The organism is Methylobacterium sp. J-088, assembly GCF_022829295.1.
GTDB lineage: Bacteria > Pseudomonadota > Alphaproteobacteria > Rhizobiales > Beijerinckiaceae > Methylobacterium.
Genome location: NZ_JAKSYH010000269.1, coordinates 1 through 57671 on the forward strand (window position 1 = coordinate 1; position 57671 = coordinate 57671).

Annotated in this window: 47 protein-coding genes (1 of these 47 running past the window's edge); 30 read left to right on the forward strand and 17 right to left on the reverse strand. The window is 67.4% G+C overall.

Features of this window, described 5'->3' with window-relative positions; translation table 11 throughout:
* Positions 1-61: 61 nt before the first annotated feature.
* From MKK63_RS29665 to MKK63_RS29675, 3 genes are all read left to right on the forward strand, one after another.
* The gene (locus MKK63_RS29665) at positions 62-463 is read left to right on the forward strand and encodes a 3TM-type holin (RefSeq protein WP_244007902.1); all 402 of its coding nucleotides are present in this window, start codon (positions 62-64) and stop codon (positions 461-463) included.
* A gap of 22 nt (positions 464-485) precedes the next feature.
* The gene (locus tag MKK63_RS29670; RefSeq protein ID WP_244007904.1) at positions 486-761 is read left to right on the forward strand and encodes a hypothetical protein; all 276 of its coding nucleotides are present in this window, start codon (positions 486-488) and stop codon (positions 759-761) included.
* Between the two features lie 418 nt (positions 762-1179).
* Entirely contained in the window at positions 1180-2121 is a 942-nt protein-coding gene (locus tag MKK63_RS29675) for a glycosyltransferase family 8 protein (RefSeq protein ID WP_244007906.1), read from the forward strand.
* A 2054-nt stretch (positions 2122-4175) separates the two neighbouring features.
* Here the strand turns inward: MKK63_RS29675 and MKK63_RS29680 are convergent.
* The 3 genes from MKK63_RS29680 to MKK63_RS32090 form a co-directional block, all read right to left on the reverse strand.
* Positions 4176-4403, reverse strand: a complete 228-nt coding sequence (locus tag MKK63_RS29680; protein ID WP_244007908.1) for a hypothetical protein — start codon at positions 4401-4403, stop codon at positions 4176-4178.
* A gap of 116 nt (positions 4404-4519) precedes the next feature.
* Positions 4520-4843 (reverse strand): hypothetical protein, encoded by a 324-nt coding sequence (locus MKK63_RS29685; RefSeq protein ID WP_244007910.1) that lies wholly within the window; start codon positions 4841-4843, stop codon positions 4520-4522.
* Between the two features lie 415 nt (positions 4844-5258).
* Positions 5259-5519 carry a BA14K family protein gene (locus tag MKK63_RS32090; protein ID WP_313901807.1) on the reverse strand — a complete coding sequence of 87 codons (261 nt, stop codon included), beginning with the start codon at positions 5517-5519 and terminating at the stop codon, positions 5259-5261.
* Positions 5520-5603: 84 nt separating this feature from the next.
* Between MKK63_RS32090 and MKK63_RS32095 the strand changes: the two genes are divergently transcribed.
* Positions 5604-5744, forward strand: coding sequence for a hypothetical protein (locus MKK63_RS32095; RefSeq protein WP_313901809.1), 141 nt, complete (start codon positions 5604-5606; stop codon positions 5742-5744).
* 481 nt (positions 5745-6225) lie between these two features.
* On the opposite strand, the gene MKK63_RS29695 is transcribed toward MKK63_RS32095, so the two are convergent.
* Together MKK63_RS29695 and MKK63_RS29700 are read right to left on the reverse strand one after the other, a co-directional pair.
* Positions 6226-6480 carry a hypothetical protein gene (locus MKK63_RS29695; RefSeq protein WP_244007914.1) on the reverse strand — a complete coding sequence of 85 codons (255 nt, stop codon included), beginning with the start codon at positions 6478-6480 and terminating at the stop codon, positions 6226-6228.
* A gap of 8 nt (positions 6481-6488) precedes the next feature.
* Entirely contained in the window at positions 6489-6734 is a 246-nt protein-coding gene (locus MKK63_RS29700) for a DUF6894 family protein (RefSeq protein WP_244007916.1), read from the reverse strand.
* A gap of 123 nt (positions 6735-6857) precedes the next feature.
* Between MKK63_RS29700 and MKK63_RS29705 the strand changes: the two genes are divergently transcribed.
* The 5 genes from MKK63_RS29705 to MKK63_RS29725 all read left to right on the forward strand — a co-directional run bounded on the left by MKK63_RS29705 (position 6858) and on the right by MKK63_RS29725 (position 11310).
* Complete coding sequence (locus MKK63_RS29705) at positions 6858-7076, forward strand: hypothetical protein (protein WP_244007918.1); 219 nt, start codon at positions 6858-6860, stop codon at positions 7074-7076.
* On the forward strand, positions 7069-7563 hold the full coding sequence (locus MKK63_RS29710; RefSeq protein ID WP_244007920.1) for a hypothetical protein: 495 nt from the start codon (positions 7069-7071) through the stop codon (positions 7561-7563). The genes MKK63_RS29705 and MKK63_RS29710 overlap by 8 nt, the downstream gene beginning before the upstream one ends.
* 533 nt (positions 7564-8096) lie before the next feature.
* Positions 8097-8420, forward strand: a complete 324-nt coding sequence (locus tag MKK63_RS29715; RefSeq protein WP_244007921.1) for a hypothetical protein — start codon at positions 8097-8099, stop codon at positions 8418-8420.
* A 33-nt stretch (positions 8421-8453) separates the two neighbouring features.
* Entirely contained in the window at positions 8454-8705 is a 252-nt protein-coding gene (locus MKK63_RS29720) for a hypothetical protein (protein WP_244007923.1), read from the forward strand.
* 34 nt (positions 8706-8739) lie between these two features.
* Entirely contained in the window at positions 8740-11310 is a 2571-nt protein-coding gene (locus tag MKK63_RS29725; RefSeq protein WP_244007924.1) for a CheR family methyltransferase, read from the forward strand.
* Positions 11311-12068: 758 nt separating this feature from the next.
* On the opposite strand, the gene MKK63_RS29730 is transcribed toward MKK63_RS29725, so the two are convergent.
* The 9 genes from MKK63_RS29730 to MKK63_RS29770 all read right to left on the reverse strand — a co-directional run bounded on the left by MKK63_RS29730 (position 12069) and on the right by MKK63_RS29770 (position 22263).
* On the reverse strand, positions 12069-12242 hold the full coding sequence (locus MKK63_RS29730; protein WP_244007927.1) for a hypothetical protein: 174 nt from the start codon (positions 12240-12242) through the stop codon (positions 12069-12071).
* A gap of 164 nt (positions 12243-12406) precedes the next feature.
* Positions 12407-13231 carry an alpha/beta hydrolase gene (locus MKK63_RS29735; RefSeq protein WP_244007929.1) on the reverse strand — a complete coding sequence of 275 codons (825 nt, stop codon included), beginning with the start codon at positions 13229-13231 and terminating at the stop codon, positions 12407-12409.
* A gap of 184 nt (positions 13232-13415) precedes the next feature.
* The gene (locus tag MKK63_RS29740; protein WP_244007931.1) at positions 13416-14699 is read right to left on the reverse strand and encodes a hypothetical protein; all 1284 of its coding nucleotides are present in this window, start codon (positions 14697-14699) and stop codon (positions 13416-13418) included.
* On the reverse strand, positions 14696-16483 hold the full coding sequence (locus MKK63_RS29745; protein ID WP_244007933.1) for an alpha/beta fold hydrolase: 1788 nt from the start codon (positions 16481-16483) through the stop codon (positions 14696-14698). Before MKK63_RS29745 ends, MKK63_RS29740 begins: the two co-directional genes overlap by 4 nt.
* Positions 16473-18908, reverse strand: a complete 2436-nt coding sequence (locus MKK63_RS29750) for a glycoside hydrolase family 2 protein (protein WP_244007935.1) — start codon at positions 18906-18908, stop codon at positions 16473-16475. The genes MKK63_RS29745 and MKK63_RS29750 overlap by 11 nt, the downstream gene beginning before the upstream one ends.
* A 9-nt stretch (positions 18909-18917) precedes the next feature.
* Complete coding sequence (locus tag MKK63_RS29755) at positions 18918-19889, reverse strand: DUF1839 family protein (RefSeq protein WP_244007937.1); 972 nt, start codon at positions 19887-19889, stop codon at positions 18918-18920.
* Between the two features lie 3 nt (positions 19890-19892).
* On the reverse strand, positions 19893-20849 hold the full coding sequence (locus MKK63_RS29760) for an amino acid--[acyl-carrier-protein] ligase (RefSeq protein ID WP_244007939.1): 957 nt from the start codon (positions 20847-20849) through the stop codon (positions 19893-19895).
* Positions 20849-22012, reverse strand: coding sequence for an acyl-CoA dehydrogenase family protein (locus MKK63_RS29765; RefSeq protein ID WP_244007941.1), 1164 nt, complete (start codon positions 22010-22012; stop codon positions 20849-20851). The genes MKK63_RS29760 and MKK63_RS29765 overlap by 1 nt, the downstream gene beginning before the upstream one ends.
* Positions 22009-22263, reverse strand: coding sequence for an acyl carrier protein (locus MKK63_RS29770; protein WP_244007944.1), 255 nt, complete (start codon positions 22261-22263; stop codon positions 22009-22011). The genes MKK63_RS29765 and MKK63_RS29770 overlap by 4 nt, the downstream gene beginning before the upstream one ends.
* A gap of 375 nt (positions 22264-22638) precedes the next feature.
* Between MKK63_RS29770 and MKK63_RS29775 the strand changes: the two genes are divergently transcribed.
* The 10 genes from MKK63_RS29775 to MKK63_RS29820 all read left to right on the forward strand — a co-directional run bounded on the left by MKK63_RS29775 (position 22639) and on the right by MKK63_RS29820 (position 37518).
* Entirely contained in the window at positions 22639-23727 is a 1089-nt protein-coding gene (locus MKK63_RS29775) for an acyltransferase family protein (RefSeq protein ID WP_244007946.1), read from the forward strand.
* Between the two features lie 419 nt (positions 23728-24146).
* Positions 24147-25316, forward strand: coding sequence for a glycosyltransferase (locus MKK63_RS29780; protein ID WP_244007948.1), 1170 nt, complete (start codon positions 24147-24149; stop codon positions 25314-25316).
* Between the two features lie 5 nt (positions 25317-25321).
* Complete coding sequence (locus MKK63_RS29785; protein ID WP_244007950.1) at positions 25322-27520, forward strand: GumC family protein; 2199 nt, start codon at positions 25322-25324, stop codon at positions 27518-27520.
* Positions 27520-28725, forward strand: a complete 1206-nt coding sequence (locus MKK63_RS29790) for a glycosyltransferase (RefSeq protein WP_244007952.1) — start codon at positions 27520-27522, stop codon at positions 28723-28725. Before MKK63_RS29785 ends, MKK63_RS29790 begins: the two co-directional genes overlap by 1 nt.
* 40 nt (positions 28726-28765) lie before the next feature.
* Positions 28766-29902, forward strand: a complete 1137-nt coding sequence (locus MKK63_RS29795) for a glycosyltransferase family 4 protein (RefSeq protein WP_244007954.1) — start codon at positions 28766-28768, stop codon at positions 29900-29902.
* Positions 29883-31388 (forward strand): glycosyltransferase family 4 protein, encoded by a 1506-nt coding sequence (locus tag MKK63_RS29800; protein WP_244007956.1) that lies wholly within the window; start codon positions 29883-29885, stop codon positions 31386-31388. Before MKK63_RS29795 ends, MKK63_RS29800 begins: the two co-directional genes overlap by 20 nt.
* A gap of 110 nt (positions 31389-31498) precedes the next feature.
* Positions 31499-32722, forward strand: a complete 1224-nt coding sequence (locus MKK63_RS29805; RefSeq protein ID WP_313901808.1) for a glycosyltransferase family 4 protein — start codon at positions 31499-31501, stop codon at positions 32720-32722.
* Complete coding sequence (locus MKK63_RS29810; RefSeq protein ID WP_244007960.1) at positions 32719-34239, forward strand: lipopolysaccharide biosynthesis protein; 1521 nt, start codon at positions 32719-32721, stop codon at positions 34237-34239. The genes MKK63_RS29805 and MKK63_RS29810 overlap by 4 nt, the downstream gene beginning before the upstream one ends.
* A gap of 94 nt (positions 34240-34333) precedes the next feature.
* The gene (locus MKK63_RS29815) at positions 34334-35557 is read left to right on the forward strand and encodes an O-antigen ligase family protein (RefSeq protein ID WP_244007962.1); all 1224 of its coding nucleotides are present in this window, start codon (positions 34334-34336) and stop codon (positions 35555-35557) included.
* A gap of 371 nt (positions 35558-35928) precedes the next feature.
* On the forward strand, positions 35929-37518 hold the full coding sequence (locus tag MKK63_RS29820) for a putative bifunctional diguanylate cyclase/phosphodiesterase (RefSeq protein ID WP_244007964.1): 1590 nt from the start codon (positions 35929-35931) through the stop codon (positions 37516-37518).
* 31 nt (positions 37519-37549) lie between these two features.
* Here the strand turns inward: MKK63_RS29820 and MKK63_RS29825 are convergent, their stop codons facing one another.
* Entirely contained in the window at positions 37550-38452 is a 903-nt protein-coding gene (locus tag MKK63_RS29825) for an MBL fold metallo-hydrolase (protein ID WP_244007966.1), read from the reverse strand.
* Positions 38453-38642: 190 nt separating this feature from the next.
* On the opposite strand from MKK63_RS29825, the gene MKK63_RS29830 reads away from it, so the two are divergent.
* From MKK63_RS29830 to glmS, 10 genes are all read left to right on the forward strand, one after another.
* On the forward strand, positions 38643-39308 hold the full coding sequence (locus tag MKK63_RS29830) for an SCO family protein (protein WP_244007968.1): 666 nt from the start codon (positions 38643-38645) through the stop codon (positions 39306-39308).
* Positions 39309-39396: 88 nt separating this feature from the next.
* Positions 39397-40983 carry a glucan biosynthesis protein gene (locus MKK63_RS29835; RefSeq protein ID WP_244007971.1) on the forward strand — a complete coding sequence of 529 codons (1587 nt, stop codon included), beginning with the start codon at positions 39397-39399 and terminating at the stop codon, positions 40981-40983.
* 103 nt (positions 40984-41086) lie between these two features.
* The gene (locus MKK63_RS29840) at positions 41087-41317 is read left to right on the forward strand and encodes a hypothetical protein (RefSeq protein ID WP_244007973.1); all 231 of its coding nucleotides are present in this window, start codon (positions 41087-41089) and stop codon (positions 41315-41317) included.
* Positions 41318-41321: 4 nt separating this feature from the next.
* Complete coding sequence (locus tag MKK63_RS29845; protein ID WP_244007975.1) at positions 41322-41684, forward strand: hypothetical protein; 363 nt, start codon at positions 41322-41324, stop codon at positions 41682-41684.
* 638 nt (positions 41685-42322) lie between these two features.
* Positions 42323-43894 (forward strand): RNA polymerase factor sigma-54, encoded by a 1572-nt coding sequence (gene rpoN / locus MKK63_RS29850; RefSeq protein WP_244007977.1) that lies wholly within the window; start codon positions 42323-42325, stop codon positions 43892-43894.
* Positions 43895-43967: 73 nt separating this feature from the next.
* Positions 43968-45344, forward strand: coding sequence for a bifunctional UDP-N-acetylglucosamine diphosphorylase/glucosamine-1-phosphate N-acetyltransferase GlmU (gene glmU, locus MKK63_RS29855; RefSeq protein WP_244007979.1), 1377 nt, complete (start codon positions 43968-43970; stop codon positions 45342-45344).
* 529 nt (positions 45345-45873) lie between these two features.
* Positions 45874-47046: a zinc-dependent alcohol dehydrogenase gene (locus tag MKK63_RS29860; protein WP_244007981.1), complete on the forward strand. Its 1173-nt coding sequence runs from the start codon at positions 45874-45876 to the stop codon at positions 47044-47046.
* A gap of 72 nt (positions 47047-47118) precedes the next feature.
* On the forward strand, positions 47119-47724 hold the full coding sequence (locus MKK63_RS29865) for a cyclase dehydrase (protein ID WP_244007983.1): 606 nt from the start codon (positions 47119-47121) through the stop codon (positions 47722-47724).
* A 330-nt stretch (positions 47725-48054) separates the two neighbouring features.
* Positions 48055-48987, forward strand: coding sequence for a bile acid:sodium symporter family protein (locus MKK63_RS29870; RefSeq protein ID WP_244007985.1), 933 nt, complete (start codon positions 48055-48057; stop codon positions 48985-48987).
* A gap of 158 nt (positions 48988-49145) precedes the next feature.
* Entirely contained in the window at positions 49146-50972 is a 1827-nt protein-coding gene (glmS, locus tag MKK63_RS29875) for a glutamine--fructose-6-phosphate transaminase (isomerizing) (RefSeq protein ID WP_244007988.1), read from the forward strand.
* Positions 50973-51198: 226 nt separating this feature from the next.
* Here glmS and MKK63_RS29880 read toward each other — a convergent pair whose 3' ends face one another.
* Positions 51199-52602: a hypothetical protein gene (locus MKK63_RS29880; protein WP_244007989.1), complete on the reverse strand. Its 1404-nt coding sequence runs from the start codon at positions 52600-52602 to the stop codon at positions 51199-51201.
* Positions 52595-53605, reverse strand: a complete 1011-nt coding sequence (locus tag MKK63_RS29885; RefSeq protein WP_244007990.1) for a nucleoid-associated protein — start codon at positions 53603-53605, stop codon at positions 52595-52597. Before MKK63_RS29885 ends, MKK63_RS29880 begins: the two co-directional genes overlap by 8 nt.
* A gap of 2577 nt (positions 53606-56182) precedes the next feature.
* Between MKK63_RS29885 and MKK63_RS29890 the strand changes: the two genes are divergently transcribed.
* Positions 56183-57671, forward strand: the 5' portion of a protein-coding gene (locus MKK63_RS29890) for an AAA family ATPase (protein ID WP_244007991.1). It continues 674 nt past the right edge of the window; only the first 1489 of its 2163 coding nucleotides appear in the window; its start codon is at positions 56183-56185; its stop codon lies off the right edge, out of view.

A 57671-nucleotide genomic window follows, 5' to 3' on the forward strand; every position in this document is an offset into this window, starting at 1 on the left:
GAATCTTGGTGGCTGTGGCTGCGGGATGCCGTCCGCCACAACATGAGAAGGGTGCCTGACCATGGAGTTCGTCGCTCTCCTTCCGGCCTTGCTCGGGGCCGTCGGCCCGATCCTGGCCAGGGTGCTGCCCGACGAGGGCCAGCGGCTGCAGGTGCAGCTCGACCTGCAGAAGGCGCTGATCGACCAGCAAGGGGATCTCAGTCGCGCCATGGCCGAGGTGATGAAGGCCGATGCCGGCTCGGAGAGCCCGCTCGCCCGGCCGATCACCGTGCTGTGGGCCCTGGCGATGATCACCTGGGTCGGCGTGGTCGCGCCGATGCTCGGGCTGCAGGTCGAGGTGGTGACCGCGCTCAAGGGCGTGCCGGCGGAGCTGTGGTCGCTGCTGACCGTGGGGATCGGCGCCTACATGCTGGCCCGCTCGGTCGACAAGATCGTGCCGCAGATGGTCGGGCCGAAGGGGTGAGCGGCGGCTTGCGAGCCCGGCGATGACGGACAACATCCCGCCCCAGGCGCGGACGATGCGGGCGGGCGGCCCACGCGGGAGCGGATCCATGGCCGACCATCTGCCCGAATGGATCGGGCGCCTGATCGAGCGGGTCGAGGCGACCGGTCGGCAGATGGACGTGCTCGGGGGCAAGCTCGACCGGATGGACGAGAAGCTGGAGGGCGTGGCCTACCGGCGGGACATCGAAGCCTTCGTGGCGCGCGACGAGATCGAGCGCCGGATCGACAAGGCGGTGGACGGGTTGGCGGGGCGGTGAGCGGGCGTCTCGACGTAAGACAAAGGCCGGTCCGGTGCGAGCGACAGCCCGGGAACGCGTGCCTGCCATTCTCCTCACGAGCCGCGTTGCACGCGGCTCGGCTCACACGGCGGTGAAATCGGACGCGCTCCCGCCCCGGGGGAAGATCGGGGCTCGGCCGAGCGACTCGCTGAAGTTGGCCCGCTGCTCGCCAAGATCCGCAATCATCTTAGGGATCCACTCAGCCGCGCCGGCGCCTCCGCGCGGGGCTTTTTCATGCGCGTGTCATTGAAAGCTGATTTGCCGAATTCGCTGAGCGAATTGCGATCAACCGCTGCCTTTTACTACTCAAAATCGCATATCAACGTTGCGACGGTATTCAAACCTGAGCTATGAGCATATCGAGGTAACGAGCGGCAATTTCTCAATGGGAACCATTATGTCCGATTGCTGCTTTTGCTACACAACTGACAAGTATTATTTTTTACCTACTCTTCTTAGTGCAGCTCAAGCTCGGCAACATATCTCCAAGGGAAAAGCCGATGTCCTGATCCTGGGTTTCGATTTTCAGAACCAAGACAAAGCCTTTCTACAGCAGATAGCAACCAAATATAATGTTTTGGTGCAATTTTACGACAGGCGTGAAATCAAAAACTTACCAATTTACATGGCTAGACATTTTCTAGACACAATACTCGATAAGCGTTACATTAATATCATTCACATCGATGGTGACACGCAAATCTATGCCAACATCGATCCACTCATCGAGGCGCCGCTTGCTTCAGGAAGCATACTTGCTGCGCCCGATCCTATGGCGCTCCTTTTCGGCGAGCCCGATAGATTGTCAAAAAAGACAACGGCTTATCTTCGGTCGATCGGATTGAGCAGCGGTATCGCGGCACGCTACATAAATTCCGGCGTCTTTCGTGTCGCAAGATCTGACCTGAAAGCCATCGATCAAGAAATTCAAAATTTGTGTGGAAAAAATTTAGCGCAATACAAGTTCACAGAACAAGATGCGATGAATGTCGCATTTGGAGATCACATAAGTCTAATTTCCATGAAATGGAATTACCCTGCATTTTTCGCAAATTTTGTTTATAATGGCCTGAAAGATGTTCACATAAAGCATTTCATGTCGAACCCAAGGCCTTGGCATGGGCCGTTCATACCGTGGGGTAAAGCCGGCTACAGCCCTTATACTGATATGATCAGCGCCCACCCTCAGTTGAAGGATTTCTATCGGCCAATGCCAAGACGGACAGTGGTCCGCTACATGGTACAGCAGCGAGCCAAAAAGTTCCTGGATTCCAGAATTTGGCAGACTGAGGCGATCGCAAATAAGATCGTAGAATTTGAAAAGCATGCTGCAGTTTAGTACAACGTTTTGCCTATCGGTGATCGAAGACTCTGCGTTCGCGTATGGTAGAGCCGCAGATCGCGTGACGGCTGGGTTCAGCTTCACCGACGCGCCTATCGGCTCCTGTCCTGCCCAGAGCAGCGTCGTGTGAGACGCTCCGATCCACCTCGTTCGTCAGCGAGACTGAACTTCAGCCCACCTGGCCGACCGCAGCGGGCTTTTTGTGCGCGACGCCTCCCTCGAACGGATGATGCGGATCATCTCTGCCCAGGGTTATTCAAGAGCCTTCGAAAACCCAATGGCAACTGAACCCGCCCGAGCCCGCCGCGGCGGGTTTTTCTTTGGTGGAGATGGAACAGCGAGACACAAGCGGCTGTGTCGCTCCAACGCTCCCACATCTTGGAATCGGGAGTCACGTTGGAGCGAACGATGCACGTCGAAGCCGTCTGCGCCATCGGATTTCTAGCCGGCCTCGTGGAGTTCGCCCGCCTTTTTTGCGAGGCCCCCGAAGCCGGCGACGCGTGACCGGCAAGCCGATGCTGTCGAGCATATCACCCGGGCTGGCTCACCTCAGCTGCGGGCTTACGTCCGCCGCACCCGGCGCACGGCGTGGCGGCCGACGCACCATCTGTCTGCGATTCATCTCCCGCCCGCCCGGGTCCCCGGCGCGGGCTTTTCGTACCCCAATTCCGGTGCGGGACAACCGCAGCGTTGGTCCCGAACGACCCGCTCACCGCCACCGATCACCCCGAGTTCCGAGCCGCGTTGCGTATCAGCCCAGAGGCTCGTGAGATCGGACGCTCCCGCGCCCCGTGCGCGGATCGGGGCGGGGCCGAGCAACCCGCTGGAATGGGCCGCCGCTTGCGGCTGTCTGCTCCCCCTCTCAAGGACCGCTTCAGCCCGACGGCTCAACCGCCTGGGGCGTTTCGTGACGTCAGCATGCTCGGATTCGGCTTTCAATCCCACCCACCGCCGGCTTGCGCGGGGTCGAATCCGTTTTTCGTGAGATATATGGTTTCAGCAGAAATCGAACTCCCTTCGTGCGCGTCAAATTCCTGGCGGTGGTTCGAGATAAGATAAATTTGGCCCGACTCGCAGCCACTGCAGATAGAAGCAATCATCTCACGATTGCTTAAATCGATCCTGCGATGAAATTTATCGTGTCGTGCCTTAGCTTCTGCATTCCTGCGATGGAAGATTGGTGCCGTAACTGAATTCGATTTCGTCAAAGGATCTTCGGTCTGTAGACTTGCAGTCTTTTCATACGAAAATGTGGGCTGAGCCGCCAATATACTAAATCCTATTATGAAAATCTTCGGTCGCATGCTGACCTCTGGCCGAACCAAGATCAGCAAGAAATGGTTAGCGCCGTGTTAAATTTTCCGGATGTGAGCCAATATTGACGGGTCGCGGTGGGCGTGGGACCGAAACGCGGGCGACGATGAACTCCGCGCTGTGCAGATTGTCGATCCAAATAACAGCTTACGCCCGGCCCGGCGCCGTGGGCTGATCGTGGCGATGCGCTCGGCGGCTTTCGCGCCCACGTCCAAAATCAGGGGCGGCAGCTCGCGTTCTGAGCCGGTGATCGTTGAACCAACGTCCGGTGGCGACGCTTCCCAGTGGCCCGGTGCGCCCTGTTTGCGCCCAGGCACGGAGGAAACCCATGCGCATCCTATTTCTTAGCCTGCTGTCCGCTGCGAGCCTCGCCAGTCTCTCGCTACCCGTGGCTGCCGTTCCGGCCGGTCCCGCCTCCGAGATATCCACGCGACCCGGCATGATCACGCACGTCCGGATGCATCGCCATCACATGCGGCGGGGACGGATGACTTGGGTGCAACGGAGAGGCGGCCGGCGCTAATCAGTCGTTGATGGAACGGCACGACGATCTGCTCACACCCGTTCGAGCCATCCCGGCGTGCCTCCCTTGACTCTGAGCCCGCCCGGTTCGCCGCGGCGGGCTTTTTCATGCACACCCCGGAACGCCCGATTCATCTTCTTCAGCAAGCGTCACAGCACACGGAAGGCTGACCCTCTTGGAGATGCATGGACACGCCTGGGCACGGCACTGCGGACTACCCCATCCCTTCGAGCGATACGCTGGCCGCCATGCCCAGTGACGCCTTCGTTGCAGCTTGGCGGACCCTTACCGGCGAACCGCCAGCCATCATGCTGAGCTCGCGCGCCGCAATGATCGCCTTGCTGGTTTCCAGCATGCCGATCGCCCCGCTTCGGCCAGCGATCCCGGTCTGGAACGGTGACGGTGCCGGTGTCGGCACGACCCGGTAACCGCCGGCCGCCATCCTACAGCCGAGCTGCGTTGCGTATCGGCTCGGCTCACACGCTGGTGAGATCGGACGCTCCCCCGCCCCGTGATCAGATCGGGGCGGGGCCGAGCGCAATGTCCGATGCGGGAAGCCTACTCCGACTTTCGGTGTCCGCGCCCGTGCTGCTCCTTGTCGGCGCCGGCCGCAGCTGCGGCCTCCTTCTCAGCCTTGCCTACCGTCGCTGAGCTCGTCGCCGCGTCGCTGGTTCCGCCCGCCGGTGCATTCGATGCAGCCGATTTGGGATGCCCCTTCCCCTCGGTCGGTGGCTCAGCCTTCCCACCCTCGAGAACCTCGGGGTGGCCTGCGCCGGCCTTTGCGCTCCCGGCCTCTTGGACTTCGGCGGCCTTCTGTTCCTGAGCACTCATCGTGCTGTGGCGCTGTCCGTCGCCGTGCTGCCCCTTGGCTGGGTTCGACATCGTGCTCTCCTCCATCGTGGTCAGGCGGCAACTGCGTGCGCCGCTGACGGTTCGGAGGAAAAGCCAGCGTGCGACGAAAGGCCGAACGCTGACCAGCAGGGAAGCAGCAGCCCTAATCGCCAAGACGCATGCCCGTCCGGCTGATCCGTACCTGAACAACCCGTCAACTCTGCGCCGGTCGAGCACCTGAACAGATAGCCGCCAAGGCCTCCGATCTCCGTCACCTGTTAAGGCCCTCGCGGTAGCCCCGCTGGGATGACCGATCACCCAGCGCTGACCGACCGCCCGACCACGGTCGCCTCTTGGCACGACCAGATCGAACGCCCATCCGAGCACGCTTTACCCTGACTGAAACAGAAAAGGCCCCGGAGCATCTCTGCCCGGGGCCTCATTGGTCTGGAACCTGCCGTCGCGGTTACGGGCAGCTATGCCGGCGGCCATCGTTACCGAGATAGGTACCGGTGCGCTGATCGTATGAGCGGAAGCGTTGGATGCAGTAGCCGACAGAGTCATCCGACGAGGTTGCATCCGTTCCGTAGCCAGCTGGAGCGTAGCCGGATCCATAGCCGGCGGGCGCATAACCATACCCTGCCGGTCCGTAATCCCCACCATAGTAGTCGTCCCCGAGGGCTCCGTAGCCGTAGCCGAGACCCACGCCCGCAAGCCCCAGGCCCACACCAAGGCCCAGGCCGCCGTAGCCGTAGCCTCGGCCGCCGTAACCGAAGCCGCGGCCGCGCTGGAAGCCTCGTCCGGCGAATCCGTGATTTCCGACGAAGCCGGCGCCACGGATGCCCGGGTTACTCAGGGCACCGCGATTGGCAAATCCAGCCCCGGTAGCACCAACTCCACCGAAGCGCGCACCACCAACGCCCAGGCCGCCACCGAATCCGCGGCCGGCTAGGCCGTTACCGACTCCGCCGCCGGCCAGAGCATTGCCGCTGACCGCGCCACCACGGAATCCCCCGCCTGCGAAACCACCGCTGCGCAAGCCGCCCCCGTGAAACCCGCCCCCAAATCCGCCGCCCCGGAAGCCGCCGCCGCCGAAGCCTCGGGCATCGGCTGTGGCCGGGAGAAGGGCCAGAGCGCCAACAATCGTCGCAGCCTTCAAAATGGTACGGTTCATTGTGTCCTACCGATATAAAACGAGGAGTATCTAACTGGACAACACGACGGCGACCGAGTTGGTCCCAGCGAAATCTGTCCGAATAGCCGCGGGCTGCTCGGCGCTGAGGCCGCGCCGAGTATCTCAGGCGGTCGTTCATCCGCGCCGCCGCTCCGCCTCATCCTCGGCCGCGTGCTGCCGCTTCGTGGCAATCCGCAGGTCGAGCCAGGCGATTGCGGACGCGTGCACGTGCAAGGCACTCACGTGTCCAGGGCGATCGTCAGCCGCCCTGCAGGCTCTCCGCGAAATCCTCCGGGATCTCGCCCCACTGGCCGAGGATCGTGACGCCCTCCAGCTCCCCGGTCTCGTCGTCGGCCACCACCTTCAGCGCCGCGGCCCCGGGCATCCGCTTGGCGAGGTTCTCGGCCTTTTTCAGCGCGCCGCTCTCCGTCTGTGCAGGCTCCTGCCGCGCCGGCCGCAGCCGCTTCCGGTGCAGCTCGAACGGCTGCACCACGAACGCCGTCTTCATCACCATGCCGCTGCCTACGCCCGCTGGCCGTCCACCCGTACGGCGGTGAACGCACGAAACAGCACCGGCCGGCCTGCGGCATCGCGCACGTCCACGGTCCACACGGTCCAATCCTGGCAGCCGACCCCCGTCATCAGACCCAGCGCCACCCGGTCCGCGTGCTGCCGGACCTCGCGGATGCTCGACAGCCACCGACCCTGCAGATCGAACACGGCGTCACCGCCACCCAGGCAATGGAAGCGGTAAAGCCTCCGCGGCATTGACGTTTTCCCAACCTCTCCACAGCCGCCCACCGCAATCGCCCTGCGATCCGAAACAGCCATTGAACCACGCCTCGCCGTCCGCTTTGTTCCCGATGTGTTCTAGTCGAGGTTGTGAACCGGATGCACGCCCAACGGCACGATTCGCTTGTGGAGATCCGCTCATCGGAGGCCGAGGCGATCGCATCGGCCTATCTCCGGGCCGCCGACGGCGATGCCCGCGCGGCGCTCGTTCAGGCGATCACGGATGCGCTGACCGATCTCGACGCGGCCGAGCGGCGCGCGGCCGGGCAGGGGCGTCTGATCTCGCGCGGCTACGCGCGGGGCTACGTGCATGGTTGACGCGCTGTCCCAGCGTCTGGGCGACATCGCCGGCGACCGGCTGGCGATCGACTGCGCGTCCTGCCGCCGCCACGGCAGCTACCGGCTGGACGGCCTGATGGCCCGGTTCGGGCCGGAGATCGCGATGCTCGATCTCCTGCGGGCTCTCACCACCTCCTGCCGCCACCAGCGCGAACCGGGCGCCACGGTCGCGCGCAAGTACGAGAGCCAGTGCCTCGCAACGCTGCGTCTGCCGAAGATGCCCGACCTGGAGCCGCCGGTCCCGCCGGGCCGGCCGTTCGCGCTCGAGGTCTGGGACGCGCGCGGCCGGGTCGAGCTGCGGCTCGGCGTGATCTACCCGCTCGACGGCGCAGTCGCCGCGTTCGAGGCGATAAAGAACGCCTATCCGCGCGACGAAGTCACGTTGCGGCAAGGGGCGCGGGTGCTGTACCGGCGCCCCCGGCCGGGGGCGCCGGACCACGTCGATGCCGATCCCGGCGGTGCTTGAGAGGGGCTGGGGCCACTGATGGCGGTGGTAGACACGTGCGGCCAGGACCAGGGCACCGTAGTGCCGGAGGGGCGGCATTGGTGGGCTGGAGGGCGTGGATCACGAAGTTCGAGATGCGCACTCCGGGCGACATGACGCAGCTGGGGAAGCTGATCGTGGCGCGGACGTGAGGGCCACGCCGTGGAGCTTCGGTTGGTTCGCTTTGGGTGGTTTTCAGCCGATCCGCTTTCAGGCGGCAATGCATGAATGCGGACGTCGTCGCGACACGCGCTCGCAACCCTTGCAGAAATTCGGAGGATCCACTTCCCGGGATCTCGTTGGGTGAAGACTCCAAGAATTCAGCGCGCTGACCTGAATCCGTACAAACCATACAAAATTCCAAAAACCCGAATTTTGGCGAATGCTGCAGGTTGGCCCTCGCAATTACCACCGGGTTGGCATCTGGATTGATACACCCAGGAATTGAGAGCACAGTGCCAGCGACCACGCAGAAGTCGTCTGCGCGTTGGGAAGCCGCGCAGCCTGGAGTGCCCATGATGGACCGCCCCCGCGCAGATCGGTGCCTTGAGATTGCCCGTGAGTTGCGTGCGGCGGCCGAGGAGACGCGGCGGACGCTCCAGGTTTCGCGCGATCTCGTGCGGCGCTCCCGCGAGCAAGCCGCCACCGGGCCGTCGACATCTGGCGACGACCCCGGCCCCTCGGAACAACTGGTGACGTCTCTCATCGAGGCTTACGAAGCCGCGGAAAATGAGCACGACCCCCAGACCCGCCTGCTGCTCGGCCACGTGCTCCATCATGTCGGGCGTCGCGTCGCCGAAATGATCGGACCGCGCGCGGGCGGGATCGCGGTGCATTGAGCGCCGCGGCGCAGGGATTGGCGGAGAGCTACGATGAACGTTGACGATCCGCCGGACGACGACCCCGGTGCGCTGGTGCGCATCGCCTGGACGCTGGGCGTCCCGGTCGCGACCTTCCTGACGACCTACCCCACCGGGAAATCGGACCTTGAAACCGCCGTAGGGGCTCTGGATCATCCCGCCGAAGTGGTAGCGCTGCTGCGCCTATTTGTACGGCTGAAGAGCCCCGAGGCCCGGGCCCGCTGCCTCGCCTACGTCGTGCAGGAGGCCACGCACGACGGCTGATCCGCGCGGCCGTCCTCGACAAGGCCAAGAACGCATGATGCTGGAACCCGACGAACGGCGCGGCATCGATCCGAAGGCTCAGAACGCGGTGATGGACCAGGACCACTTTCCGATCATCGGCATCGGCGCGTCCGCGGGCGGCATCGAGGCAATGCGGAGCTTCTTCCGGGGGGTCCCGGAGACACTCAGGGCCGCCTTCGTCGTCATCACGCATCTCAGCCGGGAGCACAAAAGTATGCTCCCGGACGTGCTGGCGCGGTTCACGCCGCTTGAGGTCGAGGCCGCCGCCGACGGCGTGCCGGTCCTTCCGGGCCGCGTCTACGTCATGCCGTCCGGTTTCGTCATGGGCATCGCGGGCGGGCGGCTGACGTTGACGCCGCTCGAGCCAATGCGCCGCGAGACCAAGCCGATCGACGTCTTCCTGACCGCCTTGGCTCTCGACCAGGGCGAGCGTGCGGTCGGCGTGATCCTGTCCGGCGGCGACGGAGACGGCGCCATCGGCGTCAAGGCGATCAAGGAGCACGGCGGCCTGACCCTGGCCCAGACCGCGGATGGCGACGGCCCCGAGACCGCCGATATGCCGCTCAGCTCGCTGCGGACCGGCTTCGTCGATTTCGGCGAGATGGCCGAACGGATGGGCGACCGGATCGCCGCGCACATCGCCGCGACCGGCGTCGGCGCATCGGCTGGTCAGGCCGATGCGGTCGCGCGGGAGCTCGACGCCGAACTGCTCACCGAGATCTTCGCCATCCTCCGCCGTCAGGTCGGCCACGACTTCTCGGGCTACAAGCCCAGCACCTTCGTTCGGCGGCTGCAGCGGCGCATCAGCATCGTCGGCGCGACCGGCCCGAGCGGTTACCTCAAGCTGCTGCGTGCCGACCCAGCCGAGGTCGGGGTGCTGTTCCGGGACCTGCTGATCGGCGTGACGAACTTCTTCCGCGACCCCGCCGCCTTCGAGGCGCTGGCTACGCAGGTCATCCCGAGGCTGCTTGAGGCGCGCGCGGCGACCGATGTCGTGCGGATCTGGGTGCCTGCCTGCTCGACCGGCGAGGAGGTCTACTCCGTGGCCATCCTCCTGCGCGAGCATATGCTCACCCTGGCGGATCCGCCGCGCGTGCAGATCTTCGCCACCGACATCGACGAACGCGCACTCACGGTCGCCCGGACCGGCCTCTACCCGAGAGCCTACCTGTCCGCTGTCTCGCCCGAGCGGATCGCCCGGCATTTCGTCGTCGTGGGCGACAGCGCCGTGGTCGCGAAGGCCGTGCGCGACCTATGCACCTTCGCCCCGCACAGCGTGCTGCGCGATCCGCCATTCTCGCGCCTCGATCTCGTCTCCTGCCGCAACCTGCTGATCTACCTCGGCGTCGAAGCCCAGCAGCAGCTGATGCCGGTGCTGCACTACGCCCTCCGCCCGCGCGGCTTCCTGTTCATCGGTATGGCCGAGAACGTGACGCGGTTCGAGGACCTGTTCGAGACGATCGACAAGCGGCACCGTATCTTCCAGGCCCGCGACGCGATCCCCCCGGCCCGGCTGCCGCCGATGTCCGGGCCGGACACGGCGATCTTCGCCAGCACCGGCCAGCCTTACCGACGTAACGTGACGACGCACACGGCCCTGCGGCACGCGGTCGAGACGCAGATGCTGTCCGAGTACACGCCGCCCCACGCGGTCGTGACGCGGACGGGTGAGGCCGTGCACTACTCGTCGCGGATCGGCGATCATCTGGAGGTCGTGCCCGGCCAGCCGACCCGGGAGTTGGCCGCGATGGCGCGTAAAGGTCTTCGGCTGGATCTCAGGACGGCCCTGCGCGAGGCGATCGAGGGCAACACCTTGGTCGTGCGCGACGGCATCGGCGTCGAGCTTCCGGACGGCCGTCTCCAGTCGATCTCCCTGGTGGTCAAGCCGCTAAACACGCCCGGCGCGATCGAGCCGCTGTTCCTGGTCGTGTTCAACGAGGCCGCCGCGCCCGCCGAGAACGAACGCCAGCAGGCCCTGGAGGCGACCGAGCGGGACACGGCGCTCCAGGGCCTGGAGCGCGAATTGAGCGTGACACGCGAGCGGCTCCAGGCCGTGATCGAGGAATACGAGACCTCCCTGGAGGAGCTCAAATCCTCGAACGAGGAGCTGTACTCCGTCAACGAGGAGATGCAGGCCGCCAACGAGGAGCTTGAGGCTTCGAAGGAGGAGACGCAATCGCTGAACGAGGAGCTTCAGACGGTGAATTCCGAGCTCACGTCCAAGATCGAGGCCATCGATCAGTTGAGCGACGACCAAGCCGCGCTGTTCGAGGGCATGAACGTCGCCAGCGTACTCCTGACGCCGGATCTTCACATCCGCATGTTCACCAGAGCGGCGGCGCAGGTCTTCGGCTTGCAGCCGGGCGACGTCGGCCGGTCCCTGCGCAACTTCTCGGCGCCGATCCCCCTGGCGTGGCTGCAGGACGAGATCCCGACGGTGTTGGCGGCGAACCAGCCCTCCGAGCGGACGGTCGAGGGGGCGGACGGCGCCCGCTACCGCGTCCGCTTGACGGTCTCGTCCCGCAACGGCAGCCGGATGCCCGGGATCGTCGCCAACTTCACGAACCTGTTAGAACAGGAGTAACCCATGGGTCTGTACGCCGCGCCTGGGACTTCTGCGAGCCGGTGTGAAGCAGACACTGTCGGCTGCGCAAGCGCGGCTGGAGCCGCCACAGCTTTGCAAAGCCCTCCCGGCTCTGCTTTCAGGCGAATGGATCGTATCGTCGACCTAAGCTGAATGTCGGACGTCAGATTTCCGGCAGCAGGCCAAGAACCGGTCGCTACCCCAAGCCCGAGTTGCCGGACGGCCAACGAATGGCCGCTTTCGGGAGGGGCCGATGGCTTTCGGCACGGCTGAGTTGAGTCGGAAGCAGCCCTTTTGAACCAGTGTCTTACGCCGTAGCAGTTAAAGGTCAGCGTCGCATTCCCTTCATTACGACATAACTTACCGCAGGCAAATATCGCTGCCTCGGGAACGCTGGTAGTCCAGGGACACAACAAAGCGATGCGTTTGCATCGGGGCCATAAAACGCCGCATTTTCTATCCGCATCAATTCCGGCCGTTGGCAAAATTGTTGTGAAATCTTAACGGTCACGGCCAAACTGGGGGACAGGGGGTCGTCGGTTCGAGCCCGGCCACGCCGACCATTTTCTTGCTGCTGTTTCGAAGGCAGCGCATCACTCCGCTGACAATCTGTCTCGATCACCGCGGAAGCGGGGTTCCGTCAGCCACTCGGGTGCAGCAGCCGAGCGCCACGTCGCGGCCAATCAACTTTAAAATCCTGCGCACAAGCGGCTTCTAAGAGCCAAAATCGGTGAGCCGGAGCCGTCCCGGCGGCGCGGCTACTCGTCCGCGAAGGCCCGGGGTTCCGCACCGATCGCGGCAGCGGTCAGCGTGACTGCACCGGCCGCCTGTCGCAGTTCATACCGCGCGATGTCGTCCGCAAGTTTGACGAGGCAAACGAGCAGGAGCCCGAGCAACAGGCAGCGGCGGAGGGTGAACGCGGGGATCAGCATGGCGGGCGCCTCGAGGAGACGCCAGCACCGTACCTTGGCAGGTGCGCGAGGGCTGCCACGGCGAAAGCACAGCTGCACAGAATGAGAACGGCCAAGCTGTGGCAAACGTTCGTCACGCTAAAGGCTGGGTGAGCGCAACCAAGCGAATACGATCTGAAGATGCGTCATGGTGCGGTATGCGCTCCCGCGGCGAACCGCGCGACGTCGTCCGCGGTCGGGGCCTGGACGCTGAACGGGAAGCTCAACGACCGGACGATCTGACCGTGCCCGAGACCGGGGTAGATGTGCGTCTGCGGAGGCTCATCACCGGCCTGCAACCGGTTCGCGAGCGCGACGGTCCCAGTCGGCCGCACGTCCTGATCCTCCGCGCCGCTCAGCAGCAGCAGCGCCGGGTGCCGGCCGACGGCGTGGTTGATCGGCTGCATCGCGGGGTCGGCCCCGGCAAAGACCTGCTTGTCCAGGGGATCGGTCAGCGCCGAGGTCGCGTAGGGTCCGGCCAAACCGACGATCCCGGCGAGGTCCTCGGGACTGGACCCGGCCCGCTCCAGCCACGTCGCATCGAGACCCAGCATGGCCGCCGCCCACGCGCCGGAGGAATGGCCCGCCACCACGACGCGGCGGGGATCGCCGCCGAATTCGGAAGCGTGGCCGATCGCCCAGGCAACCGCGGCGGCGTTGTCGGCCAGGATGTCCGACAAGCTGGCGGCCGGGAAATGGCGGTATTCCGGGATGACCACGACGAAGCCTCGTCGTGCGAAAGCCGCGCCGACATAGGCGACGTCCGCCTTCGAGCCGCTGCGCCACCCGCCACCGTAGAGGAACACCAGCACCGGGCTCGGCACCGAGCTGTTCGGCCGGTAGATGTCGGCCTGATGCTCGCTTCCGGCCGCATAGGCACGGTTCGTGTCGACGTGAACCTCGACCGGGGCCAGCAGGTTCAGGACTACCAGGGTCGCGCCGACGAGCTTGTCGAAGAGCGTGGCGAGCATCGGTCGATCCGTTGCGAGGGTGGCCACGACACGTGCGGGACCGCGCGGGCGGCAAGAAACCGGGCTCACATCCGTCGGCCGGCCTGAGCCTTCCGCCCCGGACACCGATCCCCGTCAGTGATCCCGCTTCCCGATCCGTGCCATCTAGGACGGCGGCGCGGATAAATCTGTCCGTAGGGAGAGCCTACGTGATTTCCAGCACGCCGAGCCGGTCGGTCACCTGGACCATCATACGCCGCTCGGCGGAAAGCACGCTCACGCTGACGGAGCCGTCATCCGCGAAGCGATGCAGACGTACGCTTCGAGGTTGCTGCGCGAGGAGGAGATCCACCGCTTTCGGCGTCGCATCGGGGCGGGCGGCGAGGCTGCGCCGGTCCCAAGCGTCGATGCCTTGCCAGAGCGGCACCAGCAGGGCCCCGTCCCGCCGGACGAAGCGTGCCGAGACCAGATTCGGCATCGCGCCGGCTTGAGTGATGGCGACGTCGCCCGAATAAGGCGCGCCCGCAGTGCCGTGGCCGCCGAACAGCCGGATGAGGTTGCGCACGGCCGTGAAGGCAGGCGTCGGCTGTCCGTCATAGGCCAGGAGGCCGAAGCGGCTCTCGGGATCGCCATCGCCGTGATCGAAGCTGGCGATCAACTCGTACAGGTAGGTCCGCCGCACCCCCTGCAGGTAGCTCCACAGGAGCAGGCGGGGGAGATAGCGCGCCCGGATGCCCTCGGAGACCGGCAGGTGGGCGCTGCGGGTTGCGAGCGCCGTGTGGTAGCCGTTCTCGGTGGCGATCATCGGCGCCGAGCCGAACACCGGCCGGGCCGCCGCGACGAAGCGGGCGAGGCTGCCGCCGCCGCCGGTCTCCGGGTGCTCGGCGCCCGGATAGGCGTGGATGTTGCCGAGATCGACCAGCGCGGCGAGGTTCTGCGCCGCCGCGACGTTGCCCTGGATGTAGCTCGGTCCGGCGACCTGGACGGCGGGGTCGCGCGCGTCCGTCCGCACCGCCCGGAACAGGGCCGCCTGATGGTCGGCCGAGAGACCGGGAAGGTCGCGCCGGCCGGCGATCGGCGGCTCGTTGCCGCCCTCCGCGATGATGAGCCCGCCGCCGGCCCAGTGGGCGATGGCGGCGAACTTGTCCGGGGGCACGCGGGGGCCCGGCGTCAGACCGTCGTAGAAGACGAGGCTGAAGCGGTAGCCGCGGCCGGCGAGGGCGGCGATGCGGGCGAACTGGCCGGCCGGCTCACCGCCGGTGAGGACGATATCGTCGCGCAGGTGCCGGACGCCGAGGGTATCGAGGGCGGCTGCGCAGGCCTCGAAACGCGCCACATAGGGCGTGCCCCCATGGCCGAGATGGACGTTCACGCCGATCGAATCGATCAGATCCTCACAACGATGCGGCGGCGCGGCCGCCTCGGCACGGCCGGCCACGAGGGCGCCCGCAGCGAGCGCCAGGGCTGACCGGCGCGTGAGGTCGCTCATGCCCGCCCAGTCACGGTCTGGAGCCATGCGGAAACGGTCGGCGCCGGCCGCTTCGCCGTCGCCGCGGGACTGCGCCGGGTCGCGCGCACGAGGTCACGCAAAGCCTGTTCGAGGGCGGCCTGGGCCTCGGCGGAGCCGAGGTTGTGGTCCGCCCCGGGCACGATCGACACCGGCGCGCCGAGGCGCCGCGCGACCCGGTCGGGGTTGCGGCCGATGTGACGGTGCAAGGCGGCCAAGCCGGGATCGCCCGCGCTGTAGAGCAGGCGGATCTCGGCACCGCGGCGCCGGAGCGCGGTAAGGCGGCGCGCGACCGATCCCCCGGGGATCCGCGGACCGAACGCCCGGCGGATCCGCCGCAGCGCTGCGTCGACACCGCGGCGGGCCAGGACGCCACCGATCGCCCGGACCCGGATCTGGCCGCGGATCAGCCGGCGCCAGGTATCGCCCTGCTTCAGGAGCGTCGCGTAGGTCGAGGCGCTGCCGTAGGTCTGGCGGATGACGCTGTCGATGCTCTGCTCCGGATCCCAGTCGAAGCAGTAGAGATTGATCAGGAGCGCCCCGTCGATCCGCGGATCCCGGCACAGCGCGTGGAAGGCCGCATGGGCGCCGCTGCATCCGCCGGCGAGCACGATCGGGCCGCCTCCGGCCACCTGATCGACCGCCTGGATGACGTCTGCGAAGCCGTCCGGCGCAAAGAGCGGGCGGCTTCCGTCCGGCCGTCCGACACTGTCGCCGATGCCGGCGACGTCGAACCGAAACGAGGCGATGCCATCGCGGGCGAACCTTCGGGCGAGCCGGGTGGTCTGTCGTCCCCAGCCCGAACGCACGGTCATGCCGGTCGACACGAACAGGATGGTCGGCGCACCGGGTTCCGACCTGTCCGGCGCGCAGGCGATGCCGAACAGGCCCTGCCCGAACTGAACTGCCTCCTCGGTCCAGCCCGGGCCGGCGAGACGCGCCGCAGGCGGGGCCGTCGCGCTTGTCGCCGCCGACTCAGCCCCCTCGGTTACGAAGGCGGCGATGCGGGCGAAATCCGCTTCCGGAACCTTCGCGAAGATCGGATCGCCCACGAGATGCGCGAGGCCGGCGAAGGGCCCCGTCTCGACGGCGCAGCCGACGGCGTTCAAGCGCGCAGCCAGCGCCCCCGGATCGGTGCCGAGGATCAGCACGTGGGGCGCGGGCGGCGACGCGATCCGGGTGAGGCTCAGCCCGGAAAGCGCGGCCTGGAACGACGCCTCCATGCGGAAGCCGCCGACGGTCAGGCTGTCCGGCTCCGCGGGTGGCGCCGATCCGTCGGGCAGCCGCCCGATCGTCTGGGCCCGGAGCCGCATCTCGCGCAGGTAAGCGCGACCCGTGGCCACGGGCGCCAGGAGGACGAGACGGTCCACGGGCTCGGCTTCCGCGGCGAGCGCCGCGAAGGTCGCACCCAGGCGGAGGCCCACGAGCACGATTTCGGCGATTCCGGCCGTCTCGCGCAGATACCGGACGGCCTGCCGGATCGCGGCCACGCAGGACTCCACGCCGGCCGCGTCGGGATCGGCGGAATCGCCCTCGCCCGGATAGTCGAAACGCAGGGTCGGGCAGCCCGCCTCGGCCAGTTGCTCGGCCAGCGCCCGCCAGGGGCGATGGGCCGCCATCTGCTCGAACCCATACGCGCCGCACAGAACCACGCCGCGCCGCCCGGCCGCCGGATGGAACCAGCCGAACAGGCCTTCGAAGGTCACCGGTGCCGGATGGTGTCGAACCGGGGAGGGGGCCGACATGGGCTGGGCCTCAGGCGTCATGGCCGAACTCCACGCTCTCGGTGCCGTTGATGGCCCGCACGGTTCCGCGAGGAAGCCGGGCACAATCCGCGAAGGCGATGATCCGCGCCGTTCCGGGCGCCAGATGGAAACCGCTGTCGGTCGGTCGTGCGCCGGAGGCGCGAATCTGCACGCCGAACGCGAGCCGCTCGGTGGCGACCCTCAGGGCCGGTCCCGCCTCCGTCGTCACCGGCTCGGCGGTGAGGCCGATGGCGTCCTGCGTGCTCGGGCGGGGCCCCGGAAAGTGAAACGCCTCGGCGAGCATGCACCCGTCCGCATCGGTCAGGCGCGCATGGGCGACGTCGTGGACCCGGGGGCCGAACCGGTAGCTGTCGGTGGCGTCGAAGAAGCGGTGGAGCAGCTCGGCCGAACTGAGCGTCAGCGTCCCGCGGGCGCCGACAGCCACCGCTCGCTCGGCGCGGGCCGCAACCCGGCCGTTCGAATCGGAAAACGTCAGCGTCACCGTCAGGCGACGGGCCTCCGCGGTCTCGTTGAGGACGTGGAGGTGCAGACCGTCCAGCCCTTCGTCGGTGATGACGATCTGTACGGGGCGGAAGGCGCGCTTCAGCGCGTGCCACGCGGATTTGGGACGCTGCGTCCAGTCGATCACGCCCCAGCCGGCACCCGGCCCGAGGTCGCGCAGCATCAGGACGAGGCCGCCGGCGGTCGGCGAATGCGGGCGGCGCCACTCGGCGAAGGTCGCCTCCATCACCTCGGCCACGGCCGCGCGGCCGAGATCGAGGTAGCGCTCCGGATCGTCGGCGCGCAGAGCAGCGAGATCGACGCCGAAGAGGTGGCCGACATAATGGTCGCGCACGGTCTCGAAATCCCAGTCGGCGCCCCGGTCGCGGGGAATGCCGGCGGCCCAGCCCGGATCCGACGGACCCGCAGGCCCCGGCGTCCCGGGCTCGGGCGGGTTGGCGAAGGCGAGGCACTCGCTGGCGAAGCCGACCTCGGCCCGGCGGGCATCGTCGAGGGGCCGGCAATAGGCGCCGACGCCGAAATAATGGGTGCAGCCGCCACGCGGCGCGAAAGGGAGGGCCCCACCGGAGGGCGAGTTCGGCACGACCACGATGTCGGGGCGCTGGCCTGCAGCGAGCGTCGGCAGCTTTGCCTCGCAGAAAGCGTCGGCCCAGATTGCGCGCGGCGCGCCCAGCATGGCGGCCTGCTGCCAGACCTCGCTGCCTCCGCACAGGATGCAGAGCGACGGCGCCGTCTGGGTCCTGTCGAGGAACGCGGTGACCTCCCGGTTCAGGGTGGCCGAGAAGCCCGGATCGTCGTGCGGGTAATCGAAATTGGCGAGCATCAGGTCCTGCCAGACCAGGATGCCGAGTTCGTCGCAGAGATCGAAGAAATCGGTTGCCGGATAGAGCGTCGTGCCCGGCACGCGCAGCATGTTCATGCCGGCCTCGCGGGCCAGCGAGAGCAGCGCTCGCGTTCCCTCGGGGCCGAGGCCGACGAGATCCGGCGGCGTCCAGAGGGCGCCGCGGCAGAAGACCGGCACGCCGTTGACGGCGAGCGACAGCCCCTCCGCGAAGGGCTGCGTCAGCGCCAGCGACCGGAAGCCCACCCGGCCGAGATCGACGGTCGCTCCATCGACGCAGGCGGAGACCGCGTGAAGGTTCGGCGCGCCGTGCGTGTGCGGCCACCAGGGCGCGACCTCCGGCAGCACGAGTTCGCCGGCGAACAGGCCCGGCTCCGTCTCGGTGAGCGTGGTTTCGCGCCCATCGCACCGGAGCGTGACCGCCTCGGCCACGCCCTCGACGGTCAGGCGGGCAAACAGACAACCGGTCTCGCCGTCGCGGGTCGCCCGGAGATCGGCCGATACGGCGCCGGGGTGCACGGCTTCGATGGTGATCGGCCGATAGGGCCCGACATGGTCGATCTCCGGGGACCAGCCCGGCATGAAGCCGAGCGCGCTGGTGCGCACATGGCGCAGCGACCCGGGCGTGATCATCCGCGGCCGCCAGCGCCCGCGCTTGGCCGGACGGTCGAGTTCCGCACGCAGCGACCGAAAACAGAGCGCAAGGTCGGATCGTGCGGCGAGATCGACCTCGACCGCGTATGGCTCGAACATCGAGCGGGTGGTGAGGACCGGGATGCCGTCGAGCCAGATCTCGGCCAGCGTCGCCAAGCCCTCGAAACGCAGGCGGTACCGGCCAGGGCCGAAGACGTCCATGCGATACCAGACGTCCTGGTCATGGATCGGCGTCGGCGCCGTCTCCGACCAGCGCCCGGCCGCGCGCAAGGAAGCGGCGGCGGTCCCCGGAACCGAGGCCGGGATCCAGCCGGCCACGCCATCGAGATCACCCGGCCCCGCGCAGGCGCCGGGCGGGGTCACGGCGAGCCGCCAGGAGCCGGGCAGCGCCTCGGACGCCCGACCATCGACGTTGCGGATGAGGGCCATCGCGTACCCCTAGCGGCCCAGCGCGTCGTCCAGGGCCGCGAAGACGCGCGCGTAGGTCGCCGCCGCCTTGTCCAGGCGCGGGGCCAACCCGTCCGCCTTGCGGCGGTGGAAGGCGCGGGCAAGCTGGAACTGGAACGCCTTCGCCTCCCGGCTCAGCTCCGCAGCGGCCTCGGCGGCGGGTGCGAAGGCACCGGCCCCGTTGGCGTCGAGCCAGGTGAGATGGCTCGCCAGCATCTCGAAATTCGCGCCGAGCTGCCGGGTCGTGTTGAACGCGTAGGCGTGGAACACGCTGAGCGGCTGAACCACGAGCCCCTCGGCCGTGGCGGCCAACGCGTCGCAAAATGCCAGGACGGGGTTGCGCTGCGGGGCCCGTGCCCGGTGCTTGGCGAGCAACTCCCGTGCGACGCCGGGAAGCTCGGAAGCCGGCAGGGGTGGGGCGACCGTCTTCACGAACTCCGCGTAGGGCGGCAGGGTCGCGGGGCCGAAGATGCCGGCGTAATCCGCGCCGGAAAGGCGGAAGCGGCCGGCATTGTGCAGGTAGTCGAGTTCCCCGGCCGCCGGGTCGAGCGCCAGGATGCCGATCGTCGTCTTGCCGTGGTCGCGGCCGTAGGTCGTGCCGTGCGTGTCGGGAAGATAGATCGCGTCGACCTCGACCAGCACCGGCCGGCCCGCGGCCATCTGCATCAGCGCGTGCGCTTCGAGGCCCGCATAGACCGCGAGTTCCAGCACTTCCAGGCCGTAGAGCCGCTCGATATCTGCGGGCGGCGGCTTGAAGAAGGTGAACTGGTCGCCCTCGAAATCCTGCCGGAGCGTGAAGCCCAGCATTGCCTCCGGGACGAGGCCGCGGCCATGCAGCAGTTCGATCCAGAGATCGACGTAGCAATTCGTCTCCGGCCAGTCCCGCTCCCCGTCGTGAAGCGCATGCGGGCTATAGGGCGCCGCGATCCCGAGCCCCGACGACAGGCGCAAAGCGGCGGTCACGGCTCAGCCCCAGAGTGACGTGCGCACGGCCTCGGGCCATGCGGCGAGGTCGAGCCCGTGGTGCCGCAGTAGCGCCAGGGTGATTCGCTCCAGGCCGAAGCCGACGCAGGCCGTGTGGGCCACGCTGCCATCCGCCTGCTGCAGCTCCCAGGTGCTGCCGAAATGGTCCTGGTGGTAGTTGAAGCTCAGGCAGGCGGTCGGCTTCTCGACGCTGTTGACCGGCACGTTCAGTTCGAACTTCAGCCCCTGCGCCCGCTGGTTGTTGGCGAGCATCCGGCCGGCGCGTCCGAAGAACGGATCGTTGGCGACATCGATGGCAAGCGGCAGGCCGAGGTCGCGCATCATGGCGGTGCCGCGCTCCAGCCAGGATTCGCGGAAGGCCAGCACCTGCTCGGGGCTGCCCATGCGCACGTATTCGCGCATCCGGAACAGCTGCATCCGGGTCGGCTCCAGCGAGGGCTCGCGCCGGAAGCAGTAGGATTGCAGATCGAACAGGCGCCCCTCGGCGGGCAGCGCCCCCCGGGCGGCGGCCACCGGATAGAGCGGGTAGCAGGCGGCGGGCGTCAGGACGACGTCGGTGGCCTCCTGCTGGCCGGTCCAGTCGCGGCCCTCTTCGACGCAGGCCAGGATCTCGGCATGGCCCGCCCCGTCGCCGCAGAAGCTGTGAATCGTGCCCGCGAGATTCGGGAAGCCCTTGAGATAGCCGCTGCGCTCGAAGGCCGGCCGGCTCATGCCGGGCGGGAAGCGCATCACCTCGGCGCAGTCCGCAGCGCCGAGGCGCGAGATCAGCCGATCGAGGGCCTCGACGACGCTCTCGAAGGCGCCGCTGCGGCCGTAGAGGCCGTCGACGCCGGTGCGGATCAGCAGGCCGTGATCGAACAGGCGGTCGAGGAAGGTCGGGCTACCCTCCGGCTCGTCGTCGAGGATGAGGTCGCCCTGGGGAGAAGAGATCGAGTCCATCACGCGCTCATGAGCTGGCCGCTGCCCTTCTGCACGAGCAGAAGCTTGGCGGTGTTGGCGAGGATGCGGTCATTGCCGATCATCAGCGGCGCCGAGAGGACGTCGCGGAGCGGTCGGCCGAGGCTGAAGGGCGTGTCGTTCTTGTAGCCGGAGAGCCCGACGATCGAGAGGGCCCGGCGCACGATGTCGACCGCCATGTCGGAGACGGTGACTTTCAGGTTGTTGAGCATCACGCTGAAGCCCAACGACCCGATCGTATCGGCGTCGCCATGCGCATCCTCGAACCGGCGCAGGGCCGCCACGACGGTGCCGCGCATGGCCTGATGCGCATTGACCACCTCGGCGAGCCGCAGGGCCGTAGGCGGCACCTTGCCGGGGGCGCGGCGCGCCTCGGCCTGCACGAACGCCCGGGCCCGATCGACCGCGTAGGTGGTGATGCCGTACCACACGCTGCTCCAGAGCAGGTGAGAGGCGGCCAACATCGAAACGGCGGCGATCTCGGCGAAGGGTTTGGGCAGGATCTGCTCGACCGGCACGTCGCGGGCTTCCAGCCGGAAGCCATCGCTGCAGGTGCCGCGCATGCCGAGCGTGTCCCACTGGCTGGTGCGGGCCAGCAAAATCTGATCGGCCATCAGCGCGACCAGCACCTGATCGGAGGTCAGGGCCTCCGGGTGGCGCCGGGCGGTGGCGAGGATCAGGTCGGCCTGCGCCCCGTAGGAGATGACCGAAGCGTCCTTGCCGAGCGAGAAAGTCTCGCCGGTCGTCTCGACCGCACACAAGGAGTTGCGCAGGTCTCCGCCGATACCTGCCTCGGTGGTCGAGGAGGCAACCAGCAGCTGCTCGCGGGCGATGCGCTCCATCAGGCGGCAGTGCCACGCGCTGTCGAGCCCATGGACCACGAGGCTCGACACCTTGATGTGGTGCATCGCGAAGACCATCGCGGCCGCGCTGCAGGCATGGCCGAGCGTGCTGCAGACCTCCGCGATCTGCACCAGACCAGCACCCTCGCCACCGAACTGGCCCGGAATCTGGAGGCCCAGAAGGCGCTCGGCCTTCAGGGCGGCGACCGCTTCGGCGGGAAAGCGGCCCTCGCGGTCGACGGCATCAGCGTGGCGAGCCGCCACCGCCGCCGCCCGCTCTGCACGCGCGGCGAGCGTGCTCATGCGGCTTCCTGCTTGATCAGGGTGGAGACGGCCTCGCCGATCGCGCGGATCGACGAGAACGATTTGCGGTTCAGGAGCTCGTCGGGAAACTCGACGTTGAAGCGCTCCTCCAGGGCCAGCATCAGCTGAACCGAACCGAACGAGTCGAGGCCCATATCGAACAGGCTGTCGTCGTCCGAGAGCTGATCGACCTTACCGGCGAAGGCTTCGTTCGAGCCCAGGATTTCGCGAATATCTTGAGCGATGTTCAAGGCGGAACTCCTTAATCAAGTGAATGACACTTTATTGATCCGCCTCGTGAGGCGTCAAATACTCTACGTATTAATAGTAAATTTCGGCCATCCGCTCTGCCAACTAAAGCATGGCCGTAAGCTGAGGTTCCCGGTGGAACCGCCTGGGTCATACTGACCGCGCACGCCTTTCCAACCAATTTCCAACCCGTATCGACCAGTGTCTCAGCCTGGACATGTGGACAAGACTGACTTGGGGCATGTCTTCCGCCTTCCGGAGGCGGCTTGTTCAGCAAGAATCCGAACACTCCGTGACTCGGCGGCGCGGGATCCGGCATGGTGGCGCGTCGTTGCGTCCGCACGGGCAGACGATGTTCCGCGAGCAGCCAGCGAGCCATGCTCTACAATTTGCAGATCCTGCGCGCCCTCGCGGCCTACCTCGTCTTCCTGACCCATTTCGGCCTGTACGCCGGCCCAGTCCTGCCGAGGCCGGACCTGCTGGCGTTCGGTGCCGCCGGCGTCGACGTGTTCTTCGTCCTGTCCGGTTTCATCATGTTCGTGAGCACCAGCGAGGGTGATGCGGGCGTCGGCACGTTCCTGACGCGGCGGATCGCGCGGGTCGTCCCGGTCTACTGGCTCGTCACCCTGGGGCTGGCCCTGATGGCGCTTGTTGGCCTCAGGCCGATCGGCATCATGGACTTGCGACCGGAATACCTGATCCAGTCCCTTCTCTTCCTGCCGTTCTCCCGGGGTGGCTACATCGAACCATTGAACTCCGTCGGCTGGACTCTCAATTACGAGATGTTCTTTTATGTGGTGTTCGCCGGGCTGCTGCTGGTACCGACGCGCGAATGGCGCGCCCTGACCGCCGCCGCGCTCTTCCTGAGCCTGACGCTCCTCGGGCTCCTGCCGGTGCCCGGCCTGTACTGGGCCTATTACACGAAGCCGATCGTGCTCGAATTCGCCGCCGGCATCGGCCTCGGCTACGCCTATCTGCGCCTCGGGAGCCTGCCCCCGGGCTTCCCGGTCCGGCGCGTGACGGGCGCTGCCATCGTGTCGGCCGGGCTGCTCGTGCTCGGAGGGCAGGCCGTGGCCTACAGTCTCGGGGTGTCGCCGGAGATGACGGGGTTCCTCCGGCCCCTGGTTTGGGGATCGGCTGCCAGCCTCGTCGTCGGCGCGATGCTGCTGCTGGAGCAAGGCGGCATCACCCTGCGCTCACGCTGGCTACTCTCTCAGGGTAACGCCAGCTACTCGTTCTATCTCATCCATAACCTGATGCTCCACACGGCCTCGAAAGTCGTGGCGCTCCTTCCCGTTGGCGAATCCTTGCGTGCCGGGCTGATCTTCGTGCTCGCCTTCGCGGCTTCGGCCGCCCTCGGGTCGGTCCTGTTCCGCCACATCGAGGCCCCGATGAACGCCGCCCTCCGGCGTCGTTTCGACCGACGACCGGTGCCGACGCCTTTGCAGAGCGCCCTGACGCGCTGACAGCAACGGGGCACCTTCGTACCGCCGGGCGCAGGTCCGCGAGGACGCATCGGTCGGGGGCGGCCGGACGCGGAAGCACATACGACACGGCGAACAGATCGCACCGGGTGGCTGTCAGTGCGGGCAGTGTCTCGCGGCGAGTTCGCTTCGCCTCCGCGCGAATAACAACCTGCAAATGCGGAATTGAGATTGGAATTCGCCAACAAATTAACCATACCGTAGAATTAAAATTAAGGTTGTCGCCGATCCGTTAGTTCGAAATAAGTAATAATCGCCCTGACGCAGACCGCATTCATTCCTTCTTTAAAACCGGCGCCTCATCTTAGGTTCTACACGTGACGCAGTCCACGGGCTCACGTGCCCTCGGCAGACGGAATGTCGTCCGATGCGCGTCGCGGTGTGTCGACAAGGAATCTCGGATGCGGGTCGCAATCGTTCACGACTGGCTCTACGTCGTCGGCGGGGCAGAGCGCGTTCTCGAGCAACTGCTCAGGATCTATCCGGACGCCGACGTCTTCACGCTGTTCGACTTCCTGCCGGCGGCGGACCGGGCACGGATCGGCTACGATCACGCGCAGACGAGCTTCCTGCAGCGCCTGCCGCTCGCACGCACGCGGCACCGGGCCTACCTGCCGCTGATGCCGATCGCGATCGAGCAGTTCGATCTGTCGGACTACGATCTGATCATCTCATCGAGCTATGCCGTGGCGAAGGGCGTCCTGACCGGGCCCGATCAGCTCCACATCTCGTACATCCACTCGCCCATGCGCTACGCCTGGGACCTGCAGCACACCTATCTGCGCGAGAGCGGCTGCGACACCGGCCTCAAGGGCGCGCTCGCCCGCATGGTGCTGCACCGGATGCGCCTGTGGGACGTCCGCACGGCCGCCGGGCCCAACGCGATCGTAGCCAATTCGGCCTTTGTGGCCCGGCGCATCCAGAAGGTCTACGGCCGCCAGGCCGAGGTGATCCATCCGCCGATCACCTTGTCGAGCGAGCGCTTCGACGGGCCGCGCGGCAACCACTTCCTCGTGGCGAGCCGCCTCGTCCCCTATAAGAACGTGGAGGCGGTGATCCGCGCCTTCGCGGATCTTCCGGACCTCCACCTCGTGGTGGCCGGAAGCGGCCCGGACGCCGCGCGGCTGCAGGCGATCGCAGGCCCCAACGTCTCCTTCACGGGCTTCGTGTCCGACCAGGGCCTGCGCCGGCTCATGGCCACCGCCCGCGCCTTCATCTTCGCGGCGGAAGAGGATTTCGGGATCATCGTGCTGGAGGCCTCCTCGGAGGGCACGCCGGTCCTGGCCCTCGGGCGCGGCGGAGCGCGCGAGACCGTCCAGGCGCGCGGTCCCCAGCGGTCCGGGATGTTCTTCGACAGGTCGGACCCGGACGCGATCGCGAACTGCGTACGTGGATTCCTCCAACAGGAAAGCAACTTCACCCGCGAGGCCTGCCGGGCGCAGGCCGATCAGTTCTCGGCCGAGCTGTTCCGGGTGCGGTTCTCCCGCTTCGTGGATGAGCAGATGGCCCTCCACCGGGCGGCCTGCGAGCCGCCGATGCGCATCCTTCCGCGCCTGGAAGCTGTGAGCTGACGCCGATGTCCATGTCGCTCGTCACCGTCGATCTCAACGAACGCCCCCCGATGCGCGCCGCCGCGCAGGAGCAGACGCGGGGTGGCCCGCTCGCCGCGCCGCTCCTGCGGATCTGGCGCCGCCGTTACCTGTTCGCGACCGTCTTCGTCGTGGTCTTCGGCCTCGCCGTGACCGCACTGACGATGATCGCGCCGCAATACGTGGCGACCGGCTCGGTGATCGTCGCCGAGGCGGAGCCCGGCGCCCACAACGCCTCCATGGCCTGGATCCAGAAGATCGGCGATCCGGCCGATATCGAGAGCCAGATCTTGGTGATCCGCTCGCCTCGGCTGCTGCGGCTCGCCATCGACGGGGGCCTCACCGCCTCCGTCCTGGCTGAGTGCCGCCATGCCGCCAGCGGCGGGAAGGCGGGGCCGATCTCCGAGAAGAAGGAGGCCGCCTGCACGAAGCTCACCGCCGACCGCAACGCCTTGGTCGAGTACATGCAGAAGCGCTACACCGTGATCAGTTCCGGCCGCTCCCGGATCATCACGATCGGCTATCGCTCGCCGCTGCCCGAGGTGGCGCAGACGATGACCAACGGGCTCATCGACGCCTTCCTCGACGACCAGCGCGAGGCCCAGGCTTCCAGCCGCAAGGCGGCCTCCGACTGGCTGCACACCGAGATCAGCCAGCTCGACGCCTCGATCCGCGCGGACGAAACCCGGATCCAGACGTTCCGCCGCCGGAAGGGCCTCCTGAAGGGCACCAACGCGCCGATCAGCGCCGAGCGCCTGACCAGCATCAGCCAGCAGCTCTCGACAGCCGAGGCCGCCAAGGCCGACGCCGCCGCGCGCCTCGGCGAGATCGAAAATCGGGGCGCACGCAGTGCCGACACCGCGCCTGCGGTCCTGTCGAGCCCGACCATCGTATCCCTGAAGCAGCAGCTGAGCGGCGTCTCCGCGCAGCTCGCCAACCAGAGCACGCTGCTCGGCGCCAACCACCCGGCCATCCGGGCGCTGACGACCGAGCGCGCGAACCTGCGCGAGCGCATCGATCAAGAGATCCGGAACGTCGCCCAGGGCTTGCGCAAGTCCTACGAGGCCTCGAACGCCCTGGCGCAGTCGCTGCGCGCCCAGCTCGAAACCGCCAAGACGGAGGCCGCTGCGGCGATGGACGACGAGGCCTCGATCGAGGGGATGGTGCGCAACGCGGAGATCCAGCGCAACCGGTACGCCGACCTCGTGAAGCGCGCCGGTGAGCTGGAGACCGAGCGGCGCATCCTGACCGGCAGCACCCGGCTCGTGAGCCTCGCCGAGCTGCCGCAGGAGCCGTTCTCGCCGAAGCCCGTGCCGTTCCTGGCCGGCGGTATCGTGCTCGCGGGCGTCTTGGCGGCGGCGGCGGCCCTCCTGCGCGACTACACCGATCAGCGGGTCCGCAATCCAGGGCCGCTCATGGCCGGCACCGGTGCCCCGGTTTTCGCCCAGCTGCCGATCCTCGACACCCCCGGTCTCGTCGGGCGCCTGTCCGACCGGCGCCGGGAACTCGCTCTGCCCGAAGCCCTGGAGCGGGCCCGTTTCAATCCGGTGATGCAGACGGTGCTGCGCAATCTGCACGCGCATCTCGTCCTGGCGGGCGGTAGCGCATCGCGCCTCGTCCTGGTCACCTCGGCAAAGCCGCGCGAAGGAAAATCCTTCACGGCCTTCGCGCTCGCGGCAATCGGCGCCGCGAGCGGACGGCGGGTGCTCGTGATCGAATGCGACCTGCGCCGGCCGAACTTCGACGCCTCGCTCGGGCTCGGGCGTGGGCCAGGGCTCGTCGGGGTGCTGCGGGGCGAGGTCACGGCCGCCGAGGCCGTGGTCGCGACGGGCCGCTACGACGTGATCCCGGCCGGGATGCCGACCTCGGACTCGACCGACCTGCTGATGAGCGAGCGCATGGTCGAGTTCCTGCGCTGGACGCGCCGCTACGACCTCGTGCTGCTCGACAGCCCACCGACCAGCCTGCTGATGGACGCCTCGATGCTCGCCCGCCACGTGGACGGCGTGCTGTGCTGCGCCCGCTACGGCCGCTCACAGATCTCGGACATCGTCGAGACCGTCACGAATCTCCGGCAGGCCGGCGGCAATGTGCTCGGGATCGCGATGACCATGGTCAAGTCAGGCCGTCAGCCGACCTACGACGTGATGCGTCTGCCCCAGCCGCGCACCGCCGAGGCCGCGTGATGACCGGGGCACTGTCGATCGACGGGCTGTCCGTCCAGGGCGCAGAGGCCGGGCAGCAGGCCCGGCCCCGGGTCCTGTTCGTGTCCCACACCGGAACGATGTCCGGGGCCGAACTCGTCCTGCGCGATGCCGTGCGCCCCTGGGCCGGCTCCACGGCGTTCCTGTTCGAGGACGGCGCGCTGGCCGAGGCCCTGCGCGGCGCGGGGATCGAGATCCGCCTCGCCCGGCGGGGGACAGGCCTGTCGGGCCTGCGCCGGGACGCCTCGGTCCTGCGGGCGCTACCGAAGCTCGGGCGGCTCGCCGGCCTCGCCCTGGAGCTTGCCCGCGCGGCCCGCGCCTCCGACGTCGTCTACGCCAACTCGCAGAAGGCCTTCCTGCTCTCGGCGATCCCGGCGCGACTCGTCGGGCGGCCGATCATCTGGCACCTGCACGACATCCTCGATGGCGCCCATTTCGGCCGAACCCAGCGCGTCGTGCAGGCGCGGCTGGCCAACCTGTGCGCCGCCCGCGTCGTCGTGCCCTCGCGCGCCGCCGCGGACGCGTTCATCGCAGCCGGCGGACACGCATCCCGCGTGACCGTCGTGCCGAACGGGCTCGATCTCGAACTCGATACCCGATCCCCGGCGGCCCTGCGTGCGGAACTCGGCCTGCCGGCCGGCCCCCTGATCGGGGTGTTCAGCCGTCTGGCACCCTGGAAGGGGCAGGACGTGGTGATCGAGGCGCTGGCGCGCCTTCCGGACCTGCGCTGCATCGTGGTCGGCACGGCCCTGTTCGGCGAAGATGCATACGCGGCCGGATTGCGCGCGCAGGCGGAACACCTCGGCGTTGCCGACCGGGTGCTGTTCCTTGGCCAGCGCGCCGACGTCCCCCGGCTGATGCAGGCCGTCGACGCGGTGGTGCACCCCTCGGTCGATCCCGAGCCCTTCGGCCGGACGCTCGTGGAGGCGATGCTGGCCGGCGTGCCGGTGATCGCCACCGACGCGGGCGCCTCGGCGGAGATCCTCGACGGGGGCGCGGCCGGCACCCTCGTGCCACCGCGCCGGCCCGATCGTCTCGCGACGGCCCTCGCCGAGCTCTTCGCCGATCCGGACGCTTTCGCCCCGCGCACCCGCCTTGCCCGGGACCGTGCGCTCACCCGCTACGGCGCGGCCGGCATGCAGCAGGCCCTGTCCGACCTCATCCTCGAAGTCACCGCCCGCGCCTGACGGGCCAACCTCATCCACGAACGGAGTTGCCGGAACCGCCATGCCGCGCGTCCTCGTGAACATGCCGACCCAGTTCGGCGGACGTCCCTCGGGCGTCGCCCTCGTGGCCTTCCGGGTGATCGCCGGGTTGCTCGACCGCGGCGCCTTCGCGGTCGTGCTGCGCTCACCCTGGACCCGGGACCAGCTCCCCCTGGAGATCCGCGACCGGATCGAGGTCGTGACCGTGCCGCGGCCCCGCGTGATGCTGTTCGACGTCGTGCGGCAGGCCCTGGCCGTTCCGAAACTGTGCCGCGCCCTGAAGATCGACCTCGTGCTGAACGCCGATCCCTACGGCGCGGCCTTCGGCGGTCGCGCACGGGTCAGCGTCGTCCACGATCTCTACTTCCGGACGATGCCGGGCCGGAGCCGCTCGCGGGAGGCCCTGACCACCGATCCGATCTTCCGCTTCGTCCTGGCCAACAGCGCCCGGGTGATCACGGTCTCGGACTCAACCAAGACCGACCTCTGCCGCTTCTACCCGTTCGTCCGGGATCGGACGCAGACCGTCCATTCGGCCGCGATGCTCGACCCCGACGCGGAAGATCCGTCCCCCGAGCTACCGGCGGGGCCGTACGTGCTGGCGGTCGGCAACGCCATGTACAACAAGAATTTTTCCGCGCTCGCACGTGCGGTCGCCGCCCTCGGCCTTCCGGGGATCGGCATCGTCCACGTCGGCGAGGATCCGGACGAGGCGATCGCCACGGCCCTCGACGGCGCCCCGGTCCGGCTGACACGGCTCTCGCGGATCGGCGAGGGTCGCTTGGCATCGCTCTATCGCAACGCCCTGTGCCTGTGCGTGCCGTCCTTCTCGGAGGGGTTCTGCCTGCCGGTCCTCGAAGCGCAGGCGCTGGGCTGCCCGGTCGTCTGCTCGGACCGGTCCGCGACGCCGGAGATCGCGGGCGCGGGCGCGCTGACCTTTGACCCCGACGACGCCGATGCACTCGCCGCCTGCCTGCGCCGCCTCCTCGACGAGCCGGGCCTGCGCGGCGCGCTGATCGCCCGCGGGTACGACAACGCGCGCCGTTACGATTGGGCCGAGACGGCCCGTCGCTACGAGGCCCTGATGCTGGACGCGCTCCGCGACACCGCGCGCGACAGACCCACGCAGGAGGTGCCCCATGCGCATCCTGCACCTTAGCTCGCTCTACCCGCCCGAGCAGGTCGGCGGCGCCGAACTGATGGTGGAGACCCTGGCCCGGACGCAGGCGGGCCTCGGCCACGCCGTCGCGGTCGCCTGCACGGCCCGGCAGGAGGCCGCCCCGGTCGTTCAGGACGGCGTCACGGTCTACCGGACCGGGTACGGCACGCCGTTCCACATCCTCGACTGGCCGGAGCACGGGCGGCTCGACCGCCTGCGCTACAAGCTCGCGACCCAGTGGAATCCGACCTCTCTGGCCCGGATGGCCGCGGCGGTCCGCGCGTTCGAACCGGACGTCGTGAACACGCACTCGATCTCCGAGCTGCCGCCGACGCTTTGGCCGATGCTGGCACAGCTCGGTGTGCCGGTGGTGCACACGCTGCACGACTTCACCAGCCTCTGCACCAACGGCGCGATGGCGCGGCACGGGAAGGCCTGCGCCGGCCAGCACCTCAAGTGCCGGATCTACGCGGAGCCGCATCGACGCTGCCAGCGCGCGATATCGGCCGTGGTCGCCGTCGGAACGGACCTTCTGGCGCGGCATCTCGCGGCCGGCTTCTTCGGTGCGGTGCCGGACGGCCTGCGCCGGGTGATCTGGAATCCGATCCCGTCGCACCCCCACGCGGCGCGGCGGACGCGGCCCCCGGGCGAGCCGGTGCGGTTCGGCTATCTCGGCCGGATCGAGGCGTCCAAGGGCGTCGACATCCTGCTCGCGGCCTGTCGGAGGCTGCCGCCGCAGGGCTGGAGCCTGACCGTTGCCGGCCGCGCTGCGGACGGCCTCGACCGCTACCGCGGGCTGACCGAGGGGCTGCCCGTCTCGTTCGCGGGCTTCGCCGAGCGCGACGCCTTCCTCGACGGCATCGACTGCTTGGTGGTCCCGCCGATCTGGCCCGAGCCCTTCGGCCGCACCGTGGCGGAAGCCTACGGAAGCGGCGTCCCGGTGATCGGAACCGCCATCGGCGGCATCGGCGAGCAGATCGGACCCGGTCCCTGGCTGGTGCCGCCCGGGGATGACGCCGCGCTCGCATCCGCCATGGCCCGGATCGTCGCCGAGCCGCGCCGACTCGCGGAGGGCCTGTCCCGCGCTGATGCGATCCGCGACGGGACCGACCCAGCCGCGGTGGCATCCGCCTACCTCGACCTGTACGCGGCGACCCGCGACGCCGCGCAACCCAAGCCGCTCGCAACGCACCGACGCGTGCGACACGGCGCGACCGGCCCCCACTCCCGTGCGGGAGAGGGTTGGGGTGAGGGACGAGAACTCTCCGAACAGGGCGCGCCATCGACGCACCGACAGGGCGCGTCCCGTCCTGAAAGTTCTCGATCCTCACCCTGTCCCTCTCCCGCACGGGAGAGGGGACCCGCGCTTCATCCGGCCGCCACCGCGCCCCACACGATGTGTGAACCCGATGGCCGCACGGGGAACAGTGAATCCGGTAGCCCCGCACGCGCGGAGCGCCCGCAGCTCAGCGAGTGCCGCCCATGATCACCCCGACCCTCTCCCAAGCCTATGCCCGGGCCCTGCCCGAGGCCCCGACCCCGACCGCCCGCGAACGGGCGCCGGACGCCGCGTCCCTGCGCGCCGCGACCGGCCCGCTGCGGATCCTGCACCTCAGCGCCCTCTACCCGCCCTACATCGTCGGCGGCGCCGAGCGCTCGGTCGAGCACCTCGCCGAGGAGCTGGTCGCGGCGGGCCACACGGTGGCGGCGGCCTGCATCGCCCGGGAGCCGGAGCCGAAGAGCGTGCGCGGCGGCGTCACCGTCTACCGCATGGCGCACCACAACGATTTCTGGCTGGAGGACTGGCCCAAGGCGAGCCGCTTCGGCCGCGCCTGGGCGAAGCTCAAGCAGCAGTGGAACTTTGCGATTGCGGCCGAGTTCGGCCGGGTCCTCGACGACTTCAAGCCCGACATCGTCAACACGCACTCGCTGCTCGACGTCTCGACCCTGGTCTGGCGCGAGGCGGCCAAGCGCGGGATCCCGATCGTCCACACGGTCTGCGAGTACGATCTGATCTGCGGCAACGCCGCCATGTTCAAGAACGGCAAGCCCTGCGATCGCTGGCACCTCGGCTGCAAGGTGGTCAATGCCGGCAAGCAGATCACCAACCGTTCGGTGGACGCGGTCGTCAGCGTCGGGACGGAGATCCTGAAAACCCACGTCAATCACGGCCTGTTCACGCATCTGGCGCCGGAACGCCGCCGGGTCATTTTCTACTCCTGCACCGTCCCGGAGGGTGATCCGGAGGCGCGCCGCACGATCGACCGGACCGGCAAGCCGATGACCTTCGGCTATCTCGGCCGGATCAACACCGAGAAGGGCGTCGGCACGCTGATCGACGCCTTCAAGCGGATCGGCCCCGGCAACTGGCGCTGCCTCGTGGCCGGGCATGCGATGGACGACTCGATCGAGCGCTTCAAGGCACAGGCCGAGGGCCTGCCGGTGGCGTTCGTCGGCTGGGCCCAGCCCGCCGATTTCCTGAGCGAGATCGATGTGCTCGTCGTGCCCTCGTTCTGGGCGGAGCCGTCACCGCGGACGATCTACGAGGCCTATACGATGGGCGTGCCGGTGATCGGCGCGGCCTCGGGCGGGATCCCCGAGCTGATCGGCGAGGACAATGCCGATTGGCTGTTCACGCCCGGCGATGATGCCGACCTCGCCGCGCGCCTGTCGGCCGTGATCGCCCGCGGCCGGGGCGACCTGCCGGACGAGCGCAGCTTTCAGCACGTCATCCAGGAATCGACCTCGGAGCGCGTCGCCGAGAAGTACATCGACCTCTACGCCGAGCTCGTGGCCGAGCGTCGGGCGGCCCGGTCGTGACCGCCGGCACGCCGACGCTCACCGAGGCCGCCGCAGCGGCCGATGCCTCCGATTTCGTGCCGGGCCCGACCGGCGCGGAGGTGACCGGACGGTCCTTCGCGGCGGCGCGTTGGGTGGCGCTCGCCTCCGTGGGCAACGTCGTGCTGAGCTTCGGCGTGTTCCTCGTGCTCGCGCGGCTCATCGCCCCGGCCGAGTTCGGGATGGTGGCGATCGCGGTCGTGTTCATCGACATCCTGCAGATCGTGGCGCGCTGCGGCCTGCCGGACGCGGTCGTCCAGCGGGCCGATCTCGACGAGACCTTCGCCGCCACCGCGTTCTGGGTGATGCTCGGCACCGGGTTCCTCTGCGCGGTCGCGCTGGCGGCCTCCGCCGGCCCGATCGCCTGGATCTTCGATATGCCGGAGCTGCGCCCGGTCCTGTCCGCCCTCTCGATCTGCTTCGTCATCACGGCCGCGGGGGCGATCCACGAAGCCCGCCTGCAGCGCAGTTTCGGCTTCCGCAAGCTCGCCCTGCGGGCGCTCGGCGCCAACCTCGCCGGCGGGGCGGTCGCCCTGGCGATGGCCTATGCCGGCTACGGCGTCTGGAGCCTCGTGGTGCAGCGCCTCGTCGCAACCACCGCCACGACGCTGCTGACCTGGGCGGCGTCGCGCTGGGTGCCGCCGCGCCGCGTCGACCTCGCGGCGGCCCGGAGCCAGATCGCCTTCGGCTCGCGGGTGTTCTGCACGTACCTGCTGCTCGTTCTCTCGATCCGCAGCCAGGAGGTCATCGCGGCCTATTTCCTGTCGGCCGCCGATATCGGCTACCTGCGACTCGCGTGGCGCTGCATCGACCTCGTGAGCCAGGTGGCGGTGATCCCGCTCACGACCGTCGGCCTGACCACCTATGCCCGGCTGCAGGACCGGCCGGACGAACTGGCGGCCGCCTTCCAGACCTTCACGGTGGCATCGTGCTTCGTGGCGGTGCCGGCCTTCCTCGGCATGGCGGCGGTCGCGCCGACGCTGATCCCGTTCCTGTTCGGCGACCAATGGCACGACGCGGCCCCGGTGCTGCGGATCCTGGCGCTCCTGGCGCCCGAATTCGTCGCGACCTCGATGCTGTGGATGATCTTCACGGCGCTCGGGCGCAACGGCACGGCGCTGCGGCTGGCCGGCGCGCAGTTCGGCCTCGGTGCGGTGGCCGCCGTGGTGACCGCGCCGCTCGGCCTCGTCGCCCTCGTCGCCGGGCACGTGGCGCGCGCCTACCTGTTCACGCCGGCGATCGTGTCGGCGGTGGGCCGGATCGTGCCGGTGAGCAACCGCCAGCTTGCCCGGGCGCTCCTGCCGGTCACCGCCTGCTCCGCCGCGATGGCAGCCCTCGTGCTGCTGATCCAGGATCCGATCCATGCCGCACTCGGCGACAGGCTCGGCCTGTTCGTTGCGGTCGGCATCGGCATCCTGGCCTATGCCGGCCTCGCCCAGGTCTTCATGCGGGACACGGTCAGCTCCGCCCTCGGCTTCTTCCTGCGCCGGACCACCTGATCTCCACGCTCCGCCAACCTTTGTGCGCGAGGGTGGTGGCCCGGGATCGGCGCGCTCTGAACGGATCGGCACCATGGCGGGACAAGCAGCACCGATGGCAGCGACGATCCCGGCGGTCTCCGTCGGGTCGCAGCGCGCCGCCGTCTTCCTGCTCGGGGCGGCGCTGCAGTTCAACGTGCTGACGTCGAGCTTCGGGCTGCCGTTCCAGCGCCTGTCCGACCTGATGCCGTTCCTGCTCATCCCCTGGCTGGGGCTGCGCCGGCCCGTCATCACGGAGGCGCTCCGCAGCATCGCGCCCCTCGGTGCGGTCCTCGCCCTGGTCGGCGTCTCCATGCTCCTCAAGGCGCACAAGCAGGCGGGCGACGTCTACCTGACGCTCATCCTGCTGCTCTACGTCGTGCAGGCCTTCATCCTGCTGGTCCTGTTCCGGGATCATCGCGTCGAGGACGCCTTCTGCGCCGGCCTGCTCGCGGGCCTGCTGGCGTCCCTGGCGATCCTGCTGCTCGCATCCTCGGGGGTGCCGCTGGAACGCTTCGGCCTCGCCGTGCCGACCGATGGCCTGGACGAGGAATTGAAGCTGTTCGTCGAGGACAAGCAGGGCGGCCTCTGGGCTTCGGGCAACGAGACTGGCCATGTCTTCGCGCTGGGCGGCGTCGCGGCGCTGATCCTGAGCCTGCGCTACCGGCTCAAGGCGATCTACGTCCTCTACTTCGTCGCCCTGATGGCGAGCTTCCCGCTGACCAACAACCGGGCCGGCCTGTTCATGCCGCTCATCGTCTTCGCCCTGCTGATGCGGCGCAACCTCAAGGCTTCGATGGTCCTGGGCGTGCTCGGCGTGCTGGCGATCCTCTTGGTTGGATGGTCGCTGACGGGGGAGATCCCGCTGCCCAACGCGTTGGCGCAGGCGATCGAGAAGCGGTTCGCCGACGATCACAACGTGTCAGAAAATTTCGACGAGCGGTTCCTCTCCGGCATCACGGCTCTGCGCCTCGTCGTCGCCTATCCGTTCGGCGTCGGCGAGATCGCCCGTCGGGAGGAGCTGAAGGCGCTGACCGGCCTCGTGACCCCGCATAACGGATTCGTCTCGCTGGCCCTCCAGAACGGTATCGCCGTCGCCCTGCTGCTGATCGCCGGACTGGTGCGGATCCTGTCGGCGCCGGGGCGGTTCGGGCCGTTCCTGTTCTACAGCGCCCTATTTCTCATCCCGTCGATGATGTTCGAAGAACTCTCGGTCAATCAATACTTCCTGTTCTTCATGGCGTTCATTCTGGCCTCGCTCGCCCGCTCGCCCGAGGCGGTAGGCCCCCAGGCCCGGTGACGGGCCGGCGCCGGTCCGGAGCGAGTTTCACGCTCGTGAAGCGTCCAGGGGACCGGATAAGCCATGTGCTACCCGGATCTGCGAAGACGGGTCCGCTTGACGGTCGCGTCGGCGGCGGCTGTGCGGCCGTCACACCAGAGCCACGACCCCACTTTGACGCCGAGATAGGGGCCAGGCTGGCAACAGGCGCCGAAGCCAAGCTTCAAGGCCAAGCCTCACGCTTACGCGGTGGCGAACGAGACTCGGTTCATCCCCCATCTCCGGCAATGCCGACCATCGTTAATTGGCAACCACGACTTAGTGAGGACTGAATTCACAGCCTTTTAGCACTTTTCGTGCTCTTGTAATGCGTCGGAGATTGGGCGCAAAACATGCCGAGCGAAACGTCGAACGCGTGGGGCCGGGGCGAGCTGTACGAGACACTGTGCCTGCTGATCATCGGCGCCGGCATCTGGTTCGTCGGCGTCAACCTCGGGACCTTCGACTCCCTCAGCAGACTCATCTCTGACTATCAGCTCAACGACCTGCTGATGCTGGCTGCCTGCATGGGCGTGGCCATGTGCGGCGCGGCCGTTCGCAAGTCGATCCTGCTGCGCCGTTTGATGCTGGAGCGCGACGCGTCGGCCGCGCAGGCCGAAGCGATCGCCCGGCACGACGGGCTCACGGGTCTCGCCAACCGGCGCCGGTTCATCGACGCGGTGGCACGGGCGCATGCTAAGGTCAGCACCGAGCCGACCGCGGCCGTCCTGCTGATCGATCTCGACCGGTTCAAGCCGGTCAACGACCTCTATAGCCATGCTGCCGGCAACGCCGTCCTGTGCGCCGTGGCCGAGCGCCTGAACCAGCTCCTGCCCGCCGGCGGCGTGGCCGCCCGGCTCGGCGGCGACGAGTTCGCCATGCTGGTTCCGGTCGAGCACGGCAGCGAAGGGCTGACGCGCCTCGCCCAGGCGGTGATCACCGCCATCTCCGAGCCGGTCTCGTGGAACCAGAACGACCTCAAGGTCGGCGCCACGGTCGGGGTCGCCATCGTGGCCGCGGAGCATGCGGATTCCGATGCGGTGCTGCACGCGGCGGATCTCGCCATGTATCAGGGCAAGAAGGACGGACGCGGCAATTATCGCTTCTTCCGCAGCACCATGGACGAGGAACTGCGTGCCCGCGCCCGGACCGAGGCGGAGCTGCGCGTCGCGATCGAGACGGGGGCGATCGAGCCCTTCTACCAGCCCGTGGTTTCGCTGCCCGGCAAGGACATCGTCGGCGTCGAGGTGCTGGCCCGGTGGCGCCATCCGGTCCGCGGCCTGATCGCGCCCTCGGAATTCATCTCCGTTGCCGAGGAGACCGGGATGATCGCCGATCTCAGCTACAACCTGATCCGCCGCGCCTGCCTCGACGCCCGAGCTTGGCCGTCCCATCTGGTCCTGGCGGTGAACATCGCGCCTCACCAGTTCCAGGACGCGTGGCTGGCCCAGCGCATCCTGGCGATCCTGACCGAGACAGGCTTCCCGCCGCAGCGGCTGGAAGTCGAGATCACGGAGAGCGCCCTGATCCAGGATCTGGAGGCGACGCGCGCGACGCTCCTGTCGCTGCGGCAGCTCGGCGTGCGCATCGCGCTGGACGATTTCGGCACCGGCTATTCGAGCCTCTACCATCTGCGCGAGCTGAAGTTCGACAAGCTGAAGATCGATCGGAGCTACGTCGACGCCATCACGATGAGCGACGAGCGCGCCAAGCTCGTCGACGCCATCATCAAGCTCGGCACCAGCCTCGGCCTCACCACGACGGCGGAGGGCATCGAGACCGATGCGAGCCTGGACTGGCTCTCGGACCAGGGCTGCCATTTCGGCCAGGGCTACCTGTTCGGTCGCGCGATGCCGAAATCCGAGATGGACGACATCCTGTGCCCGGCCAACGAGTCGTCCTACGCGCCGCCCGCAGCCGAGGAACTGGCGCGGGCGTCCTGAGCGCGGGGCAGCGCGGCGTACGGGAACGCGCTCACCGCTCGTCCCTGTAGGCCGAGCCGTCCTCGGCGCGCAGGGGCGCCACGACGAAGCGCCCGTGCTTCGGGACCGCCACGCGGTCGAAATCCGCCGCCAAGACATTCAGGGCGCGTCGCATTTCCGACCCCTGGAGAGGACGGCCGTGGCCGGTGATCACCCGCTCGGGTTCGAGGGCGGCGAGCGCCCGCACGGAGGTGCGCGCCGCGTCCCAGTCGATCGTCAGGTACATCGGCGGGCCGTGCAGCTCCGGCTCCTGAAGCGCCACCGCGTAGGCCGATTCCTGGGCCACCGTCACGAAGGCATCGCCCGCGATCAGCGTGCGATCCGCCGCGCGCCAGAGCGAGATATGCCCCGGCGCATGGCCCGGCGTATGAAGCCAGCGCCAGCCCGGCAGGGGCGGGACCGAGCCATCCTCCGGCAGGGACTTCAATCGTCCGGAGACGTCCACCGGCCGGGTCGGGTAGAGCGGCGAGAGGCGGCCGAGCAGCCCGCCTCCGACGCTCGGATCGGGCGTGGGGTAGGAGGCGCTGCCGTCGAGATAGGGCCGTTCCAGCGCGTGCGCGTAGACCGGGACATCCCATTCGGAGGCCAGATCCTCCAGCACGCCGACATGATCGAAGTGGCCGTGGGTCAGCACGATGGCGGCGGGGCGCGCACCGGCGCCGAAGCGTGCCTCGGCGGCCGACAGGATGGCGCGCTTGCCACCCATCACGCCGGCGTCGACCAAGACCCAGCCGCGATCCCCCGCGCCGGGATCGCCGACGAACACCACGTTCACGAGGACGAGGCGCCGATAGGCGACGTCGTCGGTGAGCGCGTGCGTTTCATCGTCCCGCTCGGCGTCGCGCCGCGGATCATCGGCCCTGGCTTCCGGGTCGACGGGGATTTGCTGGGCCATGGCGGCGGCTCCTGCCTCGGAGGGGAAGGGGAAAGCTGCGGGCGGAGGCCGGCAGAGCGGCGGCACCGGCTCTCGACCGGGCAACCGGCCGCCCCTATGGGTGTTCCCCCGGTTGCGACCCCGCGCAGCATCGCGCCGATCGACGGCGACCCCATATGACGGGCATCGACGCGCCGTCGTAGGTCATAGCATGGCACCGAGTCCGATCGCCCTCATCGCTTCCGCTGCCCTGATCGGCCTCGTCGCCGCCGGAACCGGGGCGATCGTCGCCCAGCAGGGCTCGCGGTTCAGCCATCCGCGCAGGGTCGGCGGGACCTTCGTCATGGCGGATCTCGACGGCAATCCGGTGAGCCAGGCCGACCTCCTCGGCAAGCCGACCGCCCTGTTCTTCGGCTTCACCCATTGTCCGGAGGTCTGCCCGACCACGCTCGCCACCCTGTCGGGGGCGCTCGGCCGGATGGGGCGGGACGCGGACAGGATCAACGTGGTGTTCGTCACCCTGGACCCGGAGCGCGACACGCCCGAGTCGCTGCGGGACTATCTCGTCTCGTTCGATCCCCGCATCCGCGGCTTCGTCGGCACGCCGGATCAGGTCGCCCGCATGGCCGATGCCTACCACGTCGCCTACCGTCGCGTGCCGACGAAGGATGGCGACTACACGATGGAGCACTCGGCCACCGTCGCGCTGTTCGACAAGACCGGCCGCATGGTCGGGGAGATCGGCTACGGCGAGGACGAGAATCGGGCGCTGTCCAAGCTGATCACCCTGGCGCTGCCCGGGCAGTGTGCCCCCGGCGGCGGCGCCGAACTCTGGTCGACGGACGGCCCCACGGGCACCTGCGGGCCGCGGAGCTGAGCTGCATCAGGGAAATTGCGCCGCCGCTCCGGGCTGGATAGAGGGCGGCATCGCCCCCGTGGCCCGGCCGAATCTCCGAGGCTCTCGCTTGATCACGCGTCGCGTCCTGACCGCCCTCGGGCTCCTGGCCCTTGCGCCGTTCCCGAAGCCCGCGCTCGCCGCCGCCGGGCCGCGGCTGGGCCCGCCCGAGCCGATGGATCTCGACCGGCTGAAGGCTCTCGCCCGCAGCCTGCGCGACCGGCCCTACAGCCCGCCGCCGGAGGCGCCCGCCCCGAAGGCCCTCGACGCCCTCACGTACGGGCCGTTGCAGGAAATCCGCTATCCGCCGGCTCACGCGCTCTACGCCGACAGCGCCTATCCGGTGACCTTCTTCCACCTCGGAAACTTCTTCCGGCACCCGGTGCAGATCTACGCGCTCGAAGGCGGGCAGGCCCGCCCGGTGCTCTACAGCCACGACCTGTTCAGCTACCCGCCCGGCAACCCCGCCAAGGACGTGCCGGACGGCGCCGGCTTCGCGGGCTTCCGCTACCAGAAGTTCCCGGCCGGCCAGCCGGGCGACGACGGGGACTGGCTGGCTTTCCTCGGCGCGTCCTACTTCCGCGCCGCAGGCGACGGGGCGCAGTACGGCGCCTCGGCCCGGGGCATCGCCATCGACACGGCGCCCGGCCCGGGCAAGACCGAGGAGTTCCCGGTCTTCACCCGGTTCTACGTGAGCCCGGCCGCCGACGGGGCTGTCACGGTGCTCGCCCTGCTGGAGGGGCAGAGCCTGACCGGCGCCTACCATTTCGTCGCCCGCAAGGAGCCCCACGTCGTCATCGACGTCGCCTGCACGCTCTACATGCGCCGGAGCGTGGAGCGGTTCGGCGTGGCGCCGCTGACCTCGATGCTCTGGTACTCGGAGGGGATCAGCCGGTTCGTCGCCAGCGACTGGCGGCCGGAGGTGCACGATTCCGACGGGCTGCTGATGCAGACCGGGGCCGGGGAGCTGATCTGGCGCCCGCTCAACAACCCCCCGCGCCTGAGTGTCAGCGCCTTCGCGGACCGATCGCCCAAGGGCTTCGGCCTGCTCCAGCGCGACCGGGTGTTCGACCACTACATCGACGACGGGTTCGAGGAGAACCGGCCGGACATCTGGGTCGAGCCGCAGGGGGATTGGGGGCCGGGCAGCGTGCAACTCGTGGAGATCCCGACCCACCAGGAGACCGACGACAACATCGGCGCCATGTGGGTGCCGGCCGATCCGCCGAAGGCCGGGGACGAGCGCAGCTTCGCCTACCGTCTGCGCTGGACCGTGCAGGAACCGGTCGCGACCGATCTCGCCCGCTGCGTCGCCACGCGGGCGATGAAGGCCTCATGGCTCGCCGAGTCCGATCGCCGCCCGGGCCGGGCCAACCTCGGGCGGCAATTCGTGCTGGAATTCGAGGGCGCAGCCCTGGCAGGGCTCGATCCGGAAAAGGCCAGGGTCACGCTGACGCTCTCGCGCGGCAGCGCCGAGGAGGTCGGCGCCACCTGGGCGCCCTACGGCAAGCCGAGCCCCTGGCGGGTCTTCTTCAAGGTCTATGCCGAGGGGCCGGAGCCGGTCGAGATGCGGCTCCAGTTGAAGTCTGGCGACAGGCTGCTCTCCGAAACCTGGGCCTACCGTTACGATCCGGAGGCCCCGGGAACGGTTCTTTAGCCGACCGGCGGTGCGGGCTGCATTGCCGCGCCGGGGCGGCCCCCTGTAGAAGCCGGGCACGGGCCGCGACCGCGGTCCGCCCATCGCCGCATCCGAGGCCGTCATGAACGGCGAGCGACCGCCCGGCCCGCACCTGCCCGAGACGCTGACGCGCCTGCTCCGGGCGCCCAAGAACGCGATCTGGCCGACGCCCGAGGATCGCAACCGCCTGCGCCTCGGCCGGCAGCGGCCGCGGCAGCCGAGCCGCGCGATCCTGGGTGTCTGGCTGTGGGCGATCCTCTATAATCTCGTCGGCTTCGCGATCCTCGCGACCCTCTGGCGGACGATGCACTGACCCCATGATGCGATACGGCCAACTCCGCGCCTGTGCTGCGCTGTTCCCGCTCGCCCTGACCCTGGGGTCCGCGGCGGCCCAGGCGCCTGGGGACGCCCTCAATGCGGACGCGTCGACCGGCGCCGTGAAAGTCTGTTCGCCGGTGGCGATGCCGCGCTGGCGCTCGATGACCCCGGTCCCCACGACCTGGACCTTCGTCGACTGCATGGCCTTCTCGGGTGAGATGGGCGCGACCCATTTTCAGCTCGGCTGCCTTTTCGCCAACGTCACGCCCCACGCGCAGAAATACGCCTGGGGCGCCATGGTGCAGATCGAGAAGTCGGCTTTGGCGAAGGCGCAGCCGCCTGTTCCGAACTGCGGTTGGTGAACGGCCGCATCTGGCAGCCGTACCCGGCCTCCGCAGGACCGTAGGACCAGCCCGCGTCCTCCAGGGCGATCGCGCCCCCAGTGCCGCTGGGCCGGCACGCGGATGCGTCGACCGACAGCGCCGAAATCCGTATGCGGGAGAACAAGTGCGATCGCGATCAGCACCGAGCCGACGGGACGGTCGATCGTTTCTCGACGCGGTCCGCACGGCGCGCAATCAGGCCCGGAGACTCTCCCGGACGAGACCTGCCGCCGTGAGCTGACGGCCCCGTTCTGCGGCAGCAGTCGGTTCATGCGTGCAGGCGGATCGCGTGTCACGCCGTCACTGCATCCGCGATCAAACGATTTCCGCTGCAATCGAGTGGGGATAACCTCAGCGGAACGGAGCGTTCGACGCCGGAAAAACCGCGCCAAACTTCCTTAAACGAAAGCCTCTAGGGTGCCGGAGACACGGGCGGAACAGTCTGTTCCGCCACGCGCCGAGCCCCGAGGCTCATGGCGGCAGCGCCCGGCCGTGCACACGCTTTGACGTTCGGCCGCGATCGGTCTACAGATGAGAAACTAACTCAAGCAAGATTCATGCCGCCACGCACTCGGCGGTGGCCGGCTAACCGCGCTGGAAGGGCATCGGGGCCTCGTATGAGTTTGGTGCAACGGCTGGAAGTGCGTCAGGGCCAGGCCCTGGTGATGACGCCGCAGCTCCTGCAAGCGATCAAACTTCTCCAACTCTCGCAGCTCGACCTCGCCGCCTATGTCGAGGCCGAACTGGAGCGAAACCCCCTCCTCGAACGGGCCGAGCCCGAGCCGACCGGCGCCGGCGAAGCAGCCGAACCGGCCTACGTCGAGGATGGAGCGGGCGACGGCTTCGAGACCGCCGAGCCCGACTCATGGCTGTCGAACGAGCTTAATCCGAGCCGCGGCGAGATCGAGGGCGATTTCGACACGCGCCTCGACAACGTCTTTCCAGACGACGCGCCGCTCCAGGCGCGGGAGATCGGCGGCGGCGACATGCTCTCGCTCACGCCGCCACCCTACGGCAGCAGCGGCGGCAGCTTCGACGCGGAGGCCCCGGATTTCGAAGCCACCCTGACGGCGGAGACCTCCCTGCGGGACCATCTCGCCGGCCAGCTCGATCTCGCCACGCGCAACCCCATGGAGCGGCTGATCGGCGGCTTCCTGATCGATGCGGTGGACGAGGCGGGATACCTGCGCGAAACGGTCGAAGGCGTGGCCGAGCGCCTCGGCGCCGAGCCCGAGACCGTGGCGCGGGTCCTGACCCTGGTACAGGCGTTCGATCCGCCCGGCGTCGCCGCCCGCGACCTCGCCGAATGTCTCACGATCCAGCTGCGCGAGCGCGACCGGTTCGACCCGGCCATGCAGGCGCTGGTCTCGCGCCTCGACCTCGTGGCCAAGCGCGATTTCGCCGGGCTGCGCCGCCTCTGCGGCGTGGACGACGAGGATCTCGTCGACATGCTGGGCGAGATCCGCCGGCTCGATCCGAAGCCCGGCCGGGCGTTCGGCTCGCACGCCGCGGAGGTGCTGATCCCCGACGTGTTCGTGCGCGCGGCGTCGGACGGCTCCTGGCTGGTCGAGCTGAACAGCGAGGCCCTGCCGCGGGTCCTCGTCAACCAGAGCTATTACGCCCGGGTGGTGCGCGGGGCGAACGCCGATGGCGACAAGGCCTTCCTGTCGGAGGCTTTGCAGAACGCCAATTGGCTGACCCGCTCCCTGGAGCAGCGCGCCCGCACGATCCTGAAGGTCGCCACCGAGATCGTCCGCCAGCAGGACGGGTTCTTCGTGTACGGCGTGACGCATCTGCGTCCGCTCAATCTGAAGACGGTGGCGGAGGCGATCGGCATGCACGAATCGACCGTCTCGCGGGTCACCTCCAACAAGGCGATCGGCACCAGCCGCGGCACGCTGGAGATGAAATACTTCTTCACCGCGGCGATCCCGGGGGCCGCCGGCGCGGCGGCCCATTCCTCGGAGGCCGTGCGCCATCGGATCAAGCAACTGGTCGACGGCGAGACGCCGAACGACGTGCTGTCCGACGATGCGCTCGTGCAGAAGCTGCGCGGCGAGGGCGTCGACATCGCCCGGCGAACCGTGGCCAAATATCGGGAATCCCTCCGGATCCCGAGTTCGATCGAACGCCGCCGGGAGCATTTCGCCCACGGCTCGGGCCACCACGCCGCCCTGGCCCTGCGCTGAGCCAACGGCCGGGCTTGCGCGGCGCGCCGGTCCGGCCCATCCGTGGCGCGCCCTGACGACGCCTGGACCCGCGATGACTCCGACCGGAACGCCCCCGCGCAGCCTCACCGCCATCGTGCTCGCGGCCGGGAAGGGCACGCGGATGCGTTCGGATCTGCCGAAGGTGCTCCACCGGATCGCCGGCCGGAGCATGCTCGGCCATGTCCTGGCCGCCGTGCAGGCGGCCGGCGCCGGGCGGATCGCCGTTGTGGCCGAGCCCGGACGCGACGATGTCGCCGCCGAGATCGCGAAGGCCGCCCCCGGCGCGCAGATCTTCCCGCAGGCCGAGCGTCTGGGCACCGCCCACGCGGTGCTGGCGGCCCGCGACGTGCTCGCCGATCCCGACGACGACGTGGTCATTGCGTTCGGCGACACGCCGCTCGTCACCGCCGAGACCTTGCTGAGGCTGCGCGCGCCGCTGGCCGAGGGTGCGGCCATCGCGGTTCTGGCCTTCGAGAGCCCGTCGCCCGCTGGGTACGGGCGCGTACTGACCGAGGGTAGCCGGGTCCTGGCGATCCGCGAGGAGAAGGATGCGAGCGCGGCGGAACGGGCCGTCACCCTGTGCAATGCCGGGCTGATGGTGCTGTCCGGGCGGCATGCCCTGTCGCTGCTCACCCGCATCGGCAACGACAACGCCGCGGGCGAATACTACCTGCCGGATGCGGTGGCGCTCGCGGTGGCGGACGGCCTGTCGGTCACCGTCGTGCCGGTGGACGAGTCGGAGGCGCAGGGCGTCAACGACCGGGTGCAGCTCAGCGTCGCCGAAGCGGCGATTCAGGGCCGGCTCCGGCGCAACGCCATGCTGGGCGGCGCCACCCTGATCGCCCCTGAAACGGTGTTCCTGAGCTACGACACGATGCTCGGGCGCGACGTGATGGTGGAGCCCAACGTGGTGTTCGGCCCGGGCGTGCGGATCGGCGACAGCTGCACCGTGCGGTCCTTCGCCCATCTCACCGAGACCGAGCTGAAGGCGGGCGTCCGGATCGGGCCGTTCGTGCGCCTGCGAGGCCATGCGGTGCTGGAGACCGGCGCCGAACTCGGCAACTTCGTCGAGCTGAAGAATGCCCGGATGGGGGCCGGCGCCAAGGCGGCGCACCTGACCTATCTCGGTGACGCCGACATCGGCGCGAAGGCCAATATCGGCGCCGGCACGATCACTTGCAATTACGACGGGGTGCTCAAGCACCGCACCACGATCGGCGCCCACGCGTTCATCGGCTCGAACGCCGCGCTGGTTGCGCCGGTGACCGTAGGGGAGGGGGCCTACGTGGCGTCCGGCTCGGTCATCACCGACGACGTTCCCGCGGACGCCATGGCGGTCGCCCGCGGCCGGCAGGCGGTGAAGCCCGGCTGGGCCAAGCTGAAGCGGGCGGCGCTGCTCGCCGAGAAGGCCTTGCGCGGGGGGCGTTGAGGCGCGGGGATCCGGGGGCTGCTCCCCAGCGGCTTGATCGTACGGCGGCCGGTTACGACCCAACCCAGCCGTCTGGACTGCTGTCGGCAATTCTCCGAAGCAGCCGTTCGTCAGATCTCCAATGGCTTCGGCTCGGGCGGAAACTGGGCTTGGCCTCTCGTGCTGAGGCGGACGCTCTACTTTTGGCCTTCAACGGCAGCCGCTGGTCGTCGAAGCATGCGCCGAAGCAGGTATCCTCAGCGCTAGCCCGCTTCGAACAGGCCGTCTTCCTTCACAGCACCAGACCAGCTTGGCAGCTATTGGCCATACCCCCTAAATAAATTTGTCAAATTTGGTTGCCGGCAATTTATACAACGCGCAAAATCCATTGATGCATGGCATCATGGCCAAGGTGACACGCCGAAGTGAGTGTCATCGAGTTCGGATTTATTGCAGTTCGAACATGAAACTTTCCAAGCCGAAGCTGCTTCCGACAAGTGGAGCTGAAATCCGGGGGTTAGAAAAATTTATACACGTTAGGAGGTGTTCCATGAGAGCGCTGGTTTGGCATGGCACTGAGGACATCCGCTGCGATACGGTCCCGGACCCCAAAATCGAGCATGACCGCGACGCCATCATCAAGGTCACCGCCTGCGCAATCTGCGGCTCGGACCTGCACCTCTACGACCACTTCATGCCCGGCATGGAGAAGGGCGACGTCATGGGCCACGAGTTCATGGGCGAAGTCGTCGAGACCGGCAAAGGCGTCAACGGTGCGCTCAGGAAGGGCGAGCGCATCGTCGTGCCGTTCACAATCATCTGTGGCGAGTGCGACCAGTGTAAGCGCGGCTTCTTCTCGGTCTGCGAACGCTCGAACCGCAACAAGGATATTGCCGACAAAGCCTTCGGGCACACCACCGCAGGACTGTTCGGGTACACTCATCTCACCGGCGGGTATCAGGGCGGGCAGGCCGAGTACGTCCGCGTGCCGTTTGCCGACAAGACGCACATCAAGGTGCCGGAGAACCTGAGCGACGAGCAGGTGCTGTTCCTCGGCGACATCTTTCCCACCGGCTGGCAGGCGGCGGTGCAGGCCGATATCCAGCCAACCGATACGGTCGCGATCTGGGGCGCTGGTCCCGTCGGCCAGATGACGCTGCGCTCTGCGCTGCTGCTCGGGGCGAAGCAGGTGGTCTGCATCGACAGCGTGCCCGAGCGCCTGGAGATGGCGCGCGCTGGCGGTGCGATCACAGTCGACAATAGCCAGGAAAGCACGGTCGAGCGTCTGAACGAACTCACGGGCGGCAAGGGCCCGGAGAAGTGCATCGATGCGGTCGGTATGGAGGCACATTCGCCGCGCGCGCTCGAACATGCCTACGACCGCGTCAAGCAGGCGGTGATGCTGGAGAGCGACCGCGCTTCAGTGCTGCGCGAGATGATCTACGTCTGCCGTCCCGCCGGCATCCTCTCGATCCCGGGCGTTTATGGCGGGCTCATCGACAAGGTGCCGATGGGAGCCCTCATGAACAAGGGACTGACCATCCGCACGGGGCAGACCCACGTGAACCGTTGGACCGACGACCTCGTCAAACGCATCGCCGACGGTCAGATCGACCCCTCCTTCGTCATCACTCACCGGGCCAAGCTCGAACAAGGGCCCGAGATGTACAAGACGTTCCGCGACAAGAGGGACAACTGCATCAAGGTTGTGCTCAGACCCTGAGAGGTTCGGCGGCCCGTCGCGCTACGGCGGGCCTGCTCACTTGGCCATCCCTGCTGCAGCGAGGAAATCAGCATGTCCGAGACCATGTCTCAACGCCGCCGGAGCGGTGCTCCTGATCGCTCAGAGTTGCCGAGCTATCTCGTATCAGATCCGCGCCGAAGGCGGGGTCCCTCAACCAGAGAACTTGCCCAAGGCTTATGTTGTTTCTCGATCGGCCTCGGGTTGACGGAAGTGGCGTGCGGCGGCGCCATCGCACGCTGGCTCGGGATGCCGCGCTCAGCAGCAATCATCCAAGCGTACGGCGTGCGCGAGATCCTGCAAGGGGTCGGGATCTTAGGTGCAAGCGATCCAACCCCTTGGATCTCGGCACGCGTGGCCGGGGACGCGCTCGATATCGTCACGGTGCTGCCTGGGTTGGAGGGCCACAACCCCCGAAAGGACAATGTGCTGATCGCTCTGGTGGCTCTGGCCGGCGTCACCGCCGTCGATGTGATCTGTGCACGGAGCCTCTCGGACGCGCCGCTCGCTCCGTCTGAGAAAGTCCGACGCGATTATCGCCGCCGCAGCGGCTTCCGGCGTGGCGCCGAGGCGATGCGGGGCGCGGCACGTGACTTCAAACCGCCGCCCGACATCATCGGCCCAGAGGCTATGCGTCCTTGGGTGCTCACTAACGCCTGAGGTTCGCATGGAAGCGGACGTCCCCGTTGCCCGCCTTAGGCTGGAAGCGCGGGCGGAAACGACGTCCGCTTCATGGCAAAGCCGCTCAGAAGCCGACCGGCTCCAATCCACCCTTAGCGGCCATTCAGCATCCGGCTCAAGCCAACCGTGCGACCGGCCATGTGCTTGTCCGAAAAGACACCCTTCGGTTGGTTACTCAGGGAAACGGCCGACGCGCCGACAGCAGGGAGAGGCTCAAACCAACAGCGATGCCCGCGGGCACGCCTGCGCTTGACGCGCGTCGGCCCAACTGGGACACGGCCGCCGCGTTCCCGGATCCCGACCCGCACGATGCTGCTCAACCGCCTGTTTCCTGTCTGCGCCGTCCTGGCCGCGGCCGTCGCCTATGGCGCGCCGGGCGTGTTCCTCCCAGTGCTCCCGCACGTCGCCGCCCTGCTGGCCGTGATCATGTTCGCCCTCGGCGTGACGCTGACGCCCGCGGATTTCGGTCGGATCCTGGCCCGGCCCGCGCCGGTCGCGGCCGGCGTCGTCGTGCATTACCTCGTGATGCCCGCCGCCGCCTGGGCCATCGCCCATGCCCTCGGGATGGGTACGGATCTCACGACCGGCATGGTGCTGGTCGGCAGCGTCGCCAGCGGCACGAGTTCCACGCTGATGGTCTACATCGCCGGCGGCGATGTCGCCCTGTCGGTGACCATCGCCACGGCCTCGACGCTGGTGGGCCTCGTGGCGACGCCACTCCTGGTGCGCTTCTACGTCGACGCCGCCGTGCCGGTCGATGTGGCGGGGCTGCTGGCCAGCCTCGTGGAGATCGTGGCCGCACCGGTGGCCCTGGGGCTGGCGCTCAACCGGCTCGCGCCGCGGCTCGTCGGGCGCCTTGAGCGCGCTCTGCCCGCCGTGTCGATGGTCGCCATCCTGCTGATCATCGGCGCCGTCGTGGCCGGGAGCCGGGCGAGCATCGCCGTGGTCGGGCCGCTCGTGCTGCTGGCGGTGGTGCTGCACAACGGCGCTGGCTTGGTCTGCGGCTACTGGAGCGGGCGCCTGCTCGGCTTCGACGAGGGCACCTGCCGCACGCTGGTTCTGGAGGTCGGCATGCAGAATTCCGGCCTCGCGGCGGCGTTGGGCAAGCTCTATTTCTCGCCGCTGGCCGCCCTGCCGGGGGCGGTCTTCTCCGTGTGGCACAACCTGTCGGGCTCGGTCCTGGCCGGTTACTGGTCGAGCCGGAACCCGACCATCGCCGCACGCGGGACCACGCCCTCGTAGCGGGACCGCTGCCGCGACAGCCTCGATTCGGCCGGGGCTGGCCTTGCGCGGCCCTGATCCGGTACAAGCCACGCTCGGCCAAGGCCTGAGCGAACGGCCCGGACCTTGCGCGGCGCGTCCGCGCGCGGCCACCCGGGCGTCAAAGCGAGAGACATCCCATGTGCGGCATCGTCGGCATCGTCGGGCGCGACGCGGTGGCGGGGCAGGTGATCGAAGCCCTCCGGCGGCTCGAGTACCGCGGCTACGATTCCGCCGGCATCGCCACCCTGGAGCACGGCCACCTGGAGCGGCGCCGGGCCTCGGGCAAGCTCGTCAACCTGGAGGCGCGTCTCGTCCAGGAGCCGCTCGCCGGCACGATCGGCATCGGCCACACCCGCTGGGCCACGCACGGCCGGCCGAACGAGACCAACGCCCATCCGCACGCCACCAAGCGGCTCGCGGTCGTGCACAACGGCATCATCGAGAACTTCCGCCAACTGAAGCAGGAGCTTGAAGCCGACGGCATCGTGTTCGAGACCGAGACCGACACCGAGGTCGTCGCCCAGCTCGTCAGCCGGAACATGGACCGGCGAATGGCACCCGTCGAGGCGGTGGCGGCCGCCCTGCCGCGGCTCCGTGGTGCCTTCGCGCTGGGCTTCATCTTCGCCGGCGAGGAGAATCTGCTGATCGGCGCCCGCCACGGCGCGCCGCTCGCGGTCGGCTTCGGCGAGGGCGAGACCTATCTCGGCTCGGACGCCCTGGCGCTCGCCCCGTTCACCGACGCCATCACGTATCTCGACGAGGGCGACTGGGCGATCCTGACCCGGAACGGCGCCGAGATCCGCGACGCGTCGGGCACCACGGTCGAGCGCCCGCGCCAGAAGATCGCCACGCAGGCCTACCGGATCGACAAGGGCGAGTATCGCCACTTCATGGCCAAGGAGATCCACGAGCAGCCCGAGGTGGTGGGCCGCACGCTGGCCCATTACGTCGACATGGCACAGGGGCGGGTGATGCTGCCCGAGCCGCTGCCCTTCGACTTCGCCAAGCTCAGCCGCATCACCATCACCGCCTGCGGCACCGCCTATTATGCGGGCCTCGTCGCCCGGTACTGGTTCGAGCAGGTGGCGCGGCTGCCGGTCGATATCGACGTCGCGTCGGAGGCCCGCTACCGCGAGGCGCCCCTGGAGCGGGACGGGCTGACTCTGGTGATCTCGCAATCGGGCGAGACCGCCGACACGCTGGCGTCGCTGCGCTACGCGAAATCCCAGGGCCAGCACACGCTGAGCGTGGTCAACGTGCCGACCTCGACCATCGCACGGGAATCCTCCGTCGTGATGCCGACGCTGGCCGGGCCGGAGATCGGCGTCGCTTCAACGAAGGCGTTCTCCTGCCAGCTCACGGTCCTGCTCTGCCTCGCCATCGCGGCCGGCCGGGCACGCGGCACCCTCGACGCGGCGGGCGAGCGGCGCTTGGTCGACGCTCTGATCAAGGCGCCGGGCCTGATGGCGGAGGCGCTGACCCAGGAGAGCGCGATCGAAGGTCTCGCCCGCGAGGTCGCGAAGGCGCGGGACGTGCTCTATCTCGGTCGCGGAACCAGCTACCCGATGGCGCTGGAAGGCGCGCTGAAGCTCAAGGAGATCAGCTACATCCACGCCGAGGGCTATGCGGCGGGCGAGCTGAAGCATGGGCCGATCGCACTGATCGACGAGAGCGTGCCGGTGATCGTGATCGCGCCGCACGACGCGGTGTTCGAGAAAACGGTCTCGAATATGCAGGAGGTCGCCGCCCGCGGCGGCCGGATCGTCTTGATCGGCGACGCCAAGGGCGCGGCGGAGCACGGGCTGGAGACGATGGCGACTTTCACCATGCCGGCGCTCGACGCCACGGTGGCGCCGATCGTCTACGCGGTGCCGATCCAGCTGCTCGCCTACCACACGGCGGTGTTCATGGGGAAAGACGTGGACCAGCCGCGGAATCTGGCCAAGTCGGTAACGGTGGAATAGCCGCGCCTTCGCGCACGCCCTGTTGTGTCCGGCGAATGAAGTTGGGTGAAAAAATAAAGTCGGGTGAAATAATTAGTCGAGTGAAACATGCGAGTAAATAAAGTCGGGTGAAACTGAACCTCTCACAGGGGGCGTCGGCATAGGGCCATTATATCGCCCCCAAAAAGCCGCGCCCCAATCCTGTCCCATGGGTACCAAACGCCCAACGCAAAGCCGTCTGGCTCGATCACCGGCCGGCGTTTCCAGGAGATTCTGGCTGCAGTGACGTTGTCGGAGGAACCTTGGGTGGGTCTGGTGACGGAAATGGCGGTGCTGCACTAGGAGCCGGGCTTGGCTGAGGTGCCGCCGACTTTTCTTGAAGCTTGTCCGGCACGCCTAGTGTCGGATTTCTTTGGGCAGGCGTCGCGGCCGCCGGGACTGGGGTCGCTGCCGACGCCGAAAGCTCACCCGACCAACAGCTCATGTAAGGAACGTTGGTCACTCGATACGCGACGAACGTGGCTACCGCTGCGCCGACGACTGCGAGCACTCCAACAAACCCCAGAAACCGCCGCTGCCATTTTATGCGACCGGCAAGGGTGACGAAGATCGTATCGAACTGATCGCTGACTGCCGCAAAGTCCCGTTGGAACTTGGTTTTTTGGCGCGCGATATCGTCGGAGATGGACGCGAGGGTCGCCCACTGATTTCCGATGGCGATCGCCAAGAGCGCGACGAAGATCCACGCCCCTACGACGACGGCGAAGTTGGTCCAGAACTCGACGCCGCAGGCCGATGCGACTTTCAGCTGCGAGGCGACGATAACAGTCGCGACGGGGATGCCGAGCAATTGGGTTTGGATATCGATGATCGTTTTGTGGATCTTGTTGAGATAATCGATGCGCGCGGCTTCGATCTCGTTGCGGATCTTCGAGTAGGAGAAGCTGGACGCGAACAGCTTGTAGCCGTTGCGGACCTCCTCGTTCACCGCGCCGAGGTTCGCGATGAGGTGTCGAAATCGACCGGCAACCGGCTGAGACGCACAGATGCCGATGACCGCTTCGGCGAGGATCGCGAGTTTCTGATCTCTGTGAATTTCGTCGGCGCAGGCATTGAGAATGGCGTCGGCGTCGGAGACGCTCACACGGTCCAAGTCGGCGGCCGTATACGCCAGCGGAACGCTGAACTTGCCATCCTTGATGAAGATCAATTCCCTTTTGGATTGATCGACATCAGCCGCCGCTTCGCCGACGAGCTTCGTGACCTCAAGGACCTTGCGATAGGTCCCCAAGCGCTCGGGGCAGGGGGCGATGTCCGGAGTGATACCGCCGTCGATGACGAAATAAGCGCGTGGCTCTTTGACCCGCGCATCCGGCGTATCCAACAATCCGTCGAAGTCACGAACCAGGGGCCCGAGCGCAGTCCGCGGGGGGCCAACGCGGACTGATACGATTTGGCCAACGCGAAGCGCGTCGACGTCCTCAACCACAGCGATGTCCGCATCGGCGGCGACATCCTGGTCATCTTCGATGAGTTGGATGACCTCCAGGACTTCAGAGGTCGCAATCGACAGCCTTCCCTGATCGCTGTTCTGATCGAAGGCGATATGACGATACAGCAGGGTCAGCTGGTCGAACGTGATCCTAGCCATCTTGGCTGTACTCGGCACGCAACTGCGCTTTGAGATCCTCTGGCAGGCCCGACAACGTGAGGGTGTTGTCCTCAGCGTTGAACCGCACGTTTCCGCGGGTGATCGCGTCTCGGTTGAACTCGATGCTCCAGGTTGGAGTCTTGCCCTTGAATTTGACGAGCGATCCGAGGGGTCGGCGATCGGGCACGAACCCATCGTTGAGGCGAAGATCCGGATTGGCCAGAGCCGTCATGAGCCTCTCGGGATCCTGCGGGCTCAATTCGTTGGCGAGAGCCTCGAAGCTGAGTTCCTCCTGGGCCTTGGCCGACCGCTCGCAGATGGCTTTTGCGCGGGCGAGGAAGTCATCCTTGACCGACGTGTCCATAGCTTCATCGGTGGCGAACGCCATCAAGGCCTGGACGAGATCGGTCGTGTCACGTCGGTTCTCGACCGTGAGATCACAGCCAAGGAACTCCTTGAAGTACTCGGAGACTTCCCGCTTGCCCTTCAGGAAGCCGATGTAGCGCTCCTCGCCACTGTCCCAGCCGGTCATGTTGATGCGGCCCGCGAACCGAAATCCATCCATGTCGAGGTGGCGGACATCGCGAACATCGAGGTCGCTCGTCATCGACGCCCCGAGCTTCTCGTTGACGATCGCGATGAGGAGGTACTGCCGTTCTTCGCGCTCGAATTGGGCGAAGAAGACGTGGCCACCTGTGGCCGCGCCCTTGTAGCCAGCCTGAGCTTTGAGCGTTTCCATCATCTTGTGCGTCAACGTCGTGAAATCGCTGGGCTTGACGTCCAGGTAGGCGCGAAGATGCTTTTTGGTGGGTAGACGATCTTCATCGACCGCGAATTTGCCGTAAGATTTGGAGGTTCGCTTGGCGTAGAGATTAGTCAGGTCGTCGATCACGCGTTGCATGGTCTGAGTAACTTTCAGATCGCTTTTCCCGTGTTTTACGACGAAAGCCCCCTGGGTTTTGGTCAGGTCGTGGATCGCGACGCGGATAATGGTGTTTGTCACCTGTCCTCCCGGCGGCGAATGCGACGACCTCAGGTGTCGTTCACTGCGGCCGAGATTGGCTGGGCGCAAGGACGCTGACAACCCAGACGATGCGATCGAGCCCCTGTCTCTCGCTTCTCCCACGTCCAATTCGAACGTGCAGGCGCTGGACCCGCGTTCACGTGACCTCCTATTTACACCTTGAACAAAACAAGAACAAGCGTCGCTTGGCAACTGCGCGCCTGCTACGTAGAGGCGCAGAAGTCTCCTCTGCTGATTGCCAATGCGGATTTTGCAGACGGCGCGTTCCCGGGCCTCAGACTGCGAGGGGGTCGATCGATTTGGCCGTGTCGTCGCGCGCTGATCGAGTACCGAAACCGGTGGCTAAGTCGCAGCATATACTCGGCATTCGCGCTAGACGCTGATGCATTCATCCCCGTTATCCACACCCCCCTTGATCGGAGCCGGCCTCGAGCAGCGTCCGACCTTGATGTAGAACAGAAAGTGAACAGAATGCGCGAAGCCCTCGGCTCCTTCGCATTGGCTGAGAGAGGTCATTCGCGTTCACGGAGGCGGCACAGCGGCGATGAGTGCTATCTGCGAAGTCTGTGGCCGCCGACATATTATCATGGCCAATCCGAGGTTGTGCCTCGCCTGCGCGGTCGGCCTCACTCATCGGTGCCCGGGATGCCAGGAGGTCGTACCCGGATCCGGGAATGCTCCCTATTACCCCTGCACTCGCCGTCGTCTTGCCTGGCTGGCGATCGGGGCGGAAGCCCGAACGATCTCCCACCCGTGGCTCGCCGAATTATTCAGGGCGTTCTGCAAGAGCGGAAGCATCCCGCTTGAGGCTAAGATCGCGGACGATCGGATCGCCCGCGCAGCCGCCGCCTGCCGTCGCATCGCGCTTCACGTTACAGATCCCACGGACCTCGCGATGGAGAGGCAGCCAAGCTGATGCTGTCAGATTGCTCTCCAAGCTGTCGTAGAATGTTGATGCGATCGCGCGGCGCGACCTGCGTTGCACGCGCTGCCCAGATCGATCGGGCCGTCGAGCAGCGAGGCTCGGCAAGTACAAACGATCTCGTGATCAGATTTAGTGTAGAGTGCGGATTTTCATCTAAAAGTCTTGATCGATCTCGGACTTCTATCAGTACATGGGTCGATGACTTCGTGCTTACTGCGATAGAAAAGCGTTCATGTGGTCCACATACGTGCGAATTGATCGCCTCAATCGCCGGGTCTAGTGTGGCTTGTATCAGGAAGTCCCTGTGCCAGCGGCACGGATATGGGATTGCGACAGGTGTCTTGAATGACTTGAACCCTCTGGCAACGTCCGCCTTTGATCCTGAGTCAAAGAACAGGGACTGTTTCTCGCCAAAACCAGTCACTGGATATATCTACACTTTCCATGATCGATAGTGCCGGCTCAACTGGAAGGTAATGTTCAGCCGATTATTGCTTAAAAAAACGCCTGAATGGCATCGCGCATTAATCTCCGGAAGCCGTATTCATGGGCTCGGGGATGCTAGTTCCGTTGAGCTGTCTCAACGAAGCACGCCTCTATATACAGGCACTTTTCGCCTGTTTGCAATCGTCGCAGAGTCCTTATCGGATGACGGTAATTCCGGGGACAAATATGAGGCGCGAGTGGTTATATACGGAATATCAGGATCTGTTAAAACGGCTTCGTCTCTGGGGATGCCGGCTTGGTGACTTTCTGATTGTGGCCGTTTGACTGTTGATCGACCCAGTCCGTGATCAGCTGGAGAATTTCAGGGCGGCATTCCTCTCGACCTGAGGCGACCAGCCGGTGTAGTTGACCGTCGATGGCAGCTTTCAAGGACTCGTCACGCGAATCTGGGGGCCCGAGGGGCAGGTCGTGCATGATTAGTAGGTCTAGAAGATAGGCGACCACCGTAGGCGGTCCTTGACGTGCCCAATCGTGCACGGTGCGCTCCGCGACGCCAATCTCGGCCGCGAAACCAACTTGTGTACGCCCGAGCAGGCGTAGACGTGCTTTGAAGCCAACACCGTCCATCATCATTGTTCATACGAGTGCAACGAACGAGCTCCTAGGCGATGCGTTTGCTCGCGGAGAGCGCGGGCTGCGAGGATGGCACGGTGAGGTCATTCCTTCCAGAGTGGCGACGCGACGCTATGGTTCCTTCGGAGAGGCGGCCGCGCAATGTGGCTTACGCCGCTCCCGGTACATCCGGCATGATGACACCGCACCAGTCTCGGCCTCGAACGATAGGCGCCTTTACGGCGAACTCTCCTGCCAATCGGCGCCTCTAGATCTCAGGGTCTTGCAACCTCGACCTGGCAGCCTCGGACGCCGCGGCGAGTCCGCGACGCCGATCGGGCCGGAAGCTTGTACGACACGCCTGCCAAGCGCCTCCTGTGGACAGCTCCGACGGCGAATAGCATATGTTCGTTTTTTGTTCTAGAAGCGCTTCATCGCCTATGAAGCAGGCGATCTCCTGAATCAGACGTCCGCCAGTTGCTTCGACTCTGTCGAACAAGCGGCGTCACTGATCCATCGCAGCCCTTTTTGCTGACGGCCGCGGCCTCATGGCCGGCCATAGGAGATCTTGCATGCTCGCCCCATCGTCGTTGCCCCCAGCCGTAAATCCAACCAAGCAGGACGACACATCGTCCGACCAACTCGCACGCGCCTTCCTGCAACAGCTTGCCCAGGACGAGCGCAGGCGTCTCAAAGTCGGCCACCGCTCCAGCTCGTACGATCTCGATGCCGAGCCGATGCTCGACGAAGCCGATGCCGTCGAGCGGATTGTCGTTCAGGACGAGATCAACCGCCCCGAGAGCGCGCATGTGCCTGTTTCAGCAGACCTCGCCGCCGTCGCGGTGATGCTCGCACGGGCCATCGAGGCGGAGCCCGGTCTTTTGCGCCGCCTGCGCCGGGAAGCGCCTGTGGTCACGCTCGCCACGCATGTAGTAGATCTTGTCGAGCCCGTTCGCGTCGTCGCCGAGAAGTGCCTGTTCCGGCCCAACACCAAGGTGATGGATCTCGCCAACGGACGGGCGCGCGAGCTGAGCCGGCGGCATGCCGCCCTTTTCGTTTGCGACGGGATCAGCCGCGACGCACGGCCTGAAAAAGGCAACGAGGTCATCGGCACGGCCCTGCATGTCCGCATACCCATCGTTGGCATAGCGCCCGACCCTAAGCGACAGCTGCCGCGCGACCTGATGCGCTCCGCGGAACACCGAATCGGGTTGTCGAGCCTTGATCAGGCCGGGCTCGCCCTCGTGGTCGAAGCTGTCGTAGGCAGCCGGCCTTCGCGAGAGATCGATCGGGATCTCCTACGCATGATCGACATCGCCGATTTGCCGGTCGCCTTCCGCCGTGCAACCTCGCCCGATTCGTGCATCGAAGCGCTGCAGCGTATCGTTACCGCAAAGGCCGATTTTCTCGGCGAAGGTCCCGCCCTGGAGGAGCTCGATGGCTATGGAGCAGCCAAGACATGGGGCCTGGCCGTGGCAGCCGATCTCCAGGCGTATCGTGCGGGTCGTCTGACCTGGGCCCAGATGGACCATCGTGGTCTGCTGCTGTCGGGGCCGCCCGGCGTCGGAAAAACCAGTTTCGCGCGCGCGCTGGCCAAGAGCGCTCGCGTGCCACTGGTGGCCACCTCCGTCGCCGAATGGAACGCAGCCGACTACCTGTCCGGCACGCTCCAGGCGATCCGCAAGGTCTTCGCACAAGCGCAGGCGCAGTCACCCTGCATTCTGTTCATCGACGAACTCGATGGTATCTCCGACCGTGGTCAGATCCGCGGAGAGTACGTTCAGTACTGGACGCAGATTGTAAATCTCTTCCTCGAACTGCTCGCGGGCGTGGATGAGCGGCCCGGTGTCGTGGTCGTGGCAGCGACGAATCACCCCGAGATGATCGACCCTGCGGTAAAGCGGGCTGGGCGGTTGGACCGAGAGATCGCGATCGAGAGACCGGACACCACCGCGCTCGCCCAGATCTTCCGTCACCATCTCGGTCGCGAGATCCTCCCAGACGCTTCGATGCTTCCGCTGGCATTGGCCGCCCACGGCATGACGGGTGCGGATGCGGAAG

Bases quoted from the DNA above. Each gene is read 5' to 3' on its own strand.
- MKK63_RS29705 (WP_244007918.1), top strand. From the start codon at position 6,858: ATGCACGCCCAACGGCACGATTCGCTTGTGGAGATCCGCTCATCGGAG.
- MKK63_RS29845 (WP_244007975.1), top strand. From the start codon at position 41,322: ATGATGCGATACGGCCAACTCCGCGCCTGTGCTGCGCTGTTCCCGCTC.
- MKK63_RS29720 (WP_244007923.1), top strand. From the start codon at position 8,454: ATGAACGTTGACGATCCGCCGGACGACGACCCCGGTGCGCTGGTGCGC.
- glmU (WP_244007979.1), top strand. From the start codon at position 43,968: ATGACTCCGACCGGAACGCCCCCGCGCAGCCTCACCGCCATCGTGCTC.
- MKK63_RS29715 (WP_244007921.1), top strand. From the start codon at position 8,097: ATGATGGACCGCCCCCGCGCAGATCGGTGCCTTGAGATTGCCCGTGAG.
- MKK63_RS29775 (WP_244007946.1), top strand. From the start codon at position 22,639: ATGCTCTACAATTTGCAGATCCTGCGCGCCCTCGCGGCCTACCTCGTC.
- MKK63_RS29800 (WP_244007956.1), top strand. From the start codon at position 29,883: ATGCGCATCCTGCACCTTAGCTCGCTCTACCCGCCCGAGCAGGTCGGC.
- MKK63_RS29795 (WP_244007954.1), top strand. From the start codon at position 28,766: ATGCCGCGCGTCCTCGTGAACATGCCGACCCAGTTCGGCGGACGTCCC.
- MKK63_RS29830 (WP_244007968.1), top strand. From the start codon at position 38,643: ATGGCACCGAGTCCGATCGCCCTCATCGCTTCCGCTGCCCTGATCGGC.
- MKK63_RS29860 (WP_244007981.1), top strand. From the start codon at position 45,874: ATGAGAGCGCTGGTTTGGCATGGCACTGAGGACATCCGCTGCGATACG.
- MKK63_RS29710 (WP_244007920.1), top strand. From the start codon at position 7,069: ATGGTTGACGCGCTGTCCCAGCGTCTGGGCGACATCGCCGGCGACCGG.
- glmS (WP_244007988.1), top strand. From the start codon at position 49,146: ATGTGCGGCATCGTCGGCATCGTCGGGCGCGACGCGGTGGCGGGGCAG.
- MKK63_RS29735 (WP_244007929.1), bottom strand. From the start codon at position 13,231: ATGCTCGCCACGCTCTTCGACAAGCTCGTCGGCGCGACCCTGGTAGTC.
- MKK63_RS29780 (WP_244007948.1), top strand. From the start codon at position 24,147: ATGCGGGTCGCAATCGTTCACGACTGGCTCTACGTCGTCGGCGGGGCA.
- MKK63_RS29670 (WP_244007904.1), top strand. From the start codon at position 486: ATGACGGACAACATCCCGCCCCAGGCGCGGACGATGCGGGCGGGCGGC.
- MKK63_RS29680 (WP_244007908.1), bottom strand. From the start codon at position 4,403: ATGGCGGCCGGCGGTTACCGGGTCGTGCCGACACCGGCACCGTCACCG.
- MKK63_RS29815 (WP_244007962.1), top strand. From the start codon at position 34,334: ATGGCAGCGACGATCCCGGCGGTCTCCGTCGGGTCGCAGCGCGCCGCC.
- MKK63_RS29750 (WP_244007935.1), bottom strand. From the start codon at position 18,908: ATGGCCCTCATCCGCAACGTCGATGGTCGGGCGTCCGAGGCGCTGCCC.
- MKK63_RS29765 (WP_244007941.1), bottom strand. From the start codon at position 22,012: ATGAGCACGCTCGCCGCGCGTGCAGAGCGGGCGGCGGCGGTGGCGGCT.
- MKK63_RS29745 (WP_244007933.1), bottom strand. From the start codon at position 16,483: ATGACGCCTGAGGCCCAGCCCATGTCGGCCCCCTCCCCGGTTCGACAC.
- MKK63_RS29790 (WP_244007952.1), top strand. From the start codon at position 27,520: ATGACCGGGGCACTGTCGATCGACGGGCTGTCCGTCCAGGGCGCAGAG.
- MKK63_RS29820 (WP_244007964.1), top strand. From the start codon at position 35,929: ATGCCGAGCGAAACGTCGAACGCGTGGGGCCGGGGCGAGCTGTACGAG.
- MKK63_RS29665 (WP_244007902.1), top strand. From the start codon at position 62: ATGGAGTTCGTCGCTCTCCTTCCGGCCTTGCTCGGGGCCGTCGGCCCG.
- MKK63_RS29730 (WP_244007927.1), bottom strand. From the start codon at position 12,242: ATGCTGATCCCCGCGTTCACCCTCCGCCGCTGCCTGTTGCTCGGGCTC.
- MKK63_RS29675 (WP_244007906.1), top strand. From the start codon at position 1,180: ATGTCCGATTGCTGCTTTTGCTACACAACTGACAAGTATTATTTTTTA.
- MKK63_RS29825 (WP_244007966.1), bottom strand. From the start codon at position 38,452: ATGGCCCAGCAAATCCCCGTCGACCCGGAAGCCAGGGCCGATGATCCG.
- MKK63_RS29840 (WP_244007973.1), top strand. From the start codon at position 41,087: ATGAACGGCGAGCGACCGCCCGGCCCGCACCTGCCCGAGACGCTGACG.
- MKK63_RS29870 (WP_244007985.1), top strand. From the start codon at position 48,055: ATGCTGCTCAACCGCCTGTTTCCTGTCTGCGCCGTCCTGGCCGCGGCC.
- MKK63_RS29785 (WP_244007950.1), top strand. From the start codon at position 25,322: ATGTCCATGTCGCTCGTCACCGTCGATCTCAACGAACGCCCCCCGATG.
- MKK63_RS29740 (WP_244007931.1), bottom strand. From the start codon at position 14,699: ATGAGCGACCTCACGCGCCGGTCAGCCCTGGCGCTCGCTGCGGGCGCC.
- MKK63_RS29760 (WP_244007939.1), bottom strand. From the start codon at position 20,849: ATGGACTCGATCTCTTCTCCCCAGGGCGACCTCATCCTCGACGACGAG.
- MKK63_RS29880 (WP_244007989.1), bottom strand. From the start codon at position 52,602: ATGGCTAGGATCACGTTCGACCAGCTGACCCTGCTGTATCGTCATATC.
- MKK63_RS29685 (WP_244007910.1), bottom strand. From the start codon at position 4,843: ATGTCGAACCCAGCCAAGGGGCAGCACGGCGACGGACAGCGCCACAGC.
- MKK63_RS29695 (WP_244007914.1), bottom strand. From the start codon at position 6,480: ATGGTGATGAAGACGGCGTTCGTGGTGCAGCCGTTCGAGCTGCACCGG.
- rpoN (WP_244007977.1), top strand. From the start codon at position 42,323: ATGAGTTTGGTGCAACGGCTGGAAGTGCGTCAGGGCCAGGCCCTGGTG.
- MKK63_RS29865 (WP_244007983.1), top strand. From the start codon at position 47,119: ATGTCCGAGACCATGTCTCAACGCCGCCGGAGCGGTGCTCCTGATCGC.
- MKK63_RS29700 (WP_244007916.1), bottom strand. From the start codon at position 6,734: ATGCCGCGGAGGCTTTACCGCTTCCATTGCCTGGGTGGCGGTGACGCC.
- MKK63_RS29725 (WP_244007924.1), top strand. From the start codon at position 8,740: ATGATGCTGGAACCCGACGAACGGCGCGGCATCGATCCGAAGGCTCAG.